A 57,059-nucleotide genomic window follows, 5' to 3' on the forward strand; every position below is an offset into this window, starting at 1 on the left:
AGAGCGAATACCAACCGAAAGTGAGGTTGCAGGGTTCCCCTGCAACATAGAATCTCCCACAATGGAATGCTTTTCAAATGTGGGAGCGAGCTTGCTCGCGAATGGTTTTCAGACCGAATCGGGATAATGGCATTCAGCCAATTCTCCAGTGAACGAATCCCCTCAAACCAGCGTCATACCCCTCCTTGAGCTAGCGTAGGAAAACTACCGCTTGGCCGTGCGATTAGTCCTTAGCGCCCTATCCATGTTTAACTTGAACGTTCATTCAAGTTAAACCGGTGGTTCGCTGCCCGCTCACAACAGGAGGCTTGCCTTTGCTGAGTCCGATCATTTCAGCCACGTTTCAACCCCTCGAGGTGCACCGTTCATGAGTGCATCGTCCACCCCCGCCAGCGGTCTGGTACGCATGAATCCGCCGGTGTTCTACTTCGCCGCGACGGTCATTCTGCTGTTTGGTCTCGTTGTCATCGCCATGCCGGAGCAGGCTGGAGCCTGGTTGCTGGCGGCACAAAACTGGGCGGCCAATACGGTCGGCTGGTACTACATGCTCGCGATGACGCTGTATCTGGTCTTCGTGGTGGTCACCGCGTTATCGGGCTACGGCAAGATTAAACTCGGTGCCGACCACGACGAACCCGAATTCAGTTACCTGTCCTGGGCCGGCATGCTGTTTGCCGCCGGGATCAGCATCACCCTGTTTTTCTTCTGTGTGTCCGAGCCGCTGACGCATTTGGCCCAACCGCCGCAAGGCGAGGCCGGTACTGCCGATGCGGCGCGCCAGGCCATGCAGATCCTGTTTCTGCACTGGGGCCTGCACGGCTGGGGCGTGTTCGCCTTCGTCGGTATGGCCCTGGCGTACTTCGCCTACCGGCATAACCTGCCGCTGGCGCTGCGTTCGGCGCTCTACCCGCTGATCGGCAAGCGCATCAACGGCCCCATCGGTTATGCGGTGGACGGCTTCGGCATCATCGCCACGGTGTTCGGTCTGGGCGCCGATATGGGCTTCGGTGTGCTGCACCTCAACTCCGGTCTCGACTATCTGTTCGGCATCGCCCACACCCAGTGGATTCAGGTCGGCCTGATCACGCTGATGATGGGTGCGGCGATCATTGTCGCCGTCTCCGGCGTCGATAAAGGCGTGCGGGTGATGTCCGACATCAACATGCTGCTGGCCTGTGCGTTGCTGCTGTTCGTGTTGTTCGCCGGTCCTACCCAGCATCTGCTCAACACCCTGATCCAGAACCTTGGCGACTACCTCGGCGCCTTGCCGATGAAGAGTTTCGACCTCTATGCCTACGACAAGCCAAGCGACTGGCTCGGTGGCTGGACGGTGTTCTACTGGGCCTGGTGGATCGCATGGTCGCCGTTCGTGGGCCTGTTCATCGCACGGATTTCCCGTGGCCGGACCATCCGTGAGTTCGTCTTCGGTGTGTTGCTGATTCCGCTGGGTTTCACCTTGGCGTGGATGTCGATCTTCGGCAACAGCGCCATCGATCAGGTGCTCAACCACGGCATGTCGGCACTGGGCATGTCGGCCCTCGACAATCCGTCGATGAGCCTTTACCTGCTGCTGGAAACCTACCCATGGAGCAAGACCGTCATCGCTGTGACGGTGTTCATCAGCTTCGTGTTCTTCGTCACCTCGGCCGACTCCGGCACCGTGGTGCTCTCGACCCTGTCGGCCAAGGGTGGCAGCCCGGACGAAGACGGGCCGAAGTGGCTGCGGGTGTTCTGGGGCGCGATGACCGCGCTGATCACCAGTGCGCTGCTGTTCTCCGGCAGCATCGATGCGCTTAAGTCGGCGGTGGTGCTGACCTCGCTGCCGTTCTCTTTGATTTTGTTGCTGATGATGTGGGGGCTGCACAAGGCGTTCTATCTGGAGTCGCAGAAACAGATCGCGCAACTGCATTCGCTGGCCCCGGTGTCCGGCTCACGCCGCGGCAAGGGTGGCTGGCGTCAGCGCCTGAGCCAGGCCGTGCACTTCCCGTCGCGCGACGAGGTGTACCGCTTCATGGACACCACGGTGCGTCCGGCGATCGAAGAAGTGACGGCAGTGTTTGTTGAAAAAGGCCTGAATGTGGTCACCCAACCGGATCCGGCGCATGACAACGTCAGCCTGGAAATCGGCCATGGCGAGTTGCATCCGTTCATCTACCAGGTGCAGATGCGTGGCTACTTCACGCCGTCGTTTGCGCGCGGTGGCATGGGTTCCAAGCAACTCAATAATCGCCGCTACTACCGCGCTGAAGTGCACTTGAGCGAGGGCAGTCAGGACTACGATCTGGTGGGTTACACCAAGGAACAGATCATCAACGACATCCTCGACCAGTACGAACGCCACATGCAGTTCCTGCATCTGGTGCGTTGATCGGCCGCTGGGCGTCGGGACGTTTTACGACTCGGCGCTCAGCACCATGAACAACACCAGCGCCGCCATCGGCACTCCGAACACCGCACTGCCCACCGCGATTTCCGACCCCAGCGGCTGCCCGGCATGCACCACGCCCACCGCGCCATTGATCACCGTCAACGCCAGCCACAGCGCGGCGAAGCTGTAGGCCAGGGTCTGCCGACTGAAGCCGATACGCTCGCCGATGTACAGCATCAGGGCGAGCAGGACCAGGCCGAAGAAGATGATGATGGCGGTGTGCATGGCGAGTTCTGCCTAGTAGATGGATATCGCCTGATAGACCTCTATCGCGAGCAGGCTCACTCCTACAGTGAACGCGGTTGCGCACAAATCCTGTGGCCAACCGCATTCCTTGTAGGAGTGAGCCTGCTCGCGACAGGGCCACCTCGGTGTTAACTAGAGCATAGCCAATCCAGCCCCCGTCATCTTCGTCAGGTGCTCTCGCGTTCGATGACTTGGCACTGCAGTAAATTCAGCCGCTGCACCTCATCGCTCGGTAATACCCCAAGGCTTTCCAATACTCGCGTTGCCGCCAGCACGCCTATCTCCAGTGCCGGCGGTTTGATCGTGCTCAGGCTCGGCAACAGCATCTCGGCGAAAGGATAATCGCCGAAGCCGAGGACGGCGCAGTCTTCGGGGATCTTCAGGCCGGCGCGTTGCCCGGCGAGCAGGCCGCCGGCGGCGAGGTTGTCGTTGGCGAAGATGATTGCCTCGGGGCGGGGAGAGGCGTTCATCAGCGCCTCCATCGCTTGCTTGCCGGCCTCGAACGGCGCGCGGTCGGCGTCGGGGGCGAACACCCAGGGTTCAAGTCCGAACTCGCGCACGGTGGCGGCGTAACCGTCGCGGCGTTCCAGTGCACTGAGGTCGCCGGGGGCGCTATTCTGGACGAAGGCAATGCGTCGATAGCCTTTATCATGCAGATAACGCGCAGCGGTCGCGCCGACCTCGTAATGCGAAAAGCCGATCTGCATCGGTTCGCGATCCGGCTGGTAATCCCAGGTTTCGATCACGGGAATGTCCGCCTCGGCGATCATCTTTTCCGTGCCCGAACTATGGAAGTGGCTGGTCAGCACCAACGCTGCCGGCGACCAGCCGAGAAACGCCCGCACGGCGTTTTCTTCCTGTTCGGTGCTGAAGTAACTCGACGCTAACAGCAGTTGATAACCGTGGCGGCTGAGGGTGTCACTGAAGCCCTGAATGGTATTGGCAAAGATCGGCCCGGAGATGTTCGGGATCACCATGCCAACGATTTTGCCCCGCGATGAAGCCAGCCCGCCAGCCACCAGATTCGGCACGTAACCCAACTCGGCGACTACTGCCGCAATTCGCTCTCGACGCTCGGGCGAGACCGACTCCGGTTGGTTGAAATAACGTGACACGGTGATTGCCGATACACCGGCCTGGCGCGCCACCGCATTCAGGGTCACGCGTCCGGCGCCACGGCGTTTGCGGGGCTTTTCCTGGCTCAAGTCTCGATCCTTCTTAAAAACCAAAACGCATATAAAAGTAATTTTTCAGTATTGGACGCTCTATATGCAGCTTGCCAATACTGGCGATGGTAGCGCTAACAAAGCGCGCTGTCTGCTACTCGCTCGAGCGAATGCCCAAGACACCGATTCAGGCGCTGTCGTCGCAGAACGGCAGCGGTTCAGGGCCAATTTCGAGCGGGCAAACATGCACAACATTCCTGGGGCGACACACACACTGGCGCAATCGATTCGCGCCGCTGGCTGGATTTTTACCGGGCTGGCGGCGTTGCCGCTGGCCGATGCGCTGGCCGCTGACAGCAGCGATCAGGAGCCGACTCTCAAGTCGGTGACAGTCACCGCCACCCGCCGCGAGGAGTCGCTGCAAAAGGTCCCGGTGGCGGTCTCGGTGATCGAGGGTGAACAGCTGGAGCGCGACAACCGCAACGGCGTGGCGAGCATCGTCCAGCAAGTGCCGTCGCTGAATTTCCGCACCGGCGCGTCGAACAAGGACACCTCGTTGTTCGTGCGTGGCGTCGGCACGATTTCTACCTCTCCAGGCGTCGAGCCAACGGTGGCCACGGTGATCGACGGCGTGGTCTATGCGCGTCCCGGTCAATCGACCCTCGATCTGCTGGATCTGGAGCGCGTCGAAGTCCTGCGCGGCCCGCAAGGCACGCTGTTCGGCAAAAACGCCTCGGCCGGCGTGCTCAACATCACCAGCAAGGCGCCGACCAACGAGACCCACGGCTACATCGACCAGTCGTACTACAGCGGCAACGAAAGCCGCACCCGCTTCGGCATCGGCGGCAGCCTGATTCCGGACACACTCAAGGGCTCGATAAGCACTTTGTTCGGCACTTACGACGGCAACGTCGATAACCAGCACAACGGGCAGGAGGTCAACGGCTACAACCATCGCGGCGTGCGCGGCAAACTCGAATTCACCCCAAATGACGACGTCACCTTCACCTTGATCGCCGACTACATGCAGTCCCATGACGACGGCCCCAACGGCGTCGTCAGCAAGTCGCTGACCCCGGCATTCGCCAACGCGCTGAGCCCGGTCTACGCCAGCAGCCATAACCGCGACATCAACACCGACACCCGCAGCCACGTCGAGGACACCAACAAAGGCCTGTCCGGCCAGCTCGACTGGCAACTGGGCGATTACACCCTGACGTCGATTACCGCATGGCGCGGCTGGGACAACACGCAGTATCAGGACGGCGACCGTCTCGGCACCGTGACGGCAGCGTTCCCCGGCACTGCCGACAAGGGCGATCTGGCCTTCGACCAGTACTCGCAGGAGCTGCGTCTGGCCTCGCCGAAAGGCGAATTTATCGAGTACGTTGGCGGCCTGTTCTACATGCACGGCAAGGACGACGAGACGTATCAACGCACCTTGACCACCACCACGCGCACCGACCGTGGTGTCGCCGATTACAGCACCACCAGTGACAGCTACGCCGCGTTCGGCGAAACCACGCTGAACTTCACTTCCGCCTTCCGTGGCATCGCCGGCCTGCGCTACACCCACGATGAGCTGGAATACGATCACCGCCGCGTCTCGACGTCGGCGACCACGGTCAGCGGCATTCAACCGGCGACCCGCAGTTCCGGTTCGGTGGACGAGGACGGCTGGTCCGGTCGTCTCGGCGTGCAGTACGACCTCAGTGATGCCGTCACCACGTACCTGACCTATTCGCGCGGCTACAAAGGCCCGGCCTACAACGTGTTCTTCAACATGCAGCCGCGTGACACCGAGGCGCTGAAACCGGAAACCTCCAACACCTGGGAGGCAGGGATCAAGGCCACGAGCTGGAACAACCGGCTGACCACCAACCTTGCGGTGTTCCACAGCGACTACGACAACTATCAGGCGAACTTTTTCGACACCGTTGCCGGGCAAGTAGTGACGCGCCTGATCAACGCCGGCAGCGTCAGCACCGAAGGCGTCGAACTCGATTACGCCTTGCAAGCGACCCAGCAACTCAAGCTCTCCGGGGCACTGGCTTACACCCGTGCACGCATCGATCAATTCAGCTGCCCGGCGGGTGCGGCGGCGTCGTGCAACGTCAATGGCAAGCCGCTGCCGTTCAGCCCGGACTGGAAAAGCTACGTGCGCGCCGACTACAGCATTCCACTGGACAACGGTCTGGATATCGAACTGGGCACCGACTACAGCTGGCAGAGCGAAGTGCAGTACGACATCAGCCAGAACGCCGACACCAAACAAGGCGCCTACGGCATCTGGAACGCCAGCGTCGCGCTCGCCGATTACACCAACGGCTGGCGCGTGGCGCTGCTGGGCAAGAACCTCGCCGACAAGTCCTATTCGCCCCTGCTCGCCAGCGGCGGCAGCTACATCTACCGTGCCGTGCCACGGGATGACGAACGCTACTTCGGCGTGCAACTGCGCAAGGATTTCTGAGATGAGCAGACAGTTGAAACTCGGCGCGTTTCTCATGGCCACCGGGCACCACGTCGCCGCGTGGCGTCACCCGCAGGTGCCGGCCAATGCCGGCCTGGATTTCGCCCACTACAAGCGTCTGGCGCAGATTGCCGAGGCGGCAAAATTCGACACGCTGTTCGTCGCCGACAGCGTTGCCGCGCCGACCCAGGACATCGCCAGCCGCATGGCGCGCTCCGATCACTTCGAACCGCTGACCCTGCTCTCGGCCCTCAGCGCGGTCACCGAGCACATCGGTCTGATCGCTACGGCCACCACCAGCTACAACGAGCCGTACCATGTGGCGCGTAAATTCGCTTCACTCGATCACCTGTCCGGCGGGCGCGCGGGGTGGAATCTGGTGACCTCGGACAATGCCGCCGAAGCGCTGAATTTCGGTCGCGACGAGCACATCGGTCACGCCGAACGCTACAGCCGCGCCCGCGAGTTTCATCAGGTGGTCACCGGGCTGTGGGACAGTTGGGAAGACGATGCGTTTCTTCGCGACAAGGCCAGCGGCACGTATTACGACCCGTCGAAGCTGCATGTGCTGGATCACGTCGGCGAGCACTTTCGGGTGAAAGGCCCGTTGAACGTCGCCCGTTCACCGCAGGGGCAACCGGTGATCGTGCAGGCCGGCTCTTCTGAAACCGGGCGTGAACTGGCAGCGCAAACCGCTGAGGTGGTGTTCACCGCGCAGACCTCGCTGGCCGGCGCACAGGCGTTTTACGCCGATCTCAAGGGGCGTCTGGCCAAGTACGGGCGCAGTGCCGATTCGCTGAAAATCATGCCGGGGGTTTTTGTCGTCGTCGGGCAAACGGAAGCCGAAGCACAGGAAAAATGTGAAACGTTTCAGCAATGGGTCGAACCGGAGGTTGGCGTCGCCTTGCTTGGGCGTATGCTGGGCAACTTCGACCTGTCGAAGTACCCGCTGGACGGGCCGTTGCCGGCGTTGCCGCTGACCGACAGCGGGCAGCAGAGCCGGCAGAAATTGCTCACTGAACTGGCGGGGCGGGAGAACCTGACGCTCGCCGAACTCGGGCGCAAGATTGCCGGCGGACGCGGGCATTACAGCCTGATCGGCACCCCGGTGCAGATCGCTGATCGCTTGCAGGAGTGGTTCGAACAGGGCGCGGCGGATGGTTTCAACGTGTTGGTGCCGCACCTGCCGGGCGGGCTGGAAGACTTTGCCCATGGCGTGGTTCCGGAACTGCAGCGGCGTGGGCTGTTCAGAACCGAGTATGAGGGGCGGACCTTGCGCCAGAACCTGGGCCTGGCCCGACCCCAAAACAGATTTGTGTAGATCACTTTTTGTGGCGAGGGAGCTTGCTCCCGCTGGGCTGCGAAGCCGCCCCAAAGACCTGCAGCCGCATTCATTCAGGCAATTCACGATGGATGGATTTGCGCTTGCTGCGCAACCGAGCGGGAGCGAGCTCCCTCGCCACAGGTTGGGATTCACCCTCAATTTGCTGTCAATCAAACAAGAGAGGATTCGATGACTTATACCGCTGCCGAAAACCGCTACGACTCCATCCCTTACCGCCGCGTCGGCCGCAGCGGTCTGATGCTGCCCGCGCTGTCGCTGGGCCTGTGGCACAACTTTGGCGACAGCACGCCGATCGACACCCAGCGCGCCTTGCTGCGCACCGCGTTCGATCTGGGGATCAACCACTTCGACCTCGCCAACAACTACGGCCCGCCGTACGGCAGCGCCGAGATCAATTTCGGTCGCCTGTTGCGTGAAGATTTCAAGCAGTACCGTGATGAGCTGATCATCTCCAGCAAGGCTGGTTGGGACATGTGGCCTGGTCCTTACGGGCAGGGCGGTGGCTCGCGTAAATACGTGCTGGCCAGCCTCGATCAGAGCCTGCAGCGTCTGGGCCTGGACTATGTGGATATCTTCTATTCGCACCGCTTCGACCCGGACACCCCGCTGGAAGAAACCGCCAGCGCCCTCGCCACCGCCGTGCAACAGGGCAAGGCGTTGTACATCGGCATCTCGTCGTACTCCGGGGTGAAAACCCGCGAGATCGCCGCGCTGCTCAAAGAGTGGAAAGTGCCGTTGCTGATTCATCAGCCGGCGTACAACCTGCTCAATCGCTGGGTGGAAAAAGACCTGCTCGACACCACCGACGAACTCGGCGCTGGCGTCATCGCCTTCACCCCGCTGGCGCAGGGCTTGCTGACCGACAAATACCTCAACGGCGTGCCGGCGGATGCGCGGGTCAATCGTCCGGGCGGTGGCTCGTTGCAGGCTTCGCACTTGTCGGAGGACAACATCGCGCACGTGCGCGCGTTGAACGAAATCGCCAAGCGCCGTGGCCAGAGCCTGGCGCAACTGGCATTGGCCTGGACCCTGCGTGATCTGCGGGTGACCTCGGCCCTGATCGGCGCGAGCCGGCCGGAGCAGATCATCGAGAACGTCGGGGCGTTGAACAACCTGAGTTTCAGTGCTGAAGAATTGGCGGAGATTGACCGGTTTGCCCAGGAGGGTGGGATCAATCTTTGGGAGAAGCCTTCGACGGCTGAGTAATCAGTAAAGCAAAAGATCGCAGCCTGCGGCAGCTCTTACAGAGGAACGCGTTCCAATGTAGGAGCTGCCGCAGGCTGCGATCTTTTGATCTTAAAAGTAAGGCACATCCCCCAACACCGTAGCCCGCTGCATCACCCGTCGAGCCGGGCGGTAATCATCCACCGCGTAATGCTGGGTCACGCGGTTGTCCCAAAACGCAATGTCGTCTTTCTGCCAGCGCCAGCGAAGGGTGAATTCGGGGCGCGTCGTGTGAGCGAATAGAAACTTCAGAATCGCCTCGCTCTCGGTTTCCGACAGCTCGTTGATCTTCGAGGTGAAGCCTTCGTTGACGAACAACGAACGGCGGCCACTCACCGGGTGGGTGCGGATCACCGGGTGCGACAACGGCGGATTCTTGCGCCGCGCCTCTTCCCACTGCGCCAGGGCATCTGGCGTATTGCCGTAGCGCTCCAGCGGAAACGAGCGGGTGAAGTCGTGAGTCGCGGTCAGCCCTTCGAGCAAGGTTTTCAGCGGCGCCGACAGCGCTTCATACGCAGCGATTCCGCTGGCCCACAACGTGTCGCCACCGAACTCCGGCAGCAGCTTGGCGCTGAGTACCGCGCCCATCGCCGGGGTTGGCAGGAAGGTCACGTCGGTGTGCCAGATCGCGTTGTCGCGCACGTCGGTGACGGCGGTGTCGAGGATCAGCACTTCCGGCTGCTCCGGCACGTTCGGGTAGATCGGGTGAATGTGCAGGTCGCCGAAGTACGCGGCGAAACGCGCCTGTTGTGATGGCTCGATCGGCTGGTTGCGGAAGAACAGCACTTGGTACTTGAGCAGCGCCTGCTCAATGGCGTCGCGCTGTTCCAGGTTCAACGGCTGGCTGATATCGACGCCGCTGATCTGTGCGCCGAGGGCTGAGCTTAATGGGGTGATATTGAGGCTGCTCATGGTCTTTCTCTTCGAATTCGGGGTTCAAGCTTTTGTAGGAGTGAGCCTGCTCGCGATTGCAGGCTGACAGTCAACGCTGTGGTGAATGACACACCGCAATCGCGAGCAGGCTCACTCCTACAGGGGATCCACATCAAATTTGTCAGTGTGCCTGGCCGTGCCACGGCACCAGTTTGCGCTGCAGGGCGCGCAGGCCCATTTCCATGGCGAACGCGATCAGGGCGATGACCAGAATCCCCAGCACCACCACATCGGTAACCAGGAACTGCGCGGCCGACTGCACCATGAAGCCCAACCCACTGGTGGCGGCGATCAGTTCGGCGGCGACCAGCGTCGACCAGCCAACCCCCAGACCAATGCGCACGCCGGTGAGAATGTCCGGCAGGGCGCTGGGCAAAATCACGTGGCGGATCAGCTGGGCGCGAGTGGCGCCCAGCGACTGTGCAGCACGCAGTTTGGCCGGGTCGACGGTGCGCACGCCAGTCGCGGTAGCGATGGCAATCGGTGCGAAAATCGCCAGGTAGATCAGCAGCACTTTCGACAACTCACCGATGCCGCACCAGATCACGATCAGCGGCAGATATGCCAGTGGCGGAATCGGCCGGTAGAACTCGATCAGCGGATCGAGCACACCACGGGCGATACGGTTGGCGCCGATGGCAATGCCCACCGGCACAGCGGTCAGAATCGCGAAACCGAGGCCCAGGCCAATGCGGCTCAGGCTCGCGCCCAGGTGCTGCCACAAGGTCGAATCCATGTAGCCGGTGGTTACCAGCAACCAGCCTTTTTGCAGCACGGCGGACGGTGGTGGCAGGAACAGTGGCTCGATCAAACCGCTGGCGGTCACTGCCCACCAGATCACCAGCAAGACGAACAAGGTCAGCAGGCTGATCCAGCGCGTGCTGAGGCTGCGGCGCACGGGAATCGCCACCGATGGGGTTTTCACCGCCGGAGCGGAAACGTCGTAACTGCTCATGCGCGCTCCTGCCGCTGAACGGCGCTGCGTTGCGAGAACACTTTGCTCAGCACGTGCTCGCGGGTTTCGATAAACCGCGGGTCGGACTTGATCGCCCGAGCCGATTCACCGGCGGCGTACCGCTGACCGAAATCCAGGTGCAGACGCTCGACGATCTGCCCCGGATTCGGCGCCAGCAGAATCAGGTCAGTGGCGAGGAACACCGCTTCTTCGATGTCGTGGGTAATCAGGAACACCGGTTTGGCGGTGCGCTGCCAGACTTGCAGCAGCAGCTCCTGCATCTGTTCGCGAGTGAACGCGTCGAGGGCGCCGAAGGGTTCGTCCATCAGCAGCACGCGCGGGTCGGCGGCGAGGGCGCGGGCCAGGCCGACGCGTTGTTTCTGGCCGCCGGAGAGCTGCCAGATACGGCGATTTTCAAAGCCTGTGAGATCGACCAGCGCGAGCATTTCCCGGGCGATTTTTTCGCGCTTGTCCTTGGAGACGCCGGCCAGTTCCAGGCCGAAAGCGACGTTGGCCAGCACGTCCTGCCAGGGCAGCAGAGCGTCGTCCTGGAACACCACGCCACGTTCGGCGCTCGGACCTTTGACCGGCTCGCCGTCGAGGGTGATGCGCCCGGCGCTGGGTTCGACGAAGCCGGCAATCAGGTTCAACAGCGAGGTCTTGCCACTGCCGGACGGGCCGAGGGCGACCAGTAACTGCTGAGGCCCGAGGGTCAGGGAAATGTCCGCCAGCACAGGTTCCAGGCTGCCGGGATACTGTGCGCTGATGCGCTCCAGCTGTAGCAAGGCCATCGCGGTTACCTCCCGATCAGTGGGTGATGTATTTGGCGCTGACGTACGGTGCGTAGTCCGGCAGTACGGCTTCGACCTTGCCTTGCTCCTTGAGGAACGCGGCGGTGTCGGTGATGGCCTTGGTGGTTGGTGTGCCGAGGGTGATCACTTGATCAGCCGCCAGCGGGTAAACATTGCCTTGCAGCAACAGCGGAATGTCGCTGGCCTTGGCGCCGGAGAGTTTCACCAGTTTGTCGACGTGGGACTGATCGGCGAGCCAGGCTTTTGGATCCTTGCGGTAGTCGGCGTAGGCGTCGAGGGTGACCTTGGCGAACGCTGTGACGATGTCCGGGTGCTTCTCGGCGAAGTCCTTGCGCACGATCCACGCATCGAACGTCGGCGCACCGAATTTGGCCAGTTCGCCGGAGGTGATCAACACCTTGCCGTTTTCCTTGGCGACACCGAGGGCCGGGTCCCAAACGTAAGTGGCATCGATGTCACCGCGTTTCCACGCGGCGATAATCGCTGGCGGGGCAAGGTTGAGTACGGTGACTTTCGACGGATCGATGTTCCAGTGCTTCAGCGCCGCGAGCAGGCTGTAGTGACCGGTGGACACGAACGGCACGGCGATTTTCTTGCCGACCAGATCCTGCGGGGTCTTGATGCCGGAACCGTCGCGAGCGACCAGTGCTTCGGCGGCGCCGATCTGGGTGGCGATGAGGAAGGTTTCCACCGGGACCTTGCGGGTGATGGCGGCGGTCAGCGGGCTGGAACCGAGGTAACCGATCTGCACGTCACCGGAGGCGATGGCGGCGATGATGTCGGCGCCGTTGTCGAACTTGCGCCAGCTGATGTCGGCCTTGGTGGCTCGCTCGTAAGCGCCATCGGCCTGCGCGACTTTCGCCGGGTCAACGGTGGTCTGGTAAGCGACGGTGAGGTCGGCGGCCTGCGCCAGAAAGCTCGCAGCAGCCAGCGAGGCCACGGCCAGCAGGCGAAGCGGGAAATTCAGTTTCATGGGGGAGTGCTCCAAATCAGGCGACCGACGATCGGCGTGAAAGGAGACTAAATGATCTAAGAAACTAAAAATAAATAACTTTTTAGACTTAGCTTATGAGCGGAAAAATCTAAAGGATCAAAAGATCGCAGCCTGCGGCAGCTCCTGCATGGGATCGATGTTGATCCTGTAGGAGCTGCCGCAGGCTGCGATCTTTTTTATCGACAACGCTTAATTGCTGATCGCCAGAATGCTCGCCTGATACGACCCGACAAACACGTCGAAATCGCCAACCTCGTTCTGCTCCAGCTCCGCTTGCTGTGCCAGCGACGAACGTGCCAGCGCCTCAAACTTCGCTTGTTCATCGGCGCTCAACGGCTCACTGCGGAAGAATTCAGCATGCGCCTGGCTCTGACGCAGGGAGAATTGCGCGAAGCTTTCCTTGTGCTCGGCCATCGCGGCCAGCACCTGCGCCGACGGAGTCAGGGACGGGTTGCTGACCTTGGCCAGTTGTGCGTCCAGTGCCTTGCTGTGCGCCTCGCCGCCATGGCTCTGATCGAGCAGGGCTGCCAGCGGAGCGATTTTTTCCAGCAGTTCGCCTGCCCATTCCTTGAGGTCGACCGCCTGACCGTCGCGCTGCAATTGCAGGCCCGGACGGCGACCTTCCTTGACCACGCTGAGGAAGTTCGAAGTGGCGTTGCCGCACGTGGTATTGGTCAGCAGCGGACTGTCGTTCAGCGCGCAATACAGCAGGAACGCGTCGAGGAAGCGCGACTCGGTGACGTCGATACCCATCGGCAAGAACGGGTTGATGTCCAGGCAGCGCACTTCGACGTACTGGATGCCACGGGCCATCAGCGCTTGGATCGGCCGCTCGCCGGTGTAGGTCACGCGTTTCGGGCGGATGTTGGAGTAGTACTCGTTTTCGATCTGCAGGATGTTGGTGTTCAACTGAACCCATTCGCCATCCTTGTGCGTGCCGACTTCAACGTACGGCGCATACGGCGTGGCCACGGCTGTGCGCAGGCTGTCGGTGTAGCTCGCCAGATCGTTGTAGCACGGCGTCAGACCGGCCTGGGCGTTGCTCTGGTAACCGAGGTCGCTCATGCGCAGGCTGGTGGCGTACGGCAGGTACAGGGTGTCCGGATCCAGCTGTTCCAACTGGTGCGAACGGCCGCGCAGGAAGCCGGCGTCCAGTGCCGGCGAGGCGCCGAACAGGTACATCAGCAACCAGCTGTAGCGGCGGAAGTTGCGGATCAGCGCGATGTAGGACGACGACTGGAAATCACGGTCGGTGCCGACGAAACCCTCGGCTTCGCGCAGCAGTGGCCAGAGCTTTTCCGGCAGGGAAAAGTTGTAGTGAATCCCGGCGATGCACTGCATGGTCTTGCCGTAACGCAGGGCCAGGCCCTTGCGGTAGACGTACTTGAGCTGACCGATGTTGGAGGTGCCGTAATAGGCGATCGGGATGTCTTCCTCGGCCGGCAACGGGCACGGCATCGATGGACTCCACAGGTACTCGTTGCCGAGCTTGCTGTAGGCGAAGCGATGAATCTTGTCCAGGCTCGCCAGGGTGTCAGCCGGGTCGGGCAGGGCGGGCGTGATGAATTCCAGCAGCGACTCGGAATAGTCGGTGGTGATCTGTTCATTGGTCAGCGCGGAACCCAAGGCTTCCGGGTGCGGCGTTTGCGCCAGTCGACCTTCGCTGGTCACGCGCAGGCATTCACGTTCGATACCGTGGAGGCACTGTTCGAGCAGAGAGAGGTTGGCGCGCTCGCCGAGCAGAGCCAGGCGGCGGTTGAGAAGTTCGCTCAATTTGGATTCCTTCACGCGTCAGTCGCCCCAATATGGGGGTGGGCAGGACGGTCTACAAGGGTGAAGTTGAAACTGGCGTTTTCGCCTGGTTTTTAGCGGCAGGCCATTTGCCGGTCGGTCAAGAACTGCACAATCCCTGTGGGAGCATCTGTGGCGAGGGGGCTTGCCCCCGTTGGGTTGCGAAGCAACCCCAAAATCTCTGAGTTTCCAAAATTTTTGTGAGTGCCAAGCACTCAAACGGGGGCGAGCCCCCTCCCCACAGGTGCTCCCCACAAGGTTCGTTGCGCCGAAATTAACTCAAATTGATGACGACAAGCTACAGCACAGCGAACGTGCCTTGCGCTTTTGCGACCAGTTTGTCGCCCTGCATCACGTCGGCCTCGACCACCAGCGTGCGGCGGCCTGGGTGGATCACCCGGGCCGTGCACATGACCTCGCCGTCGGAGACGGCGCGGATATAGTTGATCTTGCACTCGATGGTCGCGCTCTGCTGATCGAAGCCGTGAGTGCTGGAACAGGCCAGCCCCATGGCGATGTCGACCAGACTGAACAGCGCGCCACCGTGCAACTTGCCGCCACGGTTGCGCAGTTCGGGTTCCAGCACCAGGGCGACTTGCGCCACCCCGGTTTCCAGGCTGTGCAGGCGGCAGCCCAACAGCTTGAAAAACGCGCTCTCGACGAGCCCGGCCGGAATTTCCATCAACGTTTCTTCAACTGCTTGGCGTTGGCGAACAGCGAAGCCATGGCGTTGTTCACCGGCGCTGTGGTAGCCGTTTCCTTGCGCGGCGCGTTGCCCGAAGACTGGCGCGGTGCCGAGCCCGGACGTGAGCCACGGGCACCGTCGATTTTCTCGCCCGGGGTGTCGCTCATGCGCATCGACAGGCCAACGCGTTTGCGCGGGATGTCGACTTCCATGACCTTCACTTTCACCACGTCACCGGCCTTCACCGCTTCGCGTGGGTCCTTGATGAACTTCTCCGACAGCGCCGAGATGTGCACCAGACCGTCCTGATGCACGCCGATGTCGACGAATGCACCGAACGCGGTCACGTTGGTGACGACACCTTCGAGGATCATCCCCAGTTGCAGGTCTTTGAGGTCTTCGACGCCTTCCTGAAACTCGGCGGTCTTGAACTCTGGACGCGGGTCGCGGCCCGGTTTTTCCAATTCTTGCAGGATGTCAGTGACGGTTGGCAGACCGAAGGTCTCGTCGGTGAATTTCTTCGGATCCAGGCGCTTGAGGAACGCGGCATCGCCGATCAGCGAGCGAATGTCGCGGTCGGTTTCAGCGGCAATGCGCTGCACCAGCGGATAGGCTTCCGGGTGAACGGCCGAGGAATCCAGCGGGTTGTCGCCGTTCATCACGCGCAGGAAGCCTGCCGCCTGTTCGAAGGTTTTTTCACCCAGACGCGCGACTTTCTTCAGCGCCGCACGGGTTTTGAACGCGCCGTGTTCGTCACGGTGGGCGACGATGTTCTGCGCCAGGGTCGCGTTGAGGCCGGAGATCCGCGCCAGCAATGCCACCGAAGCGGTGTTCACATCGACGCCGACGGCGTTCACACAGTCTTCGACCACCGCATCCAGACCGCGCGCCAGTTTCAGCTGCGACACGTCGTGCTGGTACTGGCCGACGCCAATGGATTTCGGATCGATCTTCACCAACTCCGCCAGTGGATCCTGCAGGCGGCGGGCAATCGATACCGCGCCACGGATCGACACGTCCAGATCCGGGAATTCCTTGGCCGCCAGTTCCGACGCCGAGTACACCGATGCGCCCGCCTCGGACACCATGACCTTGGTCATCTTCATCGCTGGATATTTTTTGATCAGCTCGATCGCCAGTTTGTCGGTTTCGCGGCTGGCGGTGCCGTTGCCGATCGCGATCAGGTCAACCGAGTGCTTGGCGCACAGGGCGGCCAGGATCGCGATGGTCTGATCCCACTTGTTGTGCGGCACGTGCGGGTAAACCGTGGCGTGATCCAGCAGTTTGCCGGTGGAATCCACCACCGCGACCTTGCAGCCGGTACGCAGGCCCGGGTCGAGGCCCAGGGTCGCGCGTGGGCCGGCCGGAGCGGCCAACAGCAGGTCGTGCAGGTTGTGGGCGAAAACGTTGATCGCCTCGGTTTCGGCGCCGTCGCGCAGCTCGCCGAGCAGGTCGGTTTCCAGGTGGGTGTAGAGCTTGACCTTCCACGTCCAGCGCACCACTTCACCGAGCCATTTGTCGGCCGGGCGGTTCTGGTTCTGGATGCCGAATTGCTGGCCGATCATGCCCTCGCACGGGTGCATGGTGCCCGGCAGTTCGTCGCCGACTTTCAGCGCAGAGCTGAGGATGCCTTCGTTGCGACCACGGAAAATGGCGAGCGCGCGGTGCGACGGCATGCTTTTCAGCGGTTCGTCGTGTTCGAAGTAGTCGCGGAACTTGGCGCCTTCTTCTTCCTTGCCGGCGATGACGCGGGCGCTGATGGTCGCTTCCTGCTTGAGGAAGTTACGCAGCTTTTCCAGCAGGCTGGCGTCTTCGGCGAAGCGCTCCATCAGGATGTACTTGGCGCCTTCGAGCGCAGCCTTCACATCGGCCACGCCTTTTTCGGCGTCGACGAAACGTGCGGCTTCGGCTTCCGGGGTCAGGTTCGGGTCGTTGAACAGGCCGTCTGCCAGCTCGCCGAGGCCGGCTTCCAGGGCGATCTGGCCCTTGGTGCGGCGCTTCTGCTTGTACGGCAGGTACAAGTCTTCGAGGCGGGTCTTGGTGTCGGCGAGCTTGATGTCGCGCTCAAGGGCTGGGGTGAGTTTGCCTTGCTCTTCGATGCTGGCGAGGATGCTGATGCGCCGTTCGTCGAGTTCTCGCAGGTAGCGCAGACGCTCTTCCAGATGACGCAGTTGGGTGTCATCGAGGCTGCCGGTGACTTCTTTCCGGTAACGGGCGATGAAGGGAACGGTAGAGCCTTCATCGAGTAGCGCGACGGCCGCTTCGACCTGTTGCGGGCGTACGCCGAGTTCCTCGGCGATGCGGCTGTTGATGCTGTCCATAAAACCACCTGACATATTGTGAAAGCAGGCTCGCAGGCACGGAAATAAAGGCCCGGAGTCTGGTTGAGCGGCTAGAAAATTGCCGCTGCCTGGGTCAAAAGGCTCCCCATTGACCCGTGAAATCGAACAATTACTGCGCAGGCCCGGAAAAAATCGCGGCCACCTGCGGTAACGATTCAGACGTTGCCTGGCACAAAACGCCGCGCATTATAACCAGCGTTCTGTCATTCGGGGGTGTAGCAGTCTGTAGGCATAAACCCCGGTTTTCTGGCAGTGAAGGAAAAATCTGCTAACAATGCACACGGTGCGTATAACGGCAGCTACGCCATAATGCGCGCCGAGCTAAAAGGAGCATCCAATGAGCAGCACTGTAAATAATGCTGAAGGCGAAAAAATTCTTATTGTTGACGACGATCCGGGTCTGAGCAGCCTGCTGGAACGTTTTTTCGTCAGCAAGGGCTACCGTGCCCGCACCGTACCGAACACCGAGCAGATGGATCGTCTGCTGTCGCGTGAAGTGTTCAACCTGGTCGTTCTCGACCTGATGCTGCCGGGCGAAGACGGTCTGACCGCGTGCCGCCGTCTGCGTGCCGCGAACAACCAGATTCCGATCATCATGCTCACCGCCAAGGGCGATGAGATGAGCCGTATCAAGGGCCTGGAACTGGGCGCCGACGATTACTTGGCCAAACCGTTCAACCCGGACGAGCTGATGGCTCGGGTCAAGGCAGTACTGCGTCGTCAGGCCGCGCCGGTGCCGGGTGCGCCGGGCAGCGAAGACGAAAATGTCACCTTCGGTGATTACGTATTGTCGCTGGCGACCCGCGAATTGAAGCGTGGCGACGAAGTGCACATGCTCACCACTGGTGAGTTTGCGGTACTCAAGGCCCTGGTGATGAACGCGCGTCAGCCGCTCACCCGCGACAAACTGATGAACCTGGCCCGTGGCCGCGAGTGGGATGCCCTGGAGCGTTCCATCGACGTGCAGATTTCCCGTCTGCGCCGGATGATCGAACCCGACCCGTCCAAACCACGCTACATCCAGACTGTCTGGGGCGTGGGCTACGTGTTCGTACCGGATGGCACCGCCACCAAGTGATCGGTGATTTGTAGGAGCGGGTCTGCAGGGTGGTCGATTGACCGTGTCCACAGACTCGCGATCCGCAATATGCGAGCATGGCTCGCTCCTGCAAGTGTGTAACGGTTAGCGATGAAAACCCCCGTCTGGTTCCCCCAAAGTTTTTTCTCCCGCACCCTTTGGCTGGTGCTCATCGTCGTGCTGTTTTCCAAGGCGCTGACCCTGGTTTATCTGTTGATGAACGAGGACGTGCTGGTGGATCGCCAATACAGCCACGGCGTCGCTCTGACGTTGCGCGCCTATTGGGCCGCCGATGAGGAAAACCGTGCAAAGATTGCTGATGCTGCAACCCTGATCCGGGTGGTCGGCGCCGGTGTGCCGGAAGGCGAGCAGCACTGGCCGTACAGTGAAATCTATCAGCGCCAGATGCAGGCGGAGCTGGGTGCCGACACCGAAGTGCGTTTGCGCATGCATTCGCCACCGGCGTTGTGGGTGCGCGCACCGAGCCTCGGTGATGGCTGGCTGAAAGTGCCGTTGTATCCGCATCCGCTGCGCGGGCAGAAAATCTGGAACGTGCTTGGCTGGTTCCTGGCGATCGGTTTGCTGTCGACCGCGTCGGCATGGATTTTCGTCAGTCAGCTCAACCAACCATTGAAGCGTCTGGTGTATGCCGCACGGCAACTCGGCCAGGGCCGCAGCGTTCGTCTGCCGATCAGTGACACACCGAGTGAGATGACCGAGGTGTATCGCGCCTTCAACCAGATGGCCGAAGACGTTGAGCAGGCCGGTCGCGAGCGCGAGCTGATGCTGGCAGGGGTGTCCCACGACTTGCGCACGCCGCTGACCCGCTTACGGCTGTCACTGGAGCTGATGGGCGATCGCAATGACCTGACTGACGACATGGTGCGCGACATCGAAGACATGGACGCGATTCTCGACCAGTTCCTCGCGTTCATTCGTGATGGTCGCGACGAGTCGGTAGAAGAGGTGGACCTGAGCGATCTGGTGCGTGAGGTGGCAGCGCCGTACAACCAGAATGAAGAGAAAGTACGTCTGCGTCTGGAACCGATCCAGCCGTTCCCGCTGCGTCGGGTGTCGATGAAGCGTCTGCTCAATAACCTGATCGGCAACGCCCTGAACCATGCTGGCAGTGGTGTCGAGGTCGCGGCCTATGTGTCCGGTGACACCAGCGCGCCGTATGTGGTGCTGAGTGTGATGGACCGTGGCGCGGGGATCGATCCGTCGGAGCTTGAGGCGATCTTCAACCCGTTCACCCGTGGCGACCGCGCGCGGGGCGGCAAGGGTACCGGGTTGGGGTTGGCGATCGTGAAGCGGATTGCGTCGATGCATGGCGGCAATGTCGAGCTGCGCAACCGGTCCGGGGGCGGGCTGGAGGCGCGGGTAAGGTTGCCGTTGGGGTTGATGCTTCCTCGGGATGCGGTATAGAAGCAGCTACAAGCTACAAGCTACAAGCTACAAGCTACAAGCGGCAAGCAAGAGCGACTTTACTTGTCGCTTGGGGCTTGCCGCTTGAAGCTGGCTTTAGCCCTTGCCTTTGGTACGGGTCATATTCGGCCCGCCATTCTTCTCAAGGTGCTCGATGATGATCCCCGCCACGTTCTTGCCGGTGGTGGTCTCGATCCCTTCCAGGCCCGGTGACGAGTTCACTTCCATCACCAGCGGCCCGTGATTGGAACGCAGGATATCCACACCCGCCACTGCCAGGCCCATGACTTTGGCCGCACGCAACGCGGTCATGCGTTCTTCCGGGGTGATCTTGATCAGACTGGCGCTGCCGCCGCGGTGCAGGTTGGAGCGGAACTCACCCGGTTTGGCCTGACGCTTCATCGCCGCGATCACCTTGTCGCCGACCACGAAGCAGCGGATGTCCGCGCCGCCGGCCTCCTTGATGTATTCCTGGACCATGATGTTCTGCTTCAGGCCCATGAACGCCTCGATCACCGACTCCGCTGCCGTCGCTGTTTCGCACAGCACCACGCCGATGCCCTGGGTGCCTTCCAGCACCTTGATCACCAATGGCGCGCCGTTGACCATGTCGATCAGGTCGGGAATGTCGTCCGGCGAGTGGGCGAATCCAGTTACCGGCAGGCCTATGCCGCGACGCGACAGCAGTTGCAACGAACGCAATTTGTCCCGCGAGCGGGCGATGGCCACCGATTCGTTGAGCGGAAACACCCCCATCATTTCAAACTGGCGCAACACCGCGCAGCCATAGAACGTCACCGACGCGCCGATCCGCGGGATCACCGCGTCGAAGCCTTCCAGCGGTTTGCCGCGGTAGTGGATCTGCGGCTTGTGGCTGGCGATGTTCATGTAGGCGCGCAAGGTGTCGATCACGACCATTTCATGCCCGCGTTCGGTGCCGGCTTCGACCAGACGACGGGTGGAATACAGACGCGGATTCCGCGACAGCACAGCGATCTTCATGCAACACCTGTGGAGGAGGTAGATACCGGGAACACCGGCTTGTCTTGTACATATTTGATGCCCGGATTGACCACCAGCTGGCCGTCGATCAAGGCTTTGGAACCGAGCAACAGGCGATAGCGCATGGACTTGCGGCAGGCGAGGGTGAACTCGACGGCCCACACCCGATCACCAAGGGCCAGGGTGGTGCTGATCACGTAGCGCACCTGGGCCTGGCCGTTGGAGCTTTTAATGGTTTTGCGCGTGACCAGCGGTGCTTCGCAGCGCCGGTGACGCAATTGCACGACCGTGCCCAGGTGCGCGGTGAAGCGCACCCACTTCTCGCCGTCGCGTTCGAACGGCTCGATGTCGGTGGCGTGCAGACTGGAGGTGCTGGCGCCGGTGTCGATTTTCGCCCGCAGGCCGGCGACTCCCAGATCCGGGAGCGCCACCCACTCGCGCAGACCGACAACGGTCAAATGGTCAAATGTCTTCAAAGGTACTCAACCGGCAGAAACCGCTCGGACCGCGTACGGCCGAATTCGCGGTATTCACGCAGAATAATGGTTAAAAGGCGACAGATATCTACGGCCCGGATCGCCGACGCCAACAGCAGGCGTCGGGTGGTGCGCATTGTAATCCGGGACGGCGTAATTCATGGCACGACAGAAACGGTAGTACAGTTCATCAATATTTCAGAATGAGGAAATTCCATGGCACAAAAAAGCGAAGAGGACGACAAGGTCCGTCTCGATAAATGGTTGTGGGCGGCGCGTTTTTATAAAACCCGAGCCTTGGCCAAAGCCGCCATCGAGAGTGGCAAGGTGCATTGCCGAGGGGAGCGCTGCAAGCCTGGCAAAGAGCCACGCATTGGCGACGAATTCCAGATTCGCACCGGTTTTGAAGAACGTACGGTGAAGGTTGAAGCCTTGTCGATCGTGCGTCGCGGCGCACCCGAGGCGCAGGCGCTGTATACCGAGACCGAGGCCAGTGTTGCCAAGCGTGAAGCGGCTGCGGCGATGCGCAAGGCCGGGGCGTTGAGCGTGAGCACCGACGGCAAGCCGAGCAAGAAGCAGCGGCGGGATCTGTTTAAATTTCGTGGTAGCAGTAACGACAACTAGTTTGCGTCGAACACCATTGTGGCGAGGGAGCAAGCTGCCTCGCCACAGGTATTGCACATAACTGTCAGTTTGTAGCGGACACCACACTCATCCGCGAAACCACCGGCAGCTTGCCCAGCAGCGCGAAAATCGGCGCGGTTACCTTCATCCAGAAATTCGCCGCGTGATAGGCAAACGGCGTGTAGTAACCCCAGCCCAACGCCCATACCGCCAGCAGCATTCCGCCGATGTAATCGTCCTGGCCCCAATGCGCGCCGGCCACCAGACGCGGCAGCATGAACAGCAGCGTCAGGCCCCACACCGTCAGGAACTGGCCGGCCGTGCGACTGAACACGCCCATGAACAGCGCCCAGATCAGCAGCACCGAAGCGTGGTCACCGGGGAAGCTCTGGCTGGAGCGATCCTTCAGCTCCCAGGCTTTTTCCAGATGTGGAAAGTAGTCACTGAGGTGCACCGCACCCTCAAGCACCATCGACGGACTGCTGTGCTGCCAGTCCATGGAATCGGCGAATTTGGAAAACAGCGCGCGGATGACCACCATCAGCAGCAGAATCGAGAAAAAACCAAAGAACGCGCGACGTACGTCAATGGCCTTGAACACCCAGTCGCCCTTGATCAGCAGCGTCAGCAGGATCAGCCCGACAACGATGTCGAACGGGCGCAGACTTGCAATTGCCCAGATGTGGAGCCATATGGGGTTGCTGGCCAGTGGTGCATTGAGTGAGCGGAACAGCCACTCGTCGAAAATCACACACAGCATCTGACCCGTAGGCCATAACCAGAAAGCCAGTAGCGCCAATGGCACTACGTTACACAGAACCAGCCGGCCGAGGTTCCACCTTGATTGGAACAAACCCGGATTGTTCATAAAATGCCTCCCGTGGCAGAACATTTGGCACCAAAATGGGTGCCAGGAAGCGCAAATTTTCACGTTTTGTAACCATTTTGTCATCTCATTCAGATACCCAGACCTATGACCGATCTCCCGGATACCGATTACACCCAACGCTTCATCTTCGATGACAGCGACACTCGCGGCGAACTGGTGGCGCTGGAGCGCAGCTACGCCGAAGTCCTCGCCAAGCACCCGTACCCGGAGCCGGTCGCGCAGTTGCTGGGCGAACTGATGGCGGCCGCCTCGTTGCTGGTGGGCACCCTGAAATTCGATGGCCTGCTGATTCTGCAGGCGCGCTCCGAAGGCCCGATTCCGCTGCTGATGATCGAATGCTCCAGCGAGCGCGAGATCCGTGGTCTGGCGCGTTACAACGCCGAGCAGATCGCTGCGGATGCGACCCTTGCCGACCTGATGCCGGGCGGTGACCTGACCCTGACTGTCGACCCGACGATCGGCCAGCGTTATCAGGGCATCGTCGACCTTGATGGTGAAACCCTGTCGGAATGCTTCACCAATTATTTCGTCATGTCGCAACAGGTCGGCACGCGCTTCAAGCTGTTCGCCGACGGCCGTCGTGCCCGCGGCATGCTGCTGCAGCAACTGCCGGCCGACCGTCTGAAAGACGAAGAAGAGCGCGCCGCCAGCTGGCAGCACATCACCGCACTGGCCAGCACCCTGACCGCCGATGAATTGCTGAGCCTGGACAACGAAACCGTCCTGCATCGCCTCTACCACGAAGAGCAAGTGCGCCTGTTCGATGTGCAGAACCTGCGCTTCCGTTGCAGCTGCTCTCGGGAACGCTCGGGCAATGCGCTGGTCAGTCTGGGACTGGAAGATGCGCAGGCACTGGTGGCCGAACGCGGTGGCGAAGTCGAGATCGATTGCCAGTTCTGCAACCAGCGGTACCTGTTCGATGCGGCCGATATTGCTCAATTGTTCGCTGGCGCGGGCGTCGACACGCCGTCAGATACCCGGCACTAAAACGGTTCAGCGCAGGTAAATTCACTGCGTAACGACGGAATTTCGCCGTTACGACGGGAGGACCCTACTCTTTTTGGGCTTTTCTGGCATAATCCGGCCCACTTTTTTCGCGGTAGTAGTGCACGACTTTCTACTACAAAACGTTTGGAGCACACTCGGCCACTGGCCGACGGGGAACCTCATGACGCAAGCCAATAACGCCGTGTACACCGATCTGAGTGTTGATGATCTGGTTAAAGAAGCCCTGCAACGCGGTGAGGGCGAGCTTGCCGATACCGGCGCTCTGGTCGTTCGCACCGGTCATCGCACCGGCCGTTCGCCAGTCGATCGTTTCATCGTTGAAGAGCCTTCCACCCAGGCCGCCATCGCCTGGGGCCCGATCAACCGCAAGTTCCCGGCCGACAAGTTCGACGCGCTGTGGGCTCGTGTCGAGGCGTTCAACAACGCGCAAGAGCACTTTGTTTCCCACGTGCATGTAGGTGCGGCTGAAGATCACTACCTGGCCGTGAAAATGACCACCCAGACTGCCTGGCAGAACCTGTTCGGTCGTTGCCTGTTCATCAACCCGGCCCAGTACAACCCGGCCGGTCGTGAAGAGTGGCAAGTGCTGAACGTGGCTAACTTCGAGTGCGTGCCTGAGCGTGACGGCACCAACTCCGACGGTTGCGTGATCATCAACTTCGCCCAGAAAAAAGTGCTGATCGCCGGCATGCGTTACGCCGGTGAAATGAAGAAAGCCATGTTCTCCGTGCAGAACTTCCTGCTGCCGGCCGCTGACGTGCTGCCAATGCACTGCGCTGCCAACATCGGTGAAGAAGGCGACGTGACCCTGTTCTTCGGTCTGTCGGGCACTGGTAAAACCACTCTGTCGGCCGACGAAAGCCGTTACCTGATCGGTGACGACGAACACGCCTGGGGCGAAGGCGTTGTCTTCAACATCGAAGGCGGTTGCTATGCCAAGTGCATCGACCTGTCCGAGAAGAACGAGCCGGTCATCTGGAAAGCCATCAAGCACGGCGCCGTCCTGGAAAACGTTGTCATCGACGACGCCAAGCACGCCGACTACGCCGATGTCAGCCTGACCCAGAACAGCCGCGCGGCCTACCCGCTGGAGCACGTTGCCAAGCGTTCCGAGAAGAACCTGGGCGGCGAGCCAAACGCTGTGATCTTCCTGACCTGCGACCTGACCGGCGTACTGCCGCCAGTGTCGATCCTCAACGAAGAACAAGCGGCCTACCACTTCCTGTCCGGCTACACCGCGCTGGTGGGCTCGACTGAAATGGGTTCGGGCAGCGGCATCAAGTCGACCTTCTCCACCTGCTTCGGCGCACCGTTCTTCCCGCGTCCGGCTGGCGAATACGCTGAGCTGCTGATCAAGCGCATCCGCGGTTTCGGCTCCAAGGTCTACCTGGTCAACACCGGCTGGACCGGCGGTGGCTACGGCGTCGGCAAACGCTTCAACATCCCGACCACCCGCGCCGTGATCGCAGCGATCCAGAGCGGCGCGCTGATCGGTGCCGCCACCGAACACCTGGACACCATCAACCTCGACGTGCCACTGGCCGTACCGGGTGTTGAAACCAACCTGCTCAACCCACGCAACACCTGGGCTGACAAAGCCGCGTACGACGAGGCTGCCAAGGCTCTGGCCGGTCTGTTCATCGAGAACTTCAAAAAGTTCGAAGTGAGCGACGCGATCAAGGCGGCGGGTCCGAAGTTGTAAGATTGGTTTGTGGTGAATGAAAAAGCCGCCTTTAGGGGCGGCTTTTTTGTGGGCGAAAGGTTAGCAGTTCAACTGCCATTATTCCCGCAGGATAGGGGTACACGGCCAGAATAATGCCACTTAGGGTACGAGTGGCCCGCCAATACAGCTCTCGAAGATATCTTCAAGTCCACGATAATCGCATGTAACGGCATCAACGTTTGCTGGAATCCAAGCGTCTTCCTTGACCAGCCACCAATCAACAGTGAAGCCGGCATTGATGATGATCTGCTCAAAAAGGATGCGCTGGGCGCGACCATTGCCTTCGCGAAAAGGATGAATGATATTTAAGTCGCCATAGGCTTCGGCGATAGCCATGACGAGTTCCTCTTTACTCAATCCCACAAACCATGCAGCACTCTCCATGGCGTGAAATATTTTCTCTGCCTCTGGGAGAATTCTTTCTGCGGTGCAGAAAAAGGTATTCCCCTTCTGAATGTTGACAGTTCGCAGTTGCCCAGCCCAGTCGTAGACATCGCAAAATAGGGTTTTATGGGCATGTTGCAAGATGGTTAGATCATAGGGAGGGGGAAGAAGACGAAATCGACTTACAGCGATCTCTGATAGCTCTCGCTCTGCTTTCTGCAGTTCTTCTTCACAGCGAATATTGAGCAAGTTACGCAGGACATCACTTCCAGAGTAGCAGTAGGGGTCTTGCCCGACCCCGTACTTGTCCACCATTAGCGTGAGTTCTGACGATATTTTTCGATGACTGATTCCCGTGATGGAAGTGGTCTTTCTGCATCGCTACGACTGGTATCGAACCCTTCTAGACGCAGGCTGGCCAAGTAGTTAGACCGACGTACCTTGTCGTAATAAGCCTGCTTTTGCTGAAACGTCAATTTGCTCATGGCATGGGCCTCTTGGTGCAGAACCACAGTGTAGCGCAATCGTATGGGCTGATTGGTTGGGATTTTCGATGCTTGCACGAGCGTTGCCCATCTGAAAATTTAGAGCTTTTTTCAGCCTGCTTACCAACCTCCGATTTGTAGGACGCTCTCTGCTCGCTACGCAGGATCTCGTCCATTTCCTGAACGCTTTCCATCAGTTCATCAAAAAACTTGCTCATGGTTACTCCGATGTTTGATCACGTTTTATTGATCGCTCTCAGGTCAGGCGTGAGAGCGATCCGAACACTGTCAGCGTCAGGCTGGTGCTTTCCAGCCGAGCATCTGCTGCTGCGCGACCTGCAGCAGGTCACAGCCATCCTGCGTCAGCAGATACAGGGCGTGGGTGATGTGGGGGATGTCTTCGACATCGGCCTGTTTGAAACTGAGGCAGTAGAGGGTTTTGAGCAGGTCGCTGGAGGCGCGCAGGCGCTGGACGGCGCATTCGAGGATGTCTTGCGGGTTGGCTTCTGTGTCGATGATCAGGGGCTTGGTGTCGGTGAGATTGGATTCGAGTGAGCGGTAGCGATCAGGGGGGAGCGGGTTCCATACTTTCATAGTGTGTATTCCAAATGTCGTGAGGAGTCATCCCACCGTGACCAAGCGATGGGAGGCGAACTGTGTTCGGGTTGGTCAACCGAAGGAACACACAAGTCCGGCACGCTCGAAGGCGTCCCAAACACAGCCACCATTAAGCGTGCAGACATTTGAACTGCCGGCAGCATACAACGGACGCATGTATGTATCCCACCGGGTGACCAAGCCCGAGCCGCTGATTTGGCAGCGACAGTCACGACTATAGGTGTGAGCTAGCGGGTGGCGATAGGCGACAAGGTGTCTGTATTTGTAGGAACGGGACGAACTTCCAATAGGCAAATACCGTAGGATTTTTCGCGCTCTCGTCGATCACCCCCCACCTCCCTCAACGAATAGGCCGATACGCCGCCAGATCCAGCACGCTGGTGGTCAGCCCGGTATCCGGTGCATAGATCGCGCCCTTCACCGACGAGAACGGCACGCCTTTGCTGCCCAGCGACACGTAGCGCTCGCCCTGGTCCAGTTCGGTGAACCAGGTGTAGGAGGACTTTTCCATGGCTTTGTATTTCGCGGCGTCCCTGACCATTGCATCGCCGCATTGCTTCAGGTCGGCGTCGGTCAGATTCATGGTTTTGGTCAGTGGTGTGCCCCAGCGCTTGAGGCAGGTTTCGGCGAAGTGGCGCACGAACTGGCCGGGTTCGGCGAGTACTTTCGGGCCAGCGACGCCGTCGGCGGAGGCGTTGCCGACCAGGGTGGCATGGCGGCCGGGGATCGGGAAAATATGGGTCCGGGTGCCGGTGGCAGTTTGCGGGATGACGCAACTGAAGCCTTTCGAGCGTTCATCACGAGCGTAGAAGCCGACGTACTCTTTGACGTTGGCATTGAGTTTGACCCGGTGTTCCTGGAAGTTGCCGATACCGGGTACCGGGTCAATGGCGAATATATTCACCGGGATGTTCTTGAGAGCACTGTCGTTGTACATGGCGTTGGCCAGCATGTGGCAGCTGATACCGCCGCGACTCCAACCAACCAGATTCACTTTAGTTGGAAGAATACCGTCCTTGCGGAACGTTTTAATGATCTGTTCCTGTAACTGTTGTTGGGTGATGCTGCGCTCGCCGTAGTTGTATTTACGCCAGAACCAGGAACCTTCGACTTTTACATCTTCAATGGGAATGCCGGCAGCTTTGAGGCGGTTGTATTCCGTCTCGGTCAGTTGCTCGCGCTGCCAGTCGCACTTGCCTTTGATGATGTTCATTGCGTGCAGCACGTTCTCCTCCCAGCCTTTGCCGAACAGCGTGCCGCTGAGCCCGTAGTCGGCCGATTTGGTGAACAGCTCGTCGGCCTGCAGGTTGCTGGTGCCGGGGCCATCCACCACGATCCATTCGGCAAATTCGCGACCGGCATGGTGCGAGGCGAGGGTGGACACCAGTTCGCCGTTCCAGTAGTTGTTGTTGGTCGTGTCGAATTGGGTGGAACCGGTGCCACAAAAGAAAATAGTTAATGTCGTCATGAGGTTGCTCTTTATTGATGTAAGAGCAAGCAGGCTAGTTTTTTAAGTTGTTTGTTTGAAGTGTTTAGTTGTTGCTTTATTTGTGGTTGTGTTTTTTATAAAGAGGTCGTTAGTTGCAATTTTGCTACTTCCAAAAGTTCGCAACCGTCCTGGGTCAATAGATACAGTGCGTTGACGATGTTGGGGATGTCTTTGACATCGGCTTGTTTGAAACACAAGCAGTAAAGAGTCTCCAGCAAGTCGCTGGCGGCGCGCAGACGTTGGTGAGCGGCGTCAAGCAGATCGCCATGGCTGGCCTGGGTGTCGATGGTCAGCACCGGATGATCGCTGTAGTTGCTTTTGAGGGGGTGGTAACGAGGGGGCATCGGATCATGCGTGTTCATGGTGAGACGTGTCCTGTACGAAGTCGCTCCAGTGGTTTCAGCCGCGCCGGCCACTATAGAAGTGCGTGGCGAGTCGTCACAAGACCGCCGTGATGGACAGAGTTCGTAGGGGTTTTTCCGAGACTCGGGCATTTGCCCTACAAGGTTTTGTGGGTTTTTCGAGGTGAAACCCTTAGCGCAGAAATTTCCCACGGGATTCACAGGCGTTTCTTGGGAAACCTCTGTATGGTGCGCGCCAGAATCTGTAGGACGTTTCCAAACGTCCGATACGCGCTTAAAGGGAATTGAGTATGCAGTGGCTAAGAATGGCCTCGATTTTATTGCTGTGGGCCAGTGGCTGCCGTTTGGCCGTGGCATCTGACGCTGGCAACGGCTGGATGTTTGTCGATCTGCAACGTACCGGCTGGCCCGATACGCTTTCCAGTCAGGCCAGCATCGATACCGCGTCACGCGCCGAGGTGTTGATGTTCGCTAAAGCCTTGTTGGCGAGCGAAGCGCTGGATGAGAGCGGACTGCAACGGCGGCTGGGTGTGCCGCATGTGCAGCTCAAGTCGATCAGGCAGGTGCGTGACGGTCTGTGGGACCGCTTGCTGAGCACCTATCGCAATGCCAGTCAGGATTGTGACGGGCAACCGTTCTGTCCTCGCGTGCGCAGTGTCGCGGAGCTGCGTCAGTTGGCGGCAGCCTTCACCGGCGACATCAGTCCGGCCCATGCACAGTGGGCGAACAAGAGCCAGGGTGTGCACGAGCAGGTGCTGAATGAGCAACTGCGGGTGGCGGTGCTGCGTCCGTAGCCCGCCGTTGCCGCAAGACTTATGTGGTGGCCGCCTGATCTGCCGTGGCGCACATTGCGAGGGGCGGAAGATCATCGGGCACTTGCATGCATCCGCCCAGCAACAGCGACGCGAGGGTAAGAGTGAGGAGTAGTTTCAGTCTGTTGGGCATGTTCATTCCTTGAGTTGATCCACGGATGTCGGCCGTCCTGGCACGACGCTCGTTTCGTGGATGCGGCGCACGTTACCTTCGTTGCAGCCAGGCCTGCGAGAGGCAAATTGTTTCCTTTGTTTGATCCGGTGGCATCCACCCCCGGCGCTGTATCATCCCGTATCGAATTGACCCCGACCTTTTCTCGACGCGCTGCGATCGCCCGCTAGGCTGTTGGCATCACAGCGGTCAACGGAGTGACAGCGCATGCACAACACCCTGGAACAGGTTTTCGGTTATCCACAGTTTCGACCCGGGCAGGAAGCCGCGATCAGCGCCGTACTGGCCGGGCGCTCGGCGGCGGCGATTTTCCCCACGGGTTCCGGCAAGTCGCTTTGCTACCAGGTGCCGGCACTGTTGCTGCCGCACCTGACCCTGGTGGTCTCGCCGCTGTTGGCGTTGATGCAGGATCAACTGGCGTTCCTCAAACGTCACGGCATCAATGCCGGCAGCATCGATTCGGCGCAAAGCCGCGATGATGCCAACGACGTGATGGCTCGTGCCTGTTCGGGTGAGTTGAAGATTCTGATGATCTCCGTGGAGCGTTTGAAGAACGAGCGTTTCCGCAACTTTTTGCAGCAGGTGCCGATCTCGCTGTTGGTGGTCGACGAGGCGCACTGCATCTCCGAATGGGGCCACAACTTTCGCCCTGACTACTTGAAACTGCCGGACTACCAGCGCCAGTTCAACATCCCGCAAACCCTGCTGCTGACAGCCACGGCGACACCGAAAGTGATTGCCGACATGCAGGCCAAATTCGCCATCGCCGAAGCGGATGTGGTGACCACCGGGTTCTACCGGCCCAACCTCAATCTGCTGGTCGAACCGGTGCGGGGTCAGGACAAGCGCCGGCGGCTGGTAGAGTGGATGAGCGCGCGTGCGGGGCAGCCGAGCATCGTCTACGTGACGCTGCAGAAAACCGCCGAACACATCGCCGAGCATCTGGGGCGCAACGGGATTCAGGCCGAGGCCTATCACGCCGGGTTGCCCAATGATCAGCGTGAGGCGATCCAGAAGCGCTTCATGGCCGGACAGTCCAATTGCATCGTCGCGACCATTGCGTTCGGCATGGGTATCGACAAGAGCGACATCCGCAACGTGGTGCATTTCGACCTGCCCAAATCCATCGAAAACTACAGTCAGGAAATCGGTCGCGCCGGACGTGACGGGCAGCCCTCGGACTGTCTGGTGCTGGCCAATCGTGACAGCCTCAACGTGCTGGAAAACTTTGTCTACGGTGATACCCCGGAGCGCGAGGGGATTCGTTGTGTACTGGAGGAAATGCAGGCTGCTGCGGCCGAAGGGCAGTGGGAGTTTCTGCTTGGGCCGCTGGCCGATCAGAGCAACATTCGCTCGCTGCCGCTCAAAACGCTGCTGGTGCAACTGGAGTTGCGTGGCTTGATCGCGCCGCGCTATGCGTATTACGCCGAGTACCGTTTCAAATACCTGCTGGAACCGGAAGTGCTGCTTGAGCGTTTCGCAGGTGAGCGCAGGGATTTTGTCGCCGCCATCATCCAGACTTCCAGCCGTGCACGCACCTGGGCCACGGTGGATTTCGAAGCGATGTACACGCAGTACTCGGCTGAGCGCAATCGGGTGGTGACGGCGCTGGACTACTTCCAGGAGAAAGGCTGGGTCGAGCTTGAGAGCAAGCAGATGACCGAGGTCTACAACGTGCTGCACAGCGATTTCGACAGCGTTGTTTTGAGCGCCGAGTTGCACGGTTATTTCACCCGGCATGAGCAGGCTGAAATCGCCCGGATTCACGCGATGCTCGAGCTGTTCGCCACCGAGCGCTGCCTGGGTTATCGCCTGGCCGAATACTTCGGTGACCACAACGCGCCCGAGCGCTGCGGGCACTGTTCGGTGTGTCACGGGGATATAGCGCGCCTGCCGCCACCGCCGGAACTGCCGGCGCTTGTGGATAAGAGTTTCGCGGCGCTGTGCGGTGATTTTATCCACAGGCACGAGCAGCACACCGGCAGTGTGCCAACGGCGGAGCGCCTGACGCGGTTTCTGTGCGGGATCAGTGTGCCGCTGTTCACCAAGCTCAAGGCGCGGGCGATTTCCGGGTATGCGGCGTTGGAGGAGTATCCGTACGCGGAAGTTCGCAGCTGGGTTCACGAACACCTTTGATCTGTCTGCAGGAGCTGCCGAAGGCTGCGATCTCTTGATCTTGCCATCGAAAATCAAGATCAAAAGATCGCAGCCTTCGGCAGCTCCTACAGTGTGTGGCTTCGGTGCGATGGGGGTTTATCCATCCGCTGAATGTCGCTCATCACGGTAATAAACTTCAAAAATATCCGGTGCCTGACTATGGTGAAGGCTGTCTTCGGATCGCCAACAAGAGAACAACATGAGCCAGACATCCTTCGATATTCAGCAAGCTGCCGTGATCGGTGCGGGCACCATGGGCCGCGGCATTGTCATGTGCCTGGCCAATGCCGGCATCGCTGTGCAGTGGGTCGATAACAATCCACAGATGCTTGAGCAGGCACTGGGTACGGTGGCGGACACTTATGCACACAACGTGCGCCAGGGCCGGATCGATCAGGTCGAAGCGGATGCACGTATTGCCCGGATCAGCGCGGCGGCGGATTACCCGGCGATCCGCAATGTCGATCTGGTGATCGAGGCGGTGTACGAAAACCTTGAGCTCAAACAGAGGATCTTTCGCGAACTGGATGGCCTGCTCAAACCCGAGGCACTATTGGCGAGCAATACATCGGCACTGGATATCGATGCGATTGCCGCTGCGACACGGCGTCCGTCGCAAGTGCTCGGTCTGCATTTCTTCAGCCCTGCGCACATCATGAAACTGCTGGAAATCATTCGGGGGGCGCAGACTTCGCCGGCGGTATTGGAAGCCGCACTGAGACTTGGCAAACGCATGGGCAAGGTCAGTGTGGTGTCGGGTAACTGCCACGGTTTTATCGGCAATCGCATGCTGCATCCGTATGTGCTGGAGGCACGCAAGATGCTGCTCGAAGGCGCTTATCCACAGCAGGTGGACGCGGCGCTGCAAGGGTTCGGCTTCGCCATGGGGCCTTTCCGCATGTATGACGTCGTCGGTATCGATCTGGAATGGCGCGCTCGCGAGTTGGCCGGCAAGGGCCAGGATGCGCCGGAGGTGCAGGTGGACAACCGTTTGTGCGAGATGGGCCGTTTCGGCCAGAAGTCCGGTAACGGTTATTACCACTATGAGCCGGGCAGTCGACAGGCCGAGCATGATCCCGAGGTCGATGCGCTGGTGCTGCGGGTCAGCGAAGGGCTGGGTTTCCAGCGTCGCGAGATCGGCGCTGAAGAGATTCTGGAGCGCTGCCTGCTGGCGCTGGTCAACGAGGGTGCAAAGATTCTCCAGGAAGGCATTGCCGGGTCGGCCCATGACATTGATCTGGTGTACCTGAACGGCTACGGTTTCCCGGCCGACAAGGGCGGGCCTATGGCCTGGGCGGATCAGCAAGGGCTGGCGGACATTCATCAGCGCTTGCTGGCGCTGCAGACGCGTCAGGGCGATCAGTGGCAGCCGGCGCGGTTGATTGGCGAGTTGGCGGCGCAGGGCAAGGGGTTTGCCGAGTGCTGAGTGGGGATGTATTGCGCTGGAGCCTGCTCGCGATGGGGCCACCACGGTTTTGGCTTTAGACTGCTCACAACACTCAATGGATCAATGCTGATGTCCAACCCGATGCCACAACGCACCGACTACCCGCACTTCCAGCCCATCACCACACGCTGGCACGATAACGATGCCTACGGGCATGTGAATAACGTCACTTACTACAGCTTCTTCGACACGGCGGTGAACACCTACCTGATCCAGGTTGGCGGGCTGGATATTCATGACGGCGAGGTGGTGGGGTTTGTGGTCAGTTCGGCCTGTGACTACTTTGCCTCGATCGCTTTTCCGGACCTGATCGAGATCGGTCTGCGGGTCGGCAAGCTGGGCAACAGTTCGGTGCAGTACGAACTGGCGGTGTTCAAGGTCGGTGAAAGCGAGGCGTGTGCAGCAGGGCGTTTCGTTCACGTATTCGTGGATCGGAGCACCAATCAACCGGTACCGATTCCAGGCCGGTTGCGTGAAGCATTGGAGCGTCTGGTGGTTTGAATCAGGGCAAAAAAAATCGCAGCCCTTGGGCTGCGATTTTTGCTTTCCCGCTTAACGCAACGCGTTAGTCGCGATAGTAGCGGTGATGCTTGCGGTGGCCGTAAGCGTGACCACGACCAGGGTGGCCATCGCGGTAGTAGCGACGGTCACGGTCATAACCGCGATCGTAATGACGACCATCGTCATTGCTCTGGTTGCCCATGTAGTTGCCCAGCGCGCCACCGGCGCCGCCACCTGCTGCGGCGCCGATCAGGCTGCCGGTGGTGCCGCCCATGCTGCGGCCAACCACGTTACCGCCGGCTGCGCCCAGTGCACCGCCAATGGCTGCTTCGCCACGGCTGTGTTTGTTGGCACCCACCGCGCTACCACCCGCGCCGCCCAGGGCCGCGCCAATGGTTGAACCTGTGCTGCCGCCTAAAGACTGACCGACGACCGAGCCAAGAACCCCGCCCAATGCGCCGCCCACGCCTGCTTCGGCGGTGCCTCCGGCAGAAGCGAAGCCACTGACCAGGCCAAGGGACAACAAGAGAATCGAGGAGAACTTCATAGAGGAGCCTCAAAGGGATGACGGCGCGATCCTGAGGCTGTGTAACAAGGCTGACAATCAAAATCCGACGAATAACACGACTTGTATACAATTATGCAAGTTGCTGTTTTGTATGTGGAACTTAAGCGATTTTCGTCGGTCTTTAGCTACTTCGGACAGGCCGCTTTTGTGAAAAAGCGGCCTTTTTTGTGGGCATTTGAAAGGTGCACAGTACAAAGAATGGCTTGAATCGGCTACCGCTATCGCGAGCAGGCTCACTCCTACAGTGACCGAGTTCCTACAGATAGAACACATTCAACTGTAGGAGTGAGCCTGCTCGCGATAGCAATGGGGCTGACCCCGCATTAAGCAGATTTAGCCATGATCAACCCGGTCTCACTCGCCGCTTCCAGCCGGATCGCAATGAATTTCGACGTCGGTGTATGGCTGCCATCCCCAGTGCTTTCCAGCGGCACCAGCGGATTCACTTCAGGGTAATACGCAGCCGCTTGCCCGGCCGGAATATCAAACGCCAGCAAGGTAAAGCCTTTCACCCGACGCTCACGGCCATCGTCCCACAGCGACACAATGTCGGCCTTTTGTCCCGGACGGAAGCCCAGGCGAATGATGTCGGCCTCGTTGGCGAACAGCACGTCGCGCTGGCCTTTGACCCCGCGATAGCGGTCGTCGAGGCCATAGATCGTGGTGTTGTACTGATCGTGGGAACGCATCGATTGCAGGATCAGATCCGGTAGTTGCCCGGTGGCGCGGGTGCGTTCGTGCACCAGATCCTTGGGCAGCCGGTTGGCGCGGAAATTGGCCCGGCCCGACGGGGTGTTCCATTTGCGCGCGCCGGCCGCGTTGCCGAGGTAGAACCCGCCCGGGTTCTTGACCTTCTCGTTGAAGTCCTTGAAGCCGGGAATGGTGTCGGCGATCAAGTCGCGGATGCGCCGGTAGTCGGCTACCAGCCAGTTCCAGTCCACCGGTTTGCTACCCAGCGTGGCGGCGGCGATGCCGGCGATGATCGCCGGTTCCGAGCGCATCTGGTTCGACAGCGGCTGCAACTGACCGTTGGAGGCGTGGACCATGCTGAACGAGTCTTCCACGGTGACCGCTTGCGGGCCTTCGGTCTGGATGTCGATGTCGGTACGGCCCAGGCACGGCAGGATCAACGCGTCTTTACCGTGGGCCAGATGGCTGCGGTTGAGCTTGGTGCTGATCTGCACGGTGAGGTCGCAATTGCTCAGCGCCGCGAAGGTGCGCGGGCTGTCCGGTGTGGCCTGGGCGAAGTTACCGCCAAGACCGATGAAGACCTTGGCGCGGCCCTCGGCCATGGCGTGAATCGCTTCGACCACGTTGTGCCCGTTTTCACGCGGCACCTTGAACTGGAAACGTCGTTCGAGGGAATCGAGGAACGCCACCGGTGGACGCTCGTTGATGCCCATGGTGCGGTCGCCCTGCACGTTACTGTGGCCGCGCACCGGGCATAGACCGGCGCCGGGTTTGCCGACGTTGCCGCGCAGCAGCATCAGGTTGGCGATTTCCTGGATGGTCGGCACCGAGTGGCGATGCTGGGTGATGCCCATCGCCCAGCACATGATCACGTTCTTGCCTTTGGCGTACATGCGCGCGGCTTGTTCGATCTCGACCAGGGTCAGGCCGGATTGCGCGACGATCTGCTCCCACGGCGTGTCATCGACCACGCCCAGATACTCCAGCACATTGGTGCTGTGGGCATTGAGGAAGTCGTGATCGAACACCGCCGGGGCGCCAGCCTTCTGCGCATCGCGCTCCCACTGCAGGAGGAACTTGGCCATGCCGCGCAGCACCGCCATGTCGCCGCCCAGTGCCGGACGGAAGTACGCGGTGTTGGTCGGTTTGTCGCCGTTGGTGAGCATTTCCAGCGGATGCTGCGGGTGCTGGAAGCGTTCCAGGCCGCGCTCTTTCAGCGGGTTGATGCACACCACTTGTGCTCCGCGTTTCACCGCCTCACGCAACGGTTCGAGCATCCGTGGGTGGTTGGTGCCGGGGTTCTGACCCCAGACAAAAATCGCGTCGGCGTGTTCGAAGTCGTCGAAAGTCACGGTGCCTTTGCCGACGCCAACGCTCTGCGCCAGGGCCACACCGCTGGCCTCGTGGCACATGTTCGAGCAGTCGGGGAAGTTGTTGGTGCCGTAGGCGCGCACGAACAGTTGATACAGGTACGCCGCTTCGTTGCTGGCCCGGCCCGAAGTGTAGAACTCGGCTTGATCCGGACTCGACAGTGCTTGCAGGTGCTTGCCGATCAGGGCGAACGCGTCGTCCCAGGCGATGGGTTTGTAGCGGTCGGTCTGGGCGTCGTAGACCATTGGCTCGGTCAGGCGACCCTGGTATTCAAGCCAGTAGTCGCTCTGCTCCAGCAGCGAGGTCACGCTGTGTTTGGCGAAGAACTTGCCGTCCACCCGGCGCTTGGTTGCTTCCCAGTTCACCGCTTTGGCGCCGTTCTCGCAGAATTTGACCATGCCGCTTTCCGGCGAGTCGCCCCAGGCGCAACCCGGGCAGTCGAAGCCGCCGTTCTGGTTGGTCTTGAGCATCATGCGCAGGTTTTTCAGCGCGTTGTCGCTGGTCAACCAGGCCTGGGCCACGCTGATCAGCGCACCCCAGCCGCCGGCTGCACCTTTGTAAGGTTTGTAGCGCGGGACAGGTTTCTGGTCGGCTTGATGATGTTGGCTCACGCTTGATTCTCCATCGCTGGGCTGTAGACCCGCGGCGCATTCTTCTGCGGCAGGTGGATGAGATTGAGGTTGTGGCGCCGGGCCCATTGCACGGCAAGGCCCGTCGGCGCGGACAGGCTGACCAGGGTCTGGATGCCGGCGCGCAACACTTTCTGGATCAATTCGAGGCTGCAACGGCTGGTGACGATCGCCAGGCCGCCGTCTGTGGATATCTTCTGGCGGATCAGGCCGCCAATCAGTTTGTCGAGAGCGTTGTGCCGGCCAATGTCTTCGCGGCCCAGCAGCAATTCACCGCTGGCGTCCATGAACACCGCTGCGTGTACCGCGCCGCAGTGTTGGCCGAGTGGCTGGAACGCGCCGATGCGCTGGCGCAGGCCGTCGAGCCATGCAGCGGGCGGCAGAGGTGCGCCGGGCAACACGTTGAGGTCGGGCAGCGCCTGTTCCACCGCTTCGACGCCGCACAACCCGCACCCGCTGGTGCCGGCCAGCTGCCGACGTTGTTGCTTGAGGTTCCAGAAGGCGCGGTTGGCAATGGTCACTTGCGCGTATTGCGCCGAGCCTGCGCCGGTCAGTTGCAGGTCATAGATGTCGCTGGCGTCCTCGATGATGCCGCTGCCGAGGCTGAAGCCGACGATGAAGTCTTCCAGGTCCGTCGGGGTCACCAGCATCACGGCCTGGCTGATGCCGTTGTAGGCAATCGCCAACGCGACTTCCTCGGCGAGCGCGGTGCTGGCCGATTCCACAAGGGGCAGATCGCTGTAACTGTAGGTCTGGCTGGCGGCGGGCGCGGGCGTTTCGAGTGCAGGCGCCGCGCAGGCTGGGCGCTTGGCGTTCATGGCATCACCGACGGATTGATCAACGTTAAGACTAGGCGCGGCAACTTGTCGCGTCTAATCGCTACTGTCGATCTATTGATAGATACCGTCGATCAAGACGCTGCCGGTGATTTCTGGTACAGCGCGAAACAGGCCTCGGCCAGCGCCGAACGCGGGGCGCCACGACGCATGATCAGGCCCAGTGGCGCGAGGGTCTGGGCGTTTTCGATCGGTTGCAGGCGCAGGTGATCGGTGAGTTTTTCCAGACCGCCGTCCAGCGGCATGATCGCGCAGCAGAAGCCGCCGTGCACAGCTTGTAACAATTGATGCACGGCATCGGTCTGCAGCAGTGGCAGCGGGGTCAGGCCCCGGCTGTGGAAGTTGTGGTCGATGGACTGACGAAAATGCATGCCGCTGGTGAGCATACCCAGTGGCAGTTCGATCAGGGCTGCCCAACTCAACGGCGCGTCGCCAAAGGTGAAGGAGCGTTGGTCGTAGAGCAGGCCCATGCGGGTTTCGCTGAAGGCCTGTGAGTCGAAACGTTCGTGATCGAGCCGGTCGAGGTATGACACGCCGATGTCGATGCGGTTGTTTGCCAGATGTTCGAGGATCTGCTCGGAACTCAGTGCCGACATTTCGAAGCGCAGGTTCGGGTGCGCCGCATGCAAACGCTGCATCAGCGGCAGAGGATCGAAACTCGACAGCGGCACCACCCCCAGTCGCAACGTACCGATGAGGTTGCCGCGACACGCCGCCGCTTCCGCCTGCAATCCGTCATAAGCCGCCATCACCGAGCGTGCCCAGGCCAACACACGCTCGCCGGGCGCGGTGAATCCTTCGAAACGCTGACCGCGATTGACCAGCGGCAGGTCGAGTTCTTCTTCGAGGTTGCGCAAACGCATCGACAGGGTCGGTTGGGTGATGTGGCAACGCGCGGCGGCCTGGCCGAAGTGGCGGGTTTCGTCGAGGGCGATGAGGAATTTCAGCTGCTTGATGTCCATCTTCGCTCCGGAGGGTGTTGGCGGGGGTGGGCGATTCTAGCGCTTGGGCGGTGGGTGGGTCATTGGTCGGTCTGGAACCGTGTTGGTAAAAGGTGGTCTAGGCTTTGGCGTCTGACCCTTTTATTCCATGGAGAGAAACACGATGAGCCTATTCAGCTTTATCAAAGAAGCCGGTGAGAAAATCCTCGATGCGCTGACGCCGGACAAGGCTCAGGCGAATGGCGAGGCGCTGACCAAGCACGTGCAGGAGGCGCTGTCGGGGATTGATACTTCGAAGATCCAGGTTAAGGTCGAGGGCGAAAAGGTTATCGCCACCGGTGAAGCCGCCAGTCAGGAAGAGAAGGAAAAAATCCTTCTGGCACTGGGTAACGTTGCCGGCGTCAGCGGTGTTGACGATCAGATTACCGTGACCGGCGGTGTGGCCCAGGAAGCGAAGTTCGTCACGGTGGAGAAGGGCGACACCCTGAGCGCGATATCCAAACGTGTGTACGGCGATGCCAACAAGTACAACAAAATTTTTGAGGCCAACAAGCCGCAACTGAAACACCCCGACAAAATCTATCCGGGCCAGGTACTGCGCATTCCTGAATAACGACAGTTCTCTGTAGGAGCTGCCGCAGCCTGCGGCAGCTCCTACAGGAATTCAAAGACCGATAATCAACTCCCGATAATCCTCCACCGCTGCAAATTCGGCGGTGTCCTTCGGCCCTTTGCGGCTGTCCGGCTCTTTGATCGCCAGCAGATGCGCCACACCGAAATCGCGCGCACTGCGCAGGATCGGCAAAGTGTCATCGATGAACAGGCTGCGCGCCGGATCAAAATCGATGTCTGTCTGCAAGGCATCCCAGAACTGCGGGTTCTCCTTGGGGAAACCGTAATCGTGGGAGCTGATCAGTCGCTCGAAATACGGCGACAGTTCGATCCGTTCCAGTTTCAGCGACAGCGAATCACGGTGGGCGTTGGTGATCATGACCACCCGTTTGCCAGCCTGTTTGATCGCTTGCAAAAAGGTGTCGGCGTCCGGACGCAGCGCAATCAGGTGCGCGGTTTCCAGTTTCAGTTCACGCACCGAGAGTTTCAGTTCGGTGCTCCAGAAATCCAGGCAATACCACTGCAACTGACCGGCATGACGCTCGAACAACGGCTGCAACTCCATGTCGGCCATGGCCCGGCTCACACCGTGCAGTTCGGCGTAGCGTTGCGGCAGGTGTTCCAGCCAGAAATGGTTGTCGAAGTGCAGATCCAGCAGCGTACCGTCCATGTCCAGCAGGACGGTATCGATGTCGGACCACGGTAAAGAAGGCATGGCAACGTCTCGAGCGGTAGAAAGATATCCGACACAAACAATCGGGAAAGCCGCGTTATAGTAGCGCGTTCACGCCAAGGAGCTTTGCATGCGCCAGAAACCCACTGTACTCGCCCGCGAGATCGTCGCCACCAGTCGCCTGTTTTGCGTCGAAGAACTGAAGTTGCGTTTTTCCAATGGCGTGGAGCGCACTTACGAGCGTCTGGTCGGCAAAGGTGCGGGCTATGGCGCGGTGATGATCGTGGCGATGCTCGATAGCGAACACGCGGTGCTGGTCGAAGAGTACTGTGGCGGCACTGACGAGTACGAATTGTCCCTGCCCAAAGGCTTGATCGAGCCGGGTGAGGATGTGCTGGCGGCGGCCGAGCGCGAGCTCAAGGAAGAGGCCGGATTCGGCGCCCGCCAACTGGAGCATCTGACCGAGCTGTCGTTGTCGCCCGGTTACATGAGCCAGAAGATTCAGGTGGTGCTGGCCACCGATCTCTACGAAGAGCGTCTGGAGGGCGACGAGCCCGAGCCGATGCGGGTCGACAAGGTCAACCTGCGTGAACTGGCAGCGCTGGCGCAAAACCCGCAATTTTCCGAAGGTCGCGCCTTGGCGGCGTTGTACCTGACCCGCGATCTGCTGAGCCAGCGCGGGTTCTTTCAGTCATGAGTGAGATGTCGATGAATTTTCCCCATCCGTTGATGGCGCCAGTGGTTGAGCTGGCATTGCAGGCTGGCGAGGCGATCCTGCCGTTCTGGCGCGCCGGTGTTGAAGTCACAGCCAAGTCCGATGATTCACCAGTGACTGCAGCGGACATGGCCGCACACCACGTGATCGTCGCCGGGCTGACCGCGCTGGATTCCAGCATTCCGATTCTGTCCGAAGAAGACGCCAACATTCCGCAGAGCGTACGCGCCGGGTGGCAGCGCTGGTGGCTGGTGGATCCGTTGGATGGCACCAAGGAGTTCATCAGTGGCAGTGAAGAGTTCACCGTCAACATTGCCCTGATCGAAAACGGCCGGGTGGTGTTTGGTGTGGTGTCGATGCCGACCAATGGCCGGTTCTATGTCGGCGGTGCCGGTCTCGGCGCGTGGCGCGGCGATAAGGACGGCACGCCGGTCGCGATTCAAGTGCGTGATGTGCCCGCACTCGGTGAAGCGTTCACCGTGGTGGCCAGCCGTCGGCATTCCAGCCCTGAGCAGGAGCGTTTGCTCGCCGGCCTGAGTGCCAGTCTGGGTGAACTGCAACTGGCGAACATCGGCAGCTCGCTGAAGTTTTGCCTGTTGGCTGAAGGGGCGGCGGATTGTTATCCGCGATTGGCGCCAACGTCGCAGTGGGACACCGCCGCTGCCCAGGGCGTGCTGGAAGGCGCGGGCGGTGAAGTCGTGGATCTGCAGGGCGAAGCGTTCTGTTACCCGGCGCGTGAGTCGTTGCGCAATGAGTTCTTTTTGGCGTTGCCGGCGAAAGCGGCGTGGCGTTCAAGACTGCTGGAGCTGGCTCGCTCATAAGATCAAAAGATCGCAGCCTTCGGCAGCTCCTACACAGGATTTCGCATTTACCTGTAGGCGCTGCCGAAGGCTGCGGTCTTTTGCGTTAGCGGTGCAGAACGTACTGCCCGCTGAAGGTCACCGCATCCTCATCACTGCCGGCATTGACGATCCGCGTGTTGAGCGTCAGCCGCGCCCGCCCGTAGCGCTGATACATCGCCAGAAACTTCTTCCACACCGCCGCCTGCGGTGCCGGGCAAATCGCCGTGGCGTCGCCGGTCACCGGCAGCGGATAGCTGATCTGCCCTTCCTGAATCACGATGTGCCCGTCTTCGATGCCTTGCTCCTTCAGGCGCAAATGCAGCCAGCCCCAACCCGCGAGCACCGCGCCGCAGTAGAGGCTGCCGCCGAACATGGTGCTCTTGTGATTGACGTTCGGCTCCAGCGGCAAGTACAGGCTTAACTGCTGCTCATGCCAGTCGAGTACCTTGAGGCCCATCTCGCGGGTCAGCGGAATGTCGTGATGCAGCACGGACTCCAGATAGCGGCTGTCGCGGTTCATTCGGCTTCGTCTCCATGGGCGCCACTGTCGGCGAAATTCAACCCGTGCTTGCGCAGTTTGTCGTGCAGGGTCTTGCGCGGAATCCCCAGGGCTTCGGCGAGGCTGCGCACCGAACTGTGGGAGCGCGCCAATTCTGCGGCGATCAACGATTTCTCGAAGTTTTCCACTTGCTCGCTCAGACCGCCGCTGATGACTTCCACGGCAGTGCCGCCTTCACCGCTGTTATCCAGCGCCAACTCCAGGCCGAGGGCGAAACGCTCGGCGGCGTTCTGCAGTTCGCGCACGTTGCCCGGCCAGGTGTGGCGCAGCAGCAAGGCGCGTTGCGCCGGTTGCAGTTCGTGAGGCGGCAAGCCATGGCGGGCGCTGGCTTCATCGGCGTAATGCTGGAACAGCACCAGCGCATCTTCGCCGCGTTCACGCAGCGGTGGAATGCGCAGCGGCGCGACATTCAGACGGTAATACAAGTCGGCGCGGAAGCGCCCCTGATCGGCGGCCTGGCGCAGGTCTTCCTTGGTCGCGGCGATGACGCGGATGTCCAGCGGGATCAACTGATTGCCGCCGAGGCGTTCGACCACACGCTCTTGCAGCATGCGCAGCAGTTTCACCTGCACGTCCATGCTCATGCTTTCGATTTCATCGAGGAACAGTGTGCCGCCATTGGCGAATTCGAACTTGCCGATCCGGCGTTTCTGCGCGCCGGTGAAGGCGCCCGGCTCATGCCCGAACAGTTCGCTTTCGACCACCGATTCCGCCAGCGCCCCGGCGTTGATCGCCACGAAAGGGCCGTTGCGTCGGCTCGACAAGTCGTGCAATGCACGGGCCACGACCTCTTTGCCGGCCCCGGTTTCACCGAGGATCAACACGTCAGCCTTGGTCGCCGCCAGCGCGCCGATCTGCTCACGCAGGCGCAGCATCGGCGCCGAATGGCCGACCAGCCGTGCACTCAGTTCATTGCGGTCGCTCAAGGCCAGACGCAGGCTGCGGTTGTCCAGCACCAGTCGGCGCAGGGCCAGGGCGCGGCGCACGCTGTCGAGCAACGCGTCACTGGCGAACGGTTTTTCCAGGAAATCATAGGCGCCGGCACGCATCGCCTGTACCGCCAGCGGCACATCGCCGTGGCCGGTGATCAGCAGCACGGGCAGTTCCGGATCCTGAGCGTGCAACTCACTCAACAGTTCCAGGCCGTCCATGCCCGGCATACGAATGTCGCTGACCACCACGCCGGGCCAGTCACGCTCCAATTGTGCGGCGAGGCCTTTGGCTTCGGACAGCGGAAGGATTTTCAGGCCGGCCAGGTCCAGGGTCTGGCCGAGGGCCTGACGCAGGTGCGGATCGTCGTCGATCAACACCACCTGAATGCGATTGTCGATGGTCATGCACTTCGATCCTCGGACGGTTGCAGGCTGACCCCGGGCGCACCGGCGCGCAGCCGCAGGGTGATCAAGGCGCCACCTTGCTTGTGGTTGGCGAACGACAGTTCACCACCGAAGGCGCGCATCAGGGTTTCACAGATGGCCAGTCCCAGCCCAAGGCCCTGCGTGCGGGTTTTGGTGGTGTAGAAGGGCTCGCTGGCGCGGCCGAGGGCTTCCATGCAGAACCCCGGGCCGTTATCGCGAATGTACAGATTGACGCCTTCGGCGGTGGATTCGGCACTCAGCCAGAGTTTGCGCGGCGGACCTTTTTCGGTCAGCGCATCGAGGGCGTTGGCCAGCAGGTTACCGAGCACCTGGCGCAGACGGGTTTCCCCGGCTTCGACCCACAGGGTGGCGGCGGGCAGGTCGCGAATCAGCTCGACCTCCATGCTCCGGCGACGCTTGGCCAACAACGCCAGCGCATCGTCCAGCGCCGGTTGCAGGGCGACGCTCTCCGGAGCGTGGCGGTCGCGACGGGCGAAGGCGCGCAAGTGGGCGATGATCGAGGCCATGCGCCCGGTCAGTTCGCTGATCAGTTTGAGGTTGCCGCGAGCGTCGTCGGTGCGCTGATGATCGAGCAGCACTTCGGCGTTTTCAGCGTAGCTGCGGATCGCCGCCAGCGGCTGGTTGAGTTCGTGGCTGATGCTCGCCGACATGGTGCCCAGTGCCGACAGTTTGCCGGCCTGGACCAGATCGTCCTGGGCGCGCACCAGTTCCTGCTGGGCCTGTTCACGCTCCAGCACTTCCTGTTTGAGGCGGCGGTTGAGGCCTTCCAGATCGCTGGTCCGCTCGGCCACCCGACCTTCCAGTTCGCGACGGGCCTTGGCTTCGAACGCGATGCGTTCCAGATAATGCCGGCGGCGCTGCATCATCAGCCCCAGCAACAGCATCACCACCAACAGCGTGGCGCCACCGATCGCGACAACGGTGCGCACCGGGCGGTCGATCAGCGTGCGCGGGGCGAGAATGCTGACGCTCCAGCCGGTTTCGGCGATGTTCACGGTCTGCGTCAGCCAGTCGTTGGGACTGAGGTTCAACGGGCGCGGTTCGCGGGTCGGGTAGGGCAGGATAGCGGTGATCGCCGAGCGCTCGGTATCGCTCAAGGTGCGGGTCGAGCGGAAACGCCATTCCGGGCGCGAGGTGAGAATCACCACGCCATTGTGGTCGGTCACCAGCAGTTGTTCCGGGGTTTTGCCCCACAGGCTTTCGGTGTGGTCGAGGTCGACCTTGATCACCAGTACACCGATGATTTTTTCGCCGTTGCGCACCGCAGCGGCGAAGAAATAACCGCGCTTGGCCGAGGTGGTGCCCAGACCGAAGAAACGTCCGAGGCGTCCGGCCATGGCTTCGCTGAAATACGGACGGAACGCGAAATTGCGCCCGACGAAGCTGTCATGTTTGTCCCAGTTCGACGCTGCAAGGGTCTGGCCGCTGGTGTCCATCAGGTACATGACTTCGGCACCGGTCTGCGCCGCGATGTTTTTCAGCAGGCGATTGGCGTTGCCCTGGGTGACCCCGTCGTCCGGTGCCCCGAGTACGGCGCGCAGGGCCGGCAGGTCGCCGAGGATCTGCGGCAACACTTCGTAGCGGTGCAGGGTGCCCAGCAGGTTGGCGACGTAGAGATCGAGGGTCTGGCGGTTCTGCCCGGCCAGTTCACTGCGGTAATAGCGCTCGGCCAGATGTTCCAGCGGCCACAGCAGCGGTGCCAGACACAAAGCCAACAGGGCGAGGCTGCGCCAGCGGGGTCTGCGGGGAAGGGTAGGTTTCATGAGCCGGATGCGCCTGAGTGAACAGGCGCATTATGCCTAGGCTCAGGCGAAGACGTCAGCGTCCTTGAGCAGTGCACCAGCCTGATCCTTGGCCGACAGCTTCGGCGCTTCGTCCAGTTGCCAGTCGATGCCCAGAGCAGGGTCGTCCCAGCGAATGCTGCGCTCGGACGATGGATCGTAGTAGTTGGTGGTCTTGTAGAGGAATTCTGCGAACTCGCTCAGCACCACAAAACCATGGGCGAAACCTTCCGGAACCCACAGTTGACGGTGGTTTTCAGCCGAGAGGCGAACGGCAACCCATTTGCCGAAGTGCGGCGAGCTGCGACGAATGTCCACGGCCACATCAAACACTTCACCAGCGGTTACCCGAACCAGTTTGCCCTGGGTGTTCTGCAGTTGGTAATGCAGGCCGCGCAGCACGCCTTTTTGCGAGCGCGAATGGTTGTCCTGAACGAATTGAGTGTCCAGACCGGTTGCATCCTGGAATGCTTTGGCGTTGAAACTCTCGTAGAAGAAGCCGCGCTCGTCACCAAATACCTTGGGTTCGATGATCAGAACACCGGGCAGATCGGTGGTGATTACATTCATGAGTTTTTTCCAGATAGATGTGAATGGCCGACATTCTTGCGCAAAGCGCCGGCGGATGCGAGCACTTGAATAACCTCGATTGGGGGTTGCGCATCCTCTGCAGCAATGGCGATATAGGCGCCTAATAACATTTCAGGGGTCGTCTCATGCCGCTCGCCACGTTGATTCATCGCGCCAGCTTGCCCAGCCCGCAGGTCTCCGAGGCGCTGGCCCGGCAGTGGTTGGCGGAGCATTACGGGTTCAGCGGCACGTTACAGGCGCTGGGCAGTCAGCAGGATCTCAATTACCGGATCGACAGCGCGCGTGGGCGCTTTGTCCTGAAAATCTGCCGCGGTGATTATGCGCTGGTGGAGCTGCAGGCCCAGCATGCGGGGCTCAAGTACCTCGCCGAGCACTCGTCGGTGCACGTGCCCAAGGTGATCCCGGCCATTAACGGCGAGGACCTGTTGTCGCTGCAGGCCAACGGCGAGCCGGTACACGTGCGGCTGCTGGATTACATCGAAGGCCAGCCGCTGACCCATCTTGAACACCTGGGCCACGACGTGGTGGCCGGTTTCGGTCAGCTGTGTGGTGAGATGGACCTGGCGTTGGCCGGCTTCGACCATCCGGGGCTTGAGCGCACGCTGCAATGGGACGCGCGCCACGCCAATGCACTGATCAACCATCTGCTGCCGGTCATCAAGGATGAGCGCCAGCGCGCCTTGATCGCGGACGCCGCCGAACAGGCCGAGCGCCGTTTGCAGCCGTTGCAGGACAAACTGCCGGTGCAGGCGATTCACATGGACATCACCGACGACAATGCCGTTTGGCAACGGGACGCCCGGCGCCACTGGCAATTGCAGGGGGTGATCGACTTCGGTGATCTGGTCCGTACCTGGCGGATCACCGATCTGTCGGTGACGTGCGCGGCGCTGCTGCACCATGCCGGCGGTGACCCTTTCGTGATTCTGCCGGCGGTGCAGGCCTATCACGCGGTGAATCCGTTGCAACACGAAGAGTTGCAGGCGCTGTGGCCATTGATCGTGGCGCGGGCGGCGGTGCTGGTGCTCAGTGGCGAACAACAGGTCAGTATCGATCCGGGCAACACTTACAGTCGCGACAACCTTGGCCACGAATGGGAGATTTTCCACGTGGCCACTTCGGTGCCGCTGGCGCTGATGGAAGCGGCGATCCTCACATCAGTCGGCCAGCGTTTGCCGGCGATCGGCAGTGAAGGTTTTGCGCCGCTGTTGCCAGAGCTGGTCGGGCGCGAATTTGCGTTGATCGATTTGGGCGTCCTCAGCCCGCATTTCGAGGCGGGCAACTGGGAGCAGGACGGCATCGATCAGCGGTTGCTGACGGAAGCCGCCGCCGCGCATGGCCTGGCGGCGAGTCGTTACGGGCAATATCGCTTGTCGCAAACACGACCGGACAGCGCGGTCGAGCCGGACACCTTCCCGCTGCACGTTGAATTGCGCGTACCGCAAGGCTCGGCTGTAGAAGCGCCATTTGCCGGGGTATTGCACCACGCGGCGGACGGTGTGCTGCAACTCGACGGGCCACAGCTCAGCGTGCGCCTGTGGGGCGTGAACGCTTCACTGCACAGCGGCGCGGCGCTGGTCAAAGGTCAGGTGCTGGGAGCGGTCGGTGGACCGTTGAAGGTACAGTTGAGCCGTGTAGCCACGCTGGATGCGCCGTTGTTCTGCAGCCCTTCGCGCGCTGCTGCGTGGCAGGCGTTATGCCCCTCACCGGCGGCGCTGCTGGGCCTGGCCTGCGATGCCGAGCCGGAACTGGACGCCAAAACCTTGCTCGAGCGGCGCGACGCCAGTTTCGCCCGCACGCAAAAACACTATTACGTCGACCCGCCGCGCATCGAACGCGGCTGGCGCAATCACCTGATCGACATGCAGGGTCGCTCCTACCTCGACATGCTCAACAACGTCGCTGTGCTCGGCCACGGTCATCCGCGCATGGCGCAGGTGGCGGCGCGGCAGTGGTCGCTGCTCAACACCAATTCACGCTTCAACTATGCGGCGGTGGCGGAGTTTTCCGAGCGCTTGCTGAAACTGGCGCCGGAAGGCATGGACCGGGTGTTTCTGGTCAACAGCGGCAGCGAGGCCAACGACTTGGCGATTCGTCTGGCATGGGCCTACAGCGGCGGCCGCGACATGCTCAGCGTGCTCGAGGCTTATCACGGCTGGACGGTCGGCGCCGATGCGGTGTCGACCTCGGTTGCCGACAACCCGCGAGCACTGGAAAGCCGCCCGGATTGGGTGCACCCGGTGACCGCACCGAATATTTATCGTGGCCAATTCCGTGGTCTCGATTCTGCTCCGGACTACGTGCGCAGCGTTGAGGCCCAGTTGGCGCATATCGCCGAACAGAAGCGCCAATTGGCCGGGTTCATCTGCGAACCGGTGTACGGCAATGCCGGCGGTATCTCGCTGCCACCGACTTATCTGAAACAGGTCTATGCGTTGGTGCGTGCTCAGGGCGGGGTGTGCATCGCCGACGAAGTGCAGGTCGGTTACGGGCGCATGGGCCACTTTTTCTGGGGCTTCGAAGAGCAGGGCGTGGTGCCGGACATCATCACCATGGCCAAGGGCATGGGCAACGGCCAGCCGCTCGGTGCCGTCATTACGCGTCGGGAAATCGCCGAAGCGCTGGAGGCTGAAGGCTATTTCTTTTCGTCGGCCGGCGGCAGCCCCGTGAGCTGCCAGATCGGTATGGCGGTGCTGGATGTGATGGAAGAAGAAAAGCTCTGGGAAAACGCCCAGGTGGTCGGCGGTCACTTCAAGGCGCGTCTGCAAGCATTGATCGATAAACATCCGCTGGTGGGCGCGGTGCATGGTTCCGGCTTCTATCTGGGGGTGGAGTTGATCCGCAACCGCGAGACGCTGGAGCCGGCCACCGAGGAGACCACCCTGTTGTGCGATCGCCTGCGTGAGCTGGGGATCTTCATGCAACCGACCGGGGATGACCTGAACATTCTCAAGATCAAACCGCCGATGGTCACGTCGCGTCGCAGCGTGGACTTCTTTGTCGACATGCTGGATCGGGTGCTCGAGGAAGGCCTGTAACTGACATTGCTTCCTGTAGGAGTGAGCCTGCTCGCGATGGCGGCGTGTCAGTCACCTTTGTGTTGCCTGACTCGCCGCCATCGCGAGCAGGCTCACTCCTACATTTGGTTTTGTGGGGTTAGTTCGATTTGTATCGGGTTTAAGAAGTATTTTTTAGGCTTTAAGTACCTTAAAAGATTTAAAATACGATATTTATCGGTTATAAAGTCGCCATTGCTTTGTAAACCCTCGACGGTTCCCAGGAGTCCTGATCTGATGACCACTTTGAAAAGCACCCCGCGTGACGATGGCTTCTACATGCCGGCCGAGTGGGCGCCGCAGACCCAGACCTGGATGATCTGGCCCGAGCGCCCGGACAACTGGCGCCTGGGTGGCAAGCCGGCGCAGGCCGCGCATGTTGCAGTGGCCAAGGCCATCGCCCGCTTCGAACCGGTGACCGTCGCCGTGTCGGCCGGTCAGTACGAAAACGCCCGTGCACGTCTCGACGTACCGAATATCCGCGTGGTCGAGATGTCCAGCGATGACGCCTGGGTGCGTGACACCGGCCCGACGTTCGTCATCAACAACAGCGGTGAAGTGCGCGGTGTGAACTGGGACTTCAACTCTTGGGGTGGTTTTGAAGGCGGTCTGTACTCGCCGTGGAACCGTGATTCGCAGGTCGGTGGCAAGATTCTCGAAATCGAGCGCAGCCCGCGTTATCGCACCGAAGGTTTTGTGCTCGAAGGCGGTTCGATTCATGTCGATGGCGAAGGCACGCTGATCACCACCGAAGAGTGTCTGCTCAATCACAACCGCAACCCGCACCTGGATCGCGCAGCGATTGAAGCGATGCTGCGCGACAATCTGTCGGTGGATAAAATCATCTGGCTGCCGGATGGCCTGTTCAACGACGAAACCGACGGCCATGTGGATAACTTCTGCTGCTACGTGCGTCCGGGCGAAGTGCTGCTGGCGTGGACCGATGATCCGCAGGATCCGAACTACCCGCGCTGCCAGGCCGCAATGAAAGTGCTGCAAAGCAGCACCGACGCCAAGGGCCGCCCATTCACGGTGCACAAGATGCCGATCCCGGGGCCGCTGTACGCCACCGAAGAAGAGTGCGCCGGGGTCGATCCGGTCGACGGTACGCAGGAGCGCAACCCGAGCGTTCGCCTGGCCGGTTCTTACGTGAACTTCCTGATCGTCAACGGTGGCATCATCGCGCCGAGCTTCGACGATCCGATGGATGCGCCTGCGCGGGAAATCCTGCAGACGCTGTTCCCGCAGCACGAAGTGGTGATGGTGCCGGGCCGTGAACTGTTACTGGGCGGCGGCAATATCCACTGCCTTACCCAACAGCAGCCAGCCCCGCACAAAGAGTGAGTTGAGACGTAACAGCTTGAGTTGATTCAGAAATCGGTCAGGAAAAAATTAGCTCGCTATCGATATAAAGAAGCCCGCAGCCCTGTTGGATCGCGGGCTTCTTTGTATCCGCTTGTCGACAAATCGGAAACCTTGGCATAGCTCTTGTATCGGACGAAGCGCACTAGGGAGAGGGAGGAACTTCAACAGTTCTGTCATAAACCTTGGATAACGTAGCCGCTCATGAACGGGGAGAGAGCGCTGAAATGAACGCCGAAGTGAACGTAGTCAGCGAGCGGACTTTGCATCCCATGGCCGTAAACGGCGAATCGCTCCAGATTGTCGCGCACTTTTTGAAATCCAACGGAACGCGTCAGATCAGGGAACCTGATCCGCGCCGGATGATGATCGAGCGCTACCCCGCTGGCCTGTTCAGCGAGGCCGAACTGGAAGCGTTATGGGCTGTGATGGAAGGATAAGAAGAACAACAGGGATTGGTAAAAGCGCTGCCGGGATGGCGGCGCTTTTTTATGGAAAACCGAAAAGATCGCAGCCTTCGGCAGCTCCTACAGGGAAGCACACCACCCCATGTAGGAGCTGCCGAAGACTGCGATCTTTTGATCCTGCTTTTAAAAACTATAGGTACCGGTCATTACCACGCTGCGCGGTGCGCCTGGCTGGATCTGATATTGGCTGGTGGCCGACGCGTAATACTCACGGTCAGTGATGTTGTTCAGCGCTGCGCGCAAGTCCCAATCCTTGAACCGGTAGCCGAGCAGCGCGTCCCAACGACCATAACCCGGTAGCACCGTGGTATTGGCGTTGTCGGCATAACGCTGACCGACCAGGGTCAGGCCGGTTTCGCCGTACCAGCCCATTTCCGGTTTCCAGGTCAGGAACAGACTGGCGTTGTGTTTGGCCACGTTGTTGACGCGCTTGCCTTCCAGGCCGTTGTTATCCTTCTCGATGGTCGTGTCCTGCACGCCGACGCCACCGCGCATGTACCAGTTACCGACGAGTTTGCCGGTCGCGGTCAGCTCGATGCCGCGGGAGCGTTGCAGACCGGTCATGACGGTCAGGGTCGGGTCATCGGGATCTGTGGTGCGGCGGTTGTAGAGCTCCAGGTCATAGACCGCCAGCGTGGTGCTCAGGCGATCATCGAGCCAGTCACTTTTCACGCCGATTTCTTTCTGTTTGGTCAGCTCCGGGCTCAAGTCGTTGGTATTGCCGGCAGCGCCCGGGGTGATGCCGATCAGGCCACCGCCTACGGGCGAGAAGGTCTTGGACCACGAGGCGTAGAACGAATGATTCTGCAGCGGCGTCCAGACAATCCCCAAGCGCGGGCTGGTGCTGTGGCTGTCGCGATCTTCGGAAATGTTCCTGAGCTGGTTGGTCGACTCGATATCGAAGGTGTCGTAGCGCAGACCGGCCAGCAATTGCCATTGATCGTTCAGACGCAGCTGATCCTGCACGTAGACCGCACGGCTTTCGACTTCAGTGTGGCTGTCGCTGAACACCTGCATGCTGCCCGTGTGGCGCAGCTCGCGGTTGGGGTTGAACAGGTCAAGCGACGGCACCAGTTGCGCGCCCGGGGTCTTGCCGGTCGCGGCGTTGTACAACTTCGGATCGCGGCGCTGGCTGCCGATCTCGACCCCGGTCAACAGGCGATGCTCCAGACCAAAGGTATCGAAAGCGCCTTCCAGCTCAATGTTGTTGTAGACGTTGCGGGTCGTCAGATCCTGCTGCCAGTGCTGGCGCGCGACCTTGTTGGTTTTTGGGTCGAAGTGGGTGAGATAGGTGTTGTCGAAATCGCTGTCGAGCTTGAACACACCCAAGGTCTGGCGCAGTTGCCAGTTGTCGTTGATCTCGTAGGTGAGTTTCGAGCGCAGGGACTGCGCCTTGTCGTCGATGAAGTCGTGATCGTTGCCATAGGTGGTGTCGCGACCGACGTCTGCCGGGCGCCCGTTCACCCCCGGAATGCCGCGATCCGGCGTGCGGTTGTAGCGGCTGTATTCGTATTGCACCAGCCAGTTGAGGTCCGGGGTCAGTTGCCAGCTCATCGACGGCGCAAACAACTGACGGTTGCCACTGACGCCGTCGCGGAAGCTGTTTTCGTCCATGTTGCCCATGTTCAGGCGCAGGCTGAGGTTTTCGCTCGGGTCGGTGCTGAGGTCGGCGTAAAGGCTGCGTAAGTCTTCGCTACCGCCCTGGGCTTCTAGGGTCGAACGACGGCCGAACTCGGGCATTTTGCTCACACGGTTGACGATCCCGCCCTGGCTACCACGGCCGTAGAGTACCGCCGCCGGGCCTTTGAGCACCTCGACCCGCTCGATGTTGTGCAGGTCGCGCCTGTATTGGCTGTCGTCGCGAATACCGTCCAGATAGAAGTCGTTGCTGGCGTCAAAACCGCGGATGCGCAGGCTGTCGAAGCGGGTATCGGCGCTGCTGCTGACGTTGGGAATGCCGCTCAAGGCGTCACCGATGTCATGGGTGCCGTAGTTGGCGACGTTCGAGGTCTTGATCGAGTCGATCGCTTGCGGCACATAGCGCACCGGTGTCGAGGTGCGGGTGGCGGTGTTGCTGATCTTGACGCGCGGGTCCTCGGCTTGCTCTTCGGCGCTGATCGCGGTGGCGGGCAACTCGGTGGCGGAGTAAGCAAAACCGCTGGACAGAACGGCAGACAATCCAAGGGTGACAGGTGTGAGGCGGAACGGGGCAGGCATTGAAAAGCGCATCCGAAAGGGTAGAAGAATTCAAATGCGCGAATGGTAATACTTTGCATTTGCTCCCGTAATTTATTCCTGAGAAGTTCCTCTGTCGGATTGTTTCAACTTATGTCGAGTTCGCTACAACCTGACCTGTTGATCCATTCGACCGATTCACGAAACAGTCTGAAAGCCATTCCGGCGTTTTTCCCCACTGCACGGAGGAATAGTCTGCCGCCATCGATTCTTCCTGATTTTCTGCCGGAGTTTTCTCATGATCCTTCACTACATTTATGACCCGTTGTGTGGCTGGTGCTACGGCGCCAAACCGCTGGTGCAAGCGGCGCAGCAAGTGCTGCCGGTCGTGGCTCACGCGGGCGGGATGATGAGCGGTCCGAACCGCCAGCAGGTCTCGCCGCAATTGCGCAATTACGTCATACCCCATGATCGGCGCATTGCCGAGTACACCGGGCAGCCATTTGGCGAGGCGTATTTCGAAGGTCTGCTGCGCGATCACTCGGCGATTTTCGACTCGACCCCACCCATCGCTGCGGTGATGGCAGCAGAGTCCATCGACGGCCGCGGCCTGCAGATGCTCGGGCGTTTGCAGACCGCGCATTACGTGGAAGGGCGGCGGATCGCCGATGAGTCGGTGCTGTTCGACATCGCGGGTCAGATGGATTACGCGGCGGACACTTTTGCGGCTGCGTTTAAAGCCGTTGATACCCAAGCGCATGTAAAAGCCAGCCGCGCACTGCTGGCTCAGTTGGGTGGGCAGGGATTTCCGACGTTGGCGCTGGAGCACGACGGGCAATTCACGTTGATCGACATCAGCCCATGGCTTGGCAAACCGCAGGCCTTCGCTGATTGGCTGGGGCAAGCAACGGTGGGCGATGAGGCGGGTCAATCCCCCGCGCAATGTGGCCTCGAAGGTTGCGCGTAGGCGCGCTGGATTCACTGGCTCAGTGCATTTCCGAGCAACGGGCTATCGAAAAATTTACGATTCTTAGACGATTTTTGCCTATTTAAAGACGATTCTTGAAATTGACACGTTATTGAGGGCGCGGCTACGATTCGGCCCAACGCCTGTGGCCAACCGCCATGACCCAAAATAATAAAAAGGCCCGTCACGATTTTTCGTGGGCGGGTCTTTTTGTTTCGGGGTGAAAAAAGAGTGCAATAGCGCCGTTTCAGCCGTTCGACACAGCGCGTTTCAACCCGTAATAAGGAAAACAAAATGTTGAACAAGCGAATCAGCCTGATCGCACTGGGGATGTTGAGTGCTACACAGGCCATGGCTGACGGCCAGGCCGAATCCAAGGGTTTTGTAGAAGACAGCAGCCTTAAAGTGCTGCTGCGCAATGCCTACATCAATCGTGATTACAAAGACGGCAACCCGGACAAATCCGAGTGGGGCCAAGCGGCCATCGGTACGTTCTCGTCCGGCTTCACCCAAGGCACCATCGGTGTGGGTGTCGATGCTTTCGGCCTGTACGCCCTGAACCTGGAGCGCAGCGAAGATCGCAGCGGCGCCGGCGGTATCGACTTCTTCAAGCGCGGCGACAGCGGCAAACCTGCCAACGACTTGTCCAAGGGTGGCGCAGCGGTGAAATTCCGTCTGTCCAACACCGTGCTGACCTACGGTGACCAGATGCCGGCCCTGCCGGTGCTGAACTACGATAATTCGCGTCTGCTGCCGGAAAGCTACACCGGTACCTTGATCACTTCCAAAGAGATCAAAGGCCTGCAACTGGACGCCGGTCGTTTCACTGCTGAATCGCGCAAGAGCGCTGAAGGCCGTGACAGCGGTGGTCTGAAATCGATCAACGTATTGGGCGGTAGCTACCAGTTCACCGAACAGTTCAAAGCGGCGCTGTACGCTTCTGACGTCGAAGACGTGCTGAAGAAGCAATACGTGAACGCCAACTACGTGTTCCCGATCGACAAGGATCAGTCCCTGACCCTGGACTTCAACGGTTATCGCACCAAGCTGGACGACTCCTATGTCCGTGAAAGCGGTGCTACCGGCGACGACAACAAGATCTGGAGCCTGGCCGCGACGTTCGCCACCGGCCCGCACTCGTTCACCGTGGCGCACCAGCGTTCTACCGGCGACAGCAACCTGGGCTACGCCTACGGCGGTTATCAGAAAGAGCAAGGTCGTGTCGGTGACGGTGGCAACACCATCTACCTGGCCAACTCCTACTGGTCGGACTTCAACGCCGAAGACGAGCGCAGCTGGCAGTTGGGCTACGGCCTGGACTTCGGTGCATTCGGCGTACCGGGTCTGAGCTACAACTTCGCTTACGTGCGTGGCGACAACATCACCACCTCCACCAGCGAAGGCGGCACCGAGCGCGAAATTTTCAACCAGTTCAAGTACGTCGTGCAAAGTGGCCCGGCCAAAGACCTGAGCGTGAAACTGCGCAGCTCGATCCTGCGCGTGTCGCAGAAATCCAGCGAGTACAACGTCAGCGGTAACGAACTGCGCGTTTTTGTGGATTACCCGATCAACATCTTCTGATGATCGTTCAGGTGTGACACGTGAGAAAACCCCGACTGGCTCGGGGTTTTTTTTCGACGCTTTTTCCGCAAAAACCGTAAAAAAACCGCGTTTTTGTCACGCAAAAGTTGTTTTCAAGCGCCTTCAAGTACCGTTTCAATCAAGGCTTTAAATGCCTGAAATTCTTTCTCATGGACGCAAATTCTCCACCTAATAGATTAGGCCGCTCAACGCAGCGGAGAATTTGGTAATGATCGTTTTGAACAGAGAAGTGGGCGAATCGCTACGGCGGGACAAATATGTCAACGTCCAGGGTGGTGACTTCAATCTCTACGGTCATTTTGCCGACTTCGTCAGACTGACCAAAAGTTGGGAAAACATGGAGCCTGACAGTTACTACGGTCAGGCCGAAGCCGGCATGCGTTACCGTCGTTACAGCGACTTCGAGTACAACCCGAAAACACGCGAATTGAAGCAACTCGAGCATCGCGCGTACGTGCAGTCGAAAGAGAACAACGCCTATGTTGGCGGCCTGGTACGACACTTTCAGGACTTCTCCGATGAAGTGATTACTTCACCGGTGATGCGCAGCCTGATCGACACGGATTTTGAAGTGTACAAAAGCGTGCTGCCGGAAGAATTGCACGATGAAATCTGGCAGTGCCAGATCCATCAGATCCGCATCGAGATCAAACCCGGCAAACAACTGGAAATCACTCCGGAAGGCATTCACTGCGACGGCTATCCGTTCAGCGGTGTGCACTTCTGGGGGCGCAACAATGTCGAGGGCGCGGAGAGTCGTCTGTACGACATCCACGAGCATCAACTGGCGTCGACCACTTACCAGGAAATTCTCGACACCACCTACTTCCTCGATCGCGATATGCGCCACTACGTGACCCCGGCGCGCAACACGCACACCCATGCCATGGCGTACCGGCAGATTCTGGCGATTTCCTTCTCGCGGCCCGGGACCGCTTTCGACATTGTTCGCTAATCAGATCACCCCAATCGATGGCGTCGAGTGCTCGACGCCGGTGGTGCTGCGACGCGCCACCGCCAAGGACGCGCAGCGCATGGAGCGCTTCTTCCGCCAGTTCGACGAAGTGTCGTTCTGCGAGTGGCAGGACGCCAAATGCCTGCGCGGTGTATTGATCCAGAAGACCACCACGGCCTATCTGGCCTTCGACGTGGAAGGCGAAATCGTCGGTGCGGTGCTCGGCGGCATGCTTGGCAGTCGCG

At 60.3% G+C, this 57,059-nt stretch carries 51 protein-coding genes (1 of these 51 cut by a window edge); 23 read left to right on the forward strand and 28 right to left on the reverse strand.

Annotation, left to right across the window (positions count from 1 at the left end):
- Positions 1-406 precede the first annotated feature (406 nt).
- A complete protein-coding gene (gene betT / locus NN484_RS13490; protein ID WP_164747836.1) occupies positions 407-2,368 on the forward strand; it encodes a choline transporter BetT in 1,962 nt (653 codons plus the stop codon).
- Positions 2,369-2,392: 24 nt separating this feature from the next.
- On the opposite strand, the gene NN484_RS13495 is transcribed toward betT, so the two are convergent.
- Positions 2,393-2,653, reverse strand: coding sequence for a hypothetical protein (locus NN484_RS13495; RefSeq protein WP_127648506.1), 261 nt, complete (start codon positions 2,651-2,653; stop codon positions 2,393-2,395).
- A 188-nt stretch (positions 2,654-2,841) separates the two neighbouring features.
- Positions 2,842-3,879, reverse strand: a complete 1,038-nt coding sequence (locus tag NN484_RS13500) for a LacI family DNA-binding transcriptional regulator (RefSeq protein WP_215501171.1) — start codon at positions 3,877-3,879, stop codon at positions 2,842-2,844.
- 205 nt (positions 3,880-4,084) lie between these two features.
- Between NN484_RS13500 and NN484_RS13505 the strand changes: the two genes are divergently transcribed.
- The 3 genes from NN484_RS13505 (at position 4,085) to mgrA (ending at position 8,861) form a co-directional block, all read left to right on the forward strand.
- Positions 4,085-6,310, forward strand: a complete 2,226-nt coding sequence (locus NN484_RS13505) for a TonB-dependent receptor (RefSeq protein WP_274659251.1) — start codon at positions 4,085-4,087, stop codon at positions 6,308-6,310.
- A 1-nt stretch (position 6,311) separates the two neighbouring features.
- On the forward strand, positions 6,312-7,631 hold the full coding sequence (locus NN484_RS13510) for an LLM class flavin-dependent oxidoreductase (RefSeq protein WP_274659253.1): 1,320 nt from the start codon (positions 6,312-6,314) through the stop codon (positions 7,629-7,631).
- Between the two features lie 192 nt (positions 7,632-7,823).
- The gene (mgrA, locus tag NN484_RS13515; protein ID WP_274659254.1) at positions 7,824-8,861 is read left to right on the forward strand and encodes an L-glyceraldehyde 3-phosphate reductase; all 1,038 of its coding nucleotides are present in this window, start codon (positions 7,824-7,826) and stop codon (positions 8,859-8,861) included.
- Between the two features lie 90 nt (positions 8,862-8,951).
- On the opposite strand, the gene tauD is transcribed toward mgrA, so the two are convergent.
- The 7 genes from tauD to NN484_RS13550 all read right to left on the reverse strand — a co-directional run bounded on the left by tauD (position 8,952) and on the right by NN484_RS13550 (position 17,370).
- Positions 8,952-9,791 carry a taurine dioxygenase gene (gene tauD / locus NN484_RS13520; RefSeq protein ID WP_274659255.1) on the reverse strand — a complete coding sequence of 280 codons (840 nt, stop codon included), beginning with the start codon at positions 9,789-9,791 and terminating at the stop codon, positions 8,952-8,954.
- Positions 9,792-9,933: 142 nt separating this feature from the next.
- Positions 9,934-10,767, reverse strand: a complete 834-nt coding sequence (gene tauC / locus NN484_RS13525; RefSeq protein WP_274659256.1) for a taurine ABC transporter permease TauC — start codon at positions 10,765-10,767, stop codon at positions 9,934-9,936.
- Positions 10,764-11,558: a taurine ABC transporter ATP-binding subunit gene (gene tauB, locus NN484_RS13530; RefSeq protein WP_274659257.1), complete on the reverse strand. Its 795-nt coding sequence runs from the start codon at positions 11,556-11,558 to the stop codon at positions 10,764-10,766. The genes tauC and tauB overlap by 4 nt, the downstream gene beginning before the upstream one ends.
- 16 nt (positions 11,559-11,574) lie before the next feature.
- Positions 11,575-12,552, reverse strand: a complete 978-nt coding sequence (gene tauA, locus NN484_RS13535; protein ID WP_215501178.1) for a taurine ABC transporter substrate-binding protein — start codon at positions 12,550-12,552, stop codon at positions 11,575-11,577.
- A gap of 210 nt (positions 12,553-12,762) precedes the next feature.
- A complete protein-coding gene (gshA, locus tag NN484_RS13540) occupies positions 12,763-14,346 on the reverse strand; it encodes a glutamate--cysteine ligase (protein ID WP_215501179.1) in 1,584 nt (527 codons plus the stop codon).
- A gap of 316 nt (positions 14,347-14,662) precedes the next feature.
- On the reverse strand, positions 14,663-15,046 hold the full coding sequence (locus tag NN484_RS13545) for a PaaI family thioesterase (RefSeq protein WP_053116527.1): 384 nt from the start codon (positions 15,044-15,046) through the stop codon (positions 14,663-14,665).
- Complete coding sequence (locus tag NN484_RS13550) at positions 15,046-17,370, reverse strand: Tex family protein (RefSeq protein ID WP_215501180.1); 2,325 nt, start codon at positions 17,368-17,370, stop codon at positions 15,046-15,048. Before NN484_RS13550 ends, NN484_RS13545 begins: the two co-directional genes overlap by 1 nt.
- A gap of 358 nt (positions 17,371-17,728) precedes the next feature.
- On the opposite strand from NN484_RS13550, the gene ompR reads away from it, so the two are divergent.
- The gene (gene ompR / locus NN484_RS13555; protein WP_064585484.1) at positions 17,729-18,469 is read left to right on the forward strand and encodes an osmolarity response regulator transcription factor OmpR; all 741 of its coding nucleotides are present in this window, start codon (positions 17,729-17,731) and stop codon (positions 18,467-18,469) included.
- Between the two features lie 111 nt (positions 18,470-18,580).
- Positions 18,581-19,894, forward strand: coding sequence for an ATP-binding protein (locus NN484_RS13560; RefSeq protein ID WP_003220639.1), 1,314 nt, complete (start codon positions 18,581-18,583; stop codon positions 19,892-19,894).
- 96 nt (positions 19,895-19,990) lie between these two features.
- On the opposite strand, the gene rimK is transcribed toward NN484_RS13560, so the two are convergent.
- Positions 19,991-20,896 carry a 30S ribosomal protein S6--L-glutamate ligase gene (gene rimK / locus NN484_RS13565; RefSeq protein ID WP_007949201.1) on the reverse strand — a complete coding sequence of 302 codons (906 nt, stop codon included), beginning with the start codon at positions 20,894-20,896 and terminating at the stop codon, positions 19,991-19,993.
- Positions 20,893-21,372 (reverse strand): retropepsin-like aspartic endopeptidase RimB, encoded by a 480-nt coding sequence (gene rimB, locus NN484_RS13570; protein WP_003220644.1) that lies wholly within the window; start codon positions 21,370-21,372, stop codon positions 20,893-20,895. The genes rimK and rimB overlap by 4 nt, the downstream gene beginning before the upstream one ends.
- A 216-nt stretch (positions 21,373-21,588) precedes the next feature.
- Between rimB and NN484_RS13575 the strand changes: the two genes are divergently transcribed.
- Complete coding sequence (locus tag NN484_RS13575; protein ID WP_215501181.1) at positions 21,589-21,996, forward strand: RNA-binding S4 domain-containing protein; 408 nt, start codon at positions 21,589-21,591, stop codon at positions 21,994-21,996.
- 64 nt (positions 21,997-22,060) lie between these two features.
- Here the strand turns inward: NN484_RS13575 and NN484_RS13580 are convergent, their stop codons facing one another.
- Entirely contained in the window at positions 22,061-22,864 is an 804-nt protein-coding gene (locus tag NN484_RS13580; protein WP_215501182.1) for a phosphatase PAP2 family protein, read from the reverse strand.
- Between the two features lie 105 nt (positions 22,865-22,969).
- On the opposite strand from NN484_RS13580, the gene hslO reads away from it, so the two are divergent.
- Both hslO and NN484_RS13590 read left to right on the forward strand, forming a co-directional pair.
- On the forward strand, positions 22,970-23,872 hold the full coding sequence (gene hslO / locus NN484_RS13585; protein ID WP_127648519.1) for an Hsp33 family molecular chaperone HslO: 903 nt from the start codon (positions 22,970-22,972) through the stop codon (positions 23,870-23,872).
- A gap of 181 nt (positions 23,873-24,053) precedes the next feature.
- Positions 24,054-25,595: a phosphoenolpyruvate carboxykinase gene (locus NN484_RS13590; protein ID WP_215501183.1), complete on the forward strand. Its 1,542-nt coding sequence runs from the start codon at positions 24,054-24,056 to the stop codon at positions 25,593-25,595.
- Positions 25,596-25,715: 120 nt separating this feature from the next.
- Here the strand turns inward: NN484_RS13590 and NN484_RS13595 are convergent, their stop codons facing one another.
- From NN484_RS13595 to NN484_RS13620, 6 genes are all read right to left on the reverse strand, one after another.
- The gene (locus tag NN484_RS13595; protein ID WP_215501184.1) at positions 25,716-26,315 is read right to left on the reverse strand and encodes a putative adenosine monophosphate-protein transferase Fic; all 600 of its coding nucleotides are present in this window, start codon (positions 26,313-26,315) and stop codon (positions 25,716-25,718) included.
- Positions 26,315-26,485: a YhfG family protein gene (locus NN484_RS13600; protein ID WP_127648522.1), complete on the reverse strand. Its 171-nt coding sequence runs from the start codon at positions 26,483-26,485 to the stop codon at positions 26,315-26,317. Before NN484_RS13600 ends, NN484_RS13595 begins: the two co-directional genes overlap by 1 nt.
- Positions 26,482-26,703, reverse strand: coding sequence for a hypothetical protein (locus NN484_RS13605; RefSeq protein WP_252191579.1), 222 nt, complete (start codon positions 26,701-26,703; stop codon positions 26,482-26,484). Before NN484_RS13605 ends, NN484_RS13600 begins: the two co-directional genes overlap by 4 nt.
- A 76-nt stretch (positions 26,704-26,779) precedes the next feature.
- On the reverse strand, positions 26,780-27,079 hold the full coding sequence (locus tag NN484_RS13610) for a hypothetical protein (RefSeq protein WP_215501185.1): 300 nt from the start codon (positions 27,077-27,079) through the stop codon (positions 26,780-26,782).
- Positions 27,080-27,443: 364 nt separating this feature from the next.
- Positions 27,444-28,571, reverse strand: coding sequence for a lipase family protein (locus tag NN484_RS13615; protein ID WP_274659258.1), 1,128 nt, complete (start codon positions 28,569-28,571; stop codon positions 27,444-27,446).
- Positions 28,572-28,666: 95 nt separating this feature from the next.
- Positions 28,667-28,954 carry a hypothetical protein gene (locus NN484_RS13620; protein WP_274659259.1) on the reverse strand — a complete coding sequence of 96 codons (288 nt, stop codon included), beginning with the start codon at positions 28,952-28,954 and terminating at the stop codon, positions 28,667-28,669.
- A 290-nt stretch (positions 28,955-29,244) separates the two neighbouring features.
- Between NN484_RS13620 and NN484_RS13625 the strand changes: the two genes are divergently transcribed.
- The 4 genes from NN484_RS13625 (at position 29,245) to NN484_RS13640 (ending at position 34,043) form a co-directional block, all read left to right on the forward strand.
- The gene (locus NN484_RS13625; RefSeq protein ID WP_215501188.1) at positions 29,245-29,748 is read left to right on the forward strand and encodes a polysaccharide deacetylase; all 504 of its coding nucleotides are present in this window, start codon (positions 29,245-29,247) and stop codon (positions 29,746-29,748) included.
- A 397-nt stretch (positions 29,749-30,145) separates the two neighbouring features.
- Positions 30,146-32,074, forward strand: a complete 1,929-nt coding sequence (locus tag NN484_RS13630) for a RecQ family ATP-dependent DNA helicase (protein WP_274659260.1) — start codon at positions 30,146-30,148, stop codon at positions 32,072-32,074.
- Positions 32,075-32,294: 220 nt separating this feature from the next.
- Entirely contained in the window at positions 32,295-33,521 is a 1,227-nt protein-coding gene (locus NN484_RS13635) for a 3-hydroxyacyl-CoA dehydrogenase (RefSeq protein ID WP_274659261.1), read from the forward strand.
- Between the two features lie 90 nt (positions 33,522-33,611).
- Positions 33,612-34,043 (forward strand): acyl-CoA thioesterase, encoded by a 432-nt coding sequence (locus NN484_RS13640; RefSeq protein ID WP_127648528.1) that lies wholly within the window; start codon positions 33,612-33,614, stop codon positions 34,041-34,043.
- A 64-nt stretch (positions 34,044-34,107) separates the two neighbouring features.
- On the opposite strand, the gene NN484_RS13645 is transcribed toward NN484_RS13640, so the two are convergent.
- The 4 genes from NN484_RS13645 to NN484_RS13660 form a co-directional block, all read right to left on the reverse strand.
- Positions 34,108-34,590 (reverse strand): glycine zipper domain-containing protein, encoded by a 483-nt coding sequence (locus NN484_RS13645; protein ID WP_127648529.1) that lies wholly within the window; start codon positions 34,588-34,590, stop codon positions 34,108-34,110.
- A 344-nt stretch (positions 34,591-34,934) separates the two neighbouring features.
- The gene (locus tag NN484_RS13650; protein WP_274659262.1) at positions 34,935-37,283 is read right to left on the reverse strand and encodes an FdhF/YdeP family oxidoreductase; all 2,349 of its coding nucleotides are present in this window, start codon (positions 37,281-37,283) and stop codon (positions 34,935-34,937) included.
- Positions 37,280-38,119 (reverse strand): formate dehydrogenase accessory sulfurtransferase FdhD, encoded by an 840-nt coding sequence (gene fdhD, locus NN484_RS13655; RefSeq protein WP_215501193.1) that lies wholly within the window; start codon positions 38,117-38,119, stop codon positions 37,280-37,282. The genes NN484_RS13650 and fdhD overlap by 4 nt, the downstream gene beginning before the upstream one ends.
- 92 nt (positions 38,120-38,211) lie before the next feature.
- Positions 38,212-39,099 (reverse strand): LysR family transcriptional regulator, encoded by an 888-nt coding sequence (locus tag NN484_RS13660; protein ID WP_274659263.1) that lies wholly within the window; start codon positions 39,097-39,099, stop codon positions 38,212-38,214.
- A 142-nt stretch (positions 39,100-39,241) separates the two neighbouring features.
- Here NN484_RS13660 and lysM point away from each other — a divergent pair, with 142 nt between their 5' ends.
- Positions 39,242-39,691 (forward strand): peptidoglycan-binding protein LysM, encoded by a 450-nt coding sequence (gene lysM / locus NN484_RS13665; protein WP_274659264.1) that lies wholly within the window; start codon positions 39,242-39,244, stop codon positions 39,689-39,691.
- 51 nt (positions 39,692-39,742) lie between these two features.
- Here the strand turns inward: lysM and yrfG are convergent, their stop codons facing one another.
- On the reverse strand, positions 39,743-40,405 hold the full coding sequence (gene yrfG / locus NN484_RS13670; protein WP_127648534.1) for a GMP/IMP nucleotidase: 663 nt from the start codon (positions 40,403-40,405) through the stop codon (positions 39,743-39,745).
- Between the two features lie 88 nt (positions 40,406-40,493).
- Here yrfG and nudE point away from each other — a divergent pair, with 88 nt between their 5' ends.
- The gene (gene nudE / locus NN484_RS13675; RefSeq protein WP_127648535.1) at positions 40,494-41,060 is read left to right on the forward strand and encodes an ADP compounds hydrolase NudE; all 567 of its coding nucleotides are present in this window, start codon (positions 40,494-40,496) and stop codon (positions 41,058-41,060) included.
- Positions 41,061-41,065: 5 nt separating this feature from the next.
- Positions 41,066-41,899 carry a 3'(2'),5'-bisphosphate nucleotidase CysQ gene (cysQ, locus tag NN484_RS13680; RefSeq protein WP_215501404.1) on the forward strand — a complete coding sequence of 278 codons (834 nt, stop codon included), beginning with the start codon at positions 41,066-41,068 and terminating at the stop codon, positions 41,897-41,899.
- An 85-nt stretch (positions 41,900-41,984) separates the two neighbouring features.
- On the opposite strand, the gene NN484_RS13685 is transcribed toward cysQ, so the two are convergent.
- The 4 genes from NN484_RS13685 to rfbC are packed head-to-tail and all read right to left on the reverse strand — an operon-like array spanning position 41,985 to position 46,209.
- The gene (locus tag NN484_RS13685; protein ID WP_127648537.1) at positions 41,985-42,440 is read right to left on the reverse strand and encodes a YiiD C-terminal domain-containing protein; all 456 of its coding nucleotides are present in this window, start codon (positions 42,438-42,440) and stop codon (positions 41,985-41,987) included.
- Positions 42,437-43,816, reverse strand: coding sequence for a sigma-54-dependent transcriptional regulator (locus NN484_RS13690; protein ID WP_127648538.1), 1,380 nt, complete (start codon positions 43,814-43,816; stop codon positions 42,437-42,439). The genes NN484_RS13685 and NN484_RS13690 overlap by 4 nt, the downstream gene beginning before the upstream one ends.
- Positions 43,813-45,621, reverse strand: coding sequence for a sensor histidine kinase (locus NN484_RS13695; RefSeq protein ID WP_274659266.1), 1,809 nt, complete (start codon positions 45,619-45,621; stop codon positions 43,813-43,815). Before NN484_RS13695 ends, NN484_RS13690 begins: the two co-directional genes overlap by 4 nt.
- A 42-nt stretch (positions 45,622-45,663) precedes the next feature.
- Positions 45,664-46,209, reverse strand: coding sequence for a dTDP-4-dehydrorhamnose 3,5-epimerase (gene rfbC / locus NN484_RS13700; protein WP_274659267.1), 546 nt, complete (start codon positions 46,207-46,209; stop codon positions 45,664-45,666).
- Positions 46,210-46,355: 146 nt separating this feature from the next.
- On the opposite strand from rfbC, the gene NN484_RS13705 reads away from it, so the two are divergent.
- The 3 genes from NN484_RS13705 (at position 46,356) to NN484_RS13715 (ending at position 51,088) form a co-directional block, all read left to right on the forward strand.
- The gene (locus NN484_RS13705) at positions 46,356-49,268 is read left to right on the forward strand and encodes an aminotransferase (protein ID WP_274659268.1); all 2,913 of its coding nucleotides are present in this window, start codon (positions 46,356-46,358) and stop codon (positions 49,266-49,268) included.
- A gap of 255 nt (positions 49,269-49,523) precedes the next feature.
- Positions 49,524-50,630, forward strand: coding sequence for an agmatine deiminase (aguA, locus tag NN484_RS13710; RefSeq protein WP_274659269.1), 1,107 nt, complete (start codon positions 49,524-49,526; stop codon positions 50,628-50,630).
- A gap of 245 nt (positions 50,631-50,875) precedes the next feature.
- Positions 50,876-51,088, forward strand: a complete 213-nt coding sequence (locus tag NN484_RS13715) for a hypothetical protein (protein ID WP_007961849.1) — start codon at positions 50,876-50,878, stop codon at positions 51,086-51,088.
- A gap of 150 nt (positions 51,089-51,238) precedes the next feature.
- Here NN484_RS13715 and NN484_RS13720 read toward each other — a convergent pair whose 3' ends face one another.
- Positions 51,239-53,332: a TonB-dependent receptor gene (locus tag NN484_RS13720; protein WP_274659270.1), complete on the reverse strand. Its 2,094-nt coding sequence runs from the start codon at positions 53,330-53,332 to the stop codon at positions 51,239-51,241.
- Positions 53,333-53,588: 256 nt separating this feature from the next.
- Between NN484_RS13720 and NN484_RS13725 the strand changes: the two genes are divergently transcribed.
- From NN484_RS13725 to NN484_RS13740, 4 genes are all read left to right on the forward strand, one after another.
- A complete protein-coding gene (locus NN484_RS13725; RefSeq protein ID WP_274659271.1) occupies positions 53,589-54,257 on the forward strand; it encodes a DsbA family protein in 669 nt (222 codons plus the stop codon).
- Positions 54,258-54,551: 294 nt separating this feature from the next.
- The gene (locus NN484_RS13730; RefSeq protein ID WP_127648544.1) at positions 54,552-55,838 is read left to right on the forward strand and encodes an OprD family porin; all 1,287 of its coding nucleotides are present in this window, start codon (positions 54,552-54,554) and stop codon (positions 55,836-55,838) included.
- A gap of 229 nt (positions 55,839-56,067) precedes the next feature.
- A complete protein-coding gene (locus NN484_RS13735; RefSeq protein ID WP_034151909.1) occupies positions 56,068-56,814 on the forward strand; it encodes a 2OG-Fe dioxygenase family protein in 747 nt (248 codons plus the stop codon).
- Positions 56,815-56,893: 79 nt separating this feature from the next.
- On the forward strand, positions 56,894-57,059 hold the start of the coding sequence (locus NN484_RS13740; protein WP_127648694.1) for a GNAT family N-acetyltransferase. The gene runs 212 nt beyond the window's last position; only the first 166 of its 378 coding nucleotides appear in the window; its start codon is at positions 56,894-56,896; the stop codon falls past the right edge of the window.

Origin of the sequence: Pseudomonas serboccidentalis (assembly GCF_028830055.1) — a bacterium.
Lineage (GTDB): Bacteria > Pseudomonadota > Gammaproteobacteria > Pseudomonadales > Pseudomonadaceae > Aquipseudomonas > Aquipseudomonas serboccidentalis.

Excerpts from the sequence above, each read along its gene's own strand:
- betT (WP_164747836.1), top strand. The coding sequence starts at position 407 with ATGAATCCGCCGGTGTTCTACTTCGCCGCGACGGTCATTCTGCTGTTT.
- NN484_RS13495 (WP_127648506.1), bottom strand. The coding sequence starts at position 2,653 with ATGCACACCGCCATCATCATCTTCTTCGGCCTGGTCCTGCTCGCCCTG.
- NN484_RS13505 (WP_274659251.1), top strand. The coding sequence starts at position 4,085 with ATGCACAACATTCCTGGGGCGACACACACACTGGCGCAATCGATTCGC.
- NN484_RS13510 (WP_274659253.1), top strand. The coding sequence starts at position 6,312 with ATGAGCAGACAGTTGAAACTCGGCGCGTTTCTCATGGCCACCGGGCAC.
- mgrA (WP_274659254.1), top strand. The coding sequence starts at position 7,824 with ATGACTTATACCGCTGCCGAAAACCGCTACGACTCCATCCCTTACCGC.
- tauD (WP_274659255.1), bottom strand. The coding sequence starts at position 9,791 with ATGAGCAGCCTCAATATCACCCCATTAAGCTCAGCCCTCGGCGCACAG.
- tauC (WP_274659256.1), bottom strand. The coding sequence starts at position 10,767 with ATGAGCAGTTACGACGTTTCCGCTCCGGCGGTGAAAACCCCATCGGTG.
- tauB (WP_274659257.1), bottom strand. The coding sequence starts at position 11,558 with ATGGCCTTGCTACAGCTGGAGCGCATCAGCGCACAGTATCCCGGCAGC.
- tauA (WP_215501178.1), bottom strand. The coding sequence starts at position 12,552 with ATGAAACTGAATTTCCCGCTTCGCCTGCTGGCCGTGGCCTCGCTGGCT.
- NN484_RS13545 (WP_053116527.1), bottom strand. The coding sequence starts at position 15,046 with ATGGAAATTCCGGCCGGGCTCGTCGAGAGCGCGTTTTTCAAGCTGTTG.
- NN484_RS13550 (WP_215501180.1), bottom strand. The coding sequence starts at position 17,370 with ATGGACAGCATCAACAGCCGCATCGCCGAGGAACTCGGCGTACGCCCG.
- ompR (WP_064585484.1), top strand. The coding sequence starts at position 17,729 with ATGAGCAGCACTGTAAATAATGCTGAAGGCGAAAAAATTCTTATTGTT.
- NN484_RS13560 (WP_003220639.1), top strand. The coding sequence starts at position 18,581 with ATGAAAACCCCCGTCTGGTTCCCCCAAAGTTTTTTCTCCCGCACCCTT.
- rimK (WP_007949201.1), bottom strand. The coding sequence starts at position 20,896 with ATGAAGATCGCTGTGCTGTCGCGGAATCCGCGTCTGTATTCCACCCGT.
- NN484_RS13575 (WP_215501181.1), top strand. The coding sequence starts at position 21,589 with ATGGCACAAAAAAGCGAAGAGGACGACAAGGTCCGTCTCGATAAATGG.
- NN484_RS13580 (WP_215501182.1), bottom strand. The coding sequence starts at position 22,864 with ATGAACAATCCGGGTTTGTTCCAATCAAGGTGGAACCTCGGCCGGCTG.
- hslO (WP_127648519.1), top strand. The coding sequence starts at position 22,970 with ATGACCGATCTCCCGGATACCGATTACACCCAACGCTTCATCTTCGAT.
- NN484_RS13590 (WP_215501183.1), top strand. The coding sequence starts at position 24,054 with ATGACGCAAGCCAATAACGCCGTGTACACCGATCTGAGTGTTGATGAT.
- NN484_RS13595 (WP_215501184.1), bottom strand. The coding sequence starts at position 26,315 with ATGGTGGACAAGTACGGGGTCGGGCAAGACCCCTACTGCTACTCTGGA.
- NN484_RS13600 (WP_127648522.1), bottom strand. The coding sequence starts at position 26,485 with ATGAGCAAATTGACGTTTCAGCAAAAGCAGGCTTATTACGACAAGGTA.
- NN484_RS13605 (WP_252191579.1), bottom strand. The coding sequence starts at position 26,703 with ATGAGCAAGTTTTTTGATGAACTGATGGAAAGCGTTCAGGAAATGGAC.
- NN484_RS13610 (WP_215501185.1), bottom strand. The coding sequence starts at position 27,079 with ATGAAAGTATGGAACCCGCTCCCCCCTGATCGCTACCGCTCACTCGAA.
- NN484_RS13615 (WP_274659258.1), bottom strand. The coding sequence starts at position 28,571 with ATGACGACATTAACTATTTTCTTTTGTGGCACCGGTTCCACCCAATTC.
- NN484_RS13620 (WP_274659259.1), bottom strand. The coding sequence starts at position 28,954 with ATGAACACGCATGATCCGATGCCCCCTCGTTACCACCCCCTCAAAAGC.
- NN484_RS13625 (WP_215501188.1), top strand. The coding sequence starts at position 29,245 with ATGCAGTGGCTAAGAATGGCCTCGATTTTATTGCTGTGGGCCAGTGGC.
- NN484_RS13630 (WP_274659260.1), top strand. The coding sequence starts at position 30,146 with ATGCACAACACCCTGGAACAGGTTTTCGGTTATCCACAGTTTCGACCC.
- NN484_RS13635 (WP_274659261.1), top strand. The coding sequence starts at position 32,295 with ATGAGCCAGACATCCTTCGATATTCAGCAAGCTGCCGTGATCGGTGCG.
- NN484_RS13640 (WP_127648528.1), top strand. The coding sequence starts at position 33,612 with ATGTCCAACCCGATGCCACAACGCACCGACTACCCGCACTTCCAGCCC.
- NN484_RS13645 (WP_127648529.1), bottom strand. The coding sequence starts at position 34,590 with ATGAAGTTCTCCTCGATTCTCTTGTTGTCCCTTGGCCTGGTCAGTGGC.
- fdhD (WP_215501193.1), bottom strand. The coding sequence starts at position 38,119 with ATGAACGCCAAGCGCCCAGCCTGCGCGGCGCCTGCACTCGAAACGCCC.
- NN484_RS13660 (WP_274659263.1), bottom strand. The coding sequence starts at position 39,099 with ATGGACATCAAGCAGCTGAAATTCCTCATCGCCCTCGACGAAACCCGC.
- lysM (WP_274659264.1), top strand. The coding sequence starts at position 39,242 with ATGAGCCTATTCAGCTTTATCAAAGAAGCCGGTGAGAAAATCCTCGAT.
- yrfG (WP_127648534.1), bottom strand. The coding sequence starts at position 40,405 with ATGCCTTCTTTACCGTGGTCCGACATCGATACCGTCCTGCTGGACATG.
- nudE (WP_127648535.1), top strand. The coding sequence starts at position 40,494 with ATGCGCCAGAAACCCACTGTACTCGCCCGCGAGATCGTCGCCACCAGT.
- cysQ (WP_215501404.1), top strand. The coding sequence starts at position 41,066 with ATGTCGATGAATTTTCCCCATCCGTTGATGGCGCCAGTGGTTGAGCTG.
- NN484_RS13685 (WP_127648537.1), bottom strand. The coding sequence starts at position 42,440 with ATGAACCGCGACAGCCGCTATCTGGAGTCCGTGCTGCATCACGACATT.
- NN484_RS13690 (WP_127648538.1), bottom strand. The coding sequence starts at position 43,816 with ATGACCATCGACAATCGCATTCAGGTGGTGTTGATCGACGACGATCCG.
- NN484_RS13695 (WP_274659266.1), bottom strand. The coding sequence starts at position 45,621 with ATGAAACCTACCCTTCCCCGCAGACCCCGCTGGCGCAGCCTCGCCCTG.
- rfbC (WP_274659267.1), bottom strand. The coding sequence starts at position 46,209 with ATGAATGTAATCACCACCGATCTGCCCGGTGTTCTGATCATCGAACCC.
- NN484_RS13705 (WP_274659268.1), top strand. The coding sequence starts at position 46,356 with ATGCCGCTCGCCACGTTGATTCATCGCGCCAGCTTGCCCAGCCCGCAG.
- aguA (WP_274659269.1), top strand. The coding sequence starts at position 49,524 with ATGACCACTTTGAAAAGCACCCCGCGTGACGATGGCTTCTACATGCCG.
- NN484_RS13715 (WP_007961849.1), top strand. The coding sequence starts at position 50,876 with ATGAACGCCGAAGTGAACGTAGTCAGCGAGCGGACTTTGCATCCCATG.
- NN484_RS13720 (WP_274659270.1), bottom strand. The coding sequence starts at position 53,332 with ATGCCTGCCCCGTTCCGCCTCACACCTGTCACCCTTGGATTGTCTGCC.
- NN484_RS13725 (WP_274659271.1), top strand. The coding sequence starts at position 53,589 with ATGATCCTTCACTACATTTATGACCCGTTGTGTGGCTGGTGCTACGGC.
- NN484_RS13730 (WP_127648544.1), top strand. The coding sequence starts at position 54,552 with ATGTTGAACAAGCGAATCAGCCTGATCGCACTGGGGATGTTGAGTGCT.
- NN484_RS13735 (WP_034151909.1), top strand. The coding sequence starts at position 56,068 with ATGATCGTTTTGAACAGAGAAGTGGGCGAATCGCTACGGCGGGACAAA.